Below are 57,671 nucleotides of genomic sequence, written 5' to 3'. Positions count from 1 at the left end.
CGTGGTGTTGCTGTCCGGTACCGGCAGCAACTTGCAGGCCCTGATCGACAACGTGCGGACCGGCGAAAATCCGGCCCGCATCGCCGCGGTGATCTCCAACCGCGCCGACGCCTATGGCCTGCAACGCGCCCGGGACGCGGGGATCGAAACCCGCGCCCTGGACCACAAGGCCTTCGACGGCCGCGAAGCCTTCGACGCGGCCTTGATCGAACTGATCGACGCCTTCAATCCGCAACTGGTGGTGCTAGCCGGTTTCATGCGCATTCTCAGCGCTGACTTCGTCCGTCACTATCAAGGGCGCCTGCTGAATATCCACCCCTCTCTCCTGCCCAAGTACAAAGGCCTGCACACCCACCAGCGCGCGCTGGAAGCCGGTGATCGGGAGCATGGCTGCAGCGTGCACTTCGTCACCGAGGAACTCGATGGCGGGCCTCTGGTCGTACAGGCTGTGGTTACGGTAGAGTCTGACGATACCGCGCAGAGTCTGGCGCAACGGGTCCACACCCAGGAACACAGGATTTATCCGCTGGCGGTACGCTGGTTTGCCGAGGGGCGTTTGGTCCTGGGCGAACAGGGTGCATTGTTGGACGGTCAATTACTCGCGGCCAGCGGCCAAATGATTCGAACCTAGGAGATTTTATGCGTCGTGCCCTGCTCCTCGCTCTTACCCTGCTCGCCTTGCCGGCAGTGCAAGCAGCGGATCTTCAACCTTTCTCCGCCAGCTATACCGCCGACTGGAAACAACTGCCCATGAGCGGTTCGGCCGAGCGCAGCCTGTCGAAAAACGATAACGGCACCTGGACCTTGAGTTTCAAGGCTTCCATGATGATCGCCAGCCTGACCGAGGAAAGCACCATCCGCCTCGAAAAGGACACCCTGTTGCCACAGAGCTACAACTTCGAACGTGGCGGCCTGGGTAAGGCGAAGAAGATCAACCTGGACTTCGACTGGGCGTCGAAGATGGTCACCGGCAGCGATCGCGGTGATCCGGTCAAGGTGCCTCTGAACAGCGGCATGCTCGACAAGTCGACTTATCAGTTGGCCCTGCAACGTGATGTCGCGGCCGGCAAGAAAAGCATGAGCTACCAGGTGGTCGAAGGCACCGACACCGACACCTACGACTTCCGGGTGCTGGGCCCTGAGACCGTCAGCACCAAGGCTGGCTCGGTGGATGCGATCAAGGTCGAGCGCGTGCGCGACCCGACACAGAACAAGCGCACCACCGTGATGTGGTTCGCCAAGGACTGGGACTACCTGCTGGTCCGCCTGCAACAGGTGGAAACCGACGGCAAGGAGTACAACATCATGCTCCAGGAAGGCACCGTGGCCGGCAAAGAGGTCAAGGGCAGCTGATTCTGGCCGCATAAGGAGCCCCGCGAATGCGGGGCTTTTTTATGCCTGCTCGCTGCTGCATGCAAACGGATGTTGCAAGGCTCAAGGGCCTCTTCGCGGCGGTGCGGCGTCCCGACAAGCCCTGCTCCTACAGTCTCGTGTCCTATATAAAACCAGTGAACGACACAAGAATGTAGGAGCAGGGCTTGCCCGCGAAAGCTATCTCACACTCACCGCCACCCTCTTGCATAACCACGTTTGCAAGCGTCTGGGACGCTGTTTTGCAGCGTAGCCAAGATGAAACTTTTGTCAGAAAACTTTCGCTCGAAAAGCGCAAACCCAAGCAATCCGGGCCTTCGGCCATTATTGCGTTTCTCGCAAGAATAAATTCCGTCCGTTACCGATTTACGTAGGAGGCTAATGAATCATATAACAGAGGCCTGCGACGCGTTGCCGCAGTTCAACAGAGACTGGAGCTTGCAGATGACCGTAAAAGTAACCGAACGCGATGATGCACACATGTCCCATGAAGGCGTTGCCCACGGCATTCGAATCTGGGATGTACACCAGCAGGACCTCCTGGTAGGCATGTTTCACAACGAGACCGACGCTCATAATTATAAGAACGAGCTGGAAACCCTCGAGAAGAAACGCGAAATGCAGGCGTCCTGAACGCCTGGCAGTGACAGACTTGTAAAACGACAAACCCCGCTGCCTGGCGGGGTTTGTCGTTTCAGGCCGTCTCCTTTCAGCAGGACTGGCGGGTTACCACATCAGATCGTCAGGGATCTGGTAGGCCGCGTACGGATCATCCTCGTCCGGCACCTGGGCTTCGCTCAGGACGTTGAGCTGGACGATACGCTCAGGGGCCCGCTCCTGGATCTTCAGCGCCGCTTCACGGGGGATCACCTCATAACCGCCACCGTGATGGACGATCGCCAGGGAGCCGTTGCTCAGCTTGTTGCGCATCAGCGTGTTGACCGACAGGCGCTTGACCTTCTTGTCGTCGACGAAGTTGTAGTAGTCCTCGGTGGTCAGCTTGGGCAGGCGCGAGGTTTCGATCAATTGCTTGACCTGGGCCGCACGGGCCTTGGCCTCGACCTTTTCCTGCTGCTGGCGGTTCAGTTCCTGGTCGCGCTTGACCTTCTCGGCCTGCGCTTCCTGGGCCAGGCGCGCCTGGGTGTCGTCAGCCTCGATCTGGCCCTTGTGGACCAGGCGCTGCTGCTTCTGTTTCTCTTTGCCGACCTGTTTGGCCTGCTTCTGGTTGACCAGTCCTGCTTTGAGCAACTGGTCGCGAAGGGAAAGACTCATGGTGCTTACTCACTTGGGCAACGGCTCAGCCGCAGCTGGGCCTATTCTTTTCCTGACGTTTGGCTTCGCCCCACAAGGCGTCCAACTCTTCGAGGGTGCAATCTTCCATGGGACGGTGGGTGTCGCGCAATGCCTGTTCGATAAAACGGAAACGTCTGTCGAATTTGCCATTGGCGCCCCGCAAGGCATTTTCCGGGTCGACCTTGAGGTGCCGGGCCAGGTTGACCACCGCAAACAGCAGGTCGCCGACTTCATCGGTGATCGCCGCCGGGTCGTTGTCGGCCATGGCTTCGAGCACTTCGTCGAGCTCTTCGCGAATCTTGTCCACCACCGGCAAAGCGTCCGACCAGTCGAAACCGACCGTGGCCGCGCGCTTCTGCAATTTCGCCGCCCGGGACAGGGCCGGCAAGGCGGCCGGTACGTCGTCGAGCAGGGAAAGCTGCTCAGGTGCGCGGTGGTTTTCAGCGCGCTCCTGGGCCTTGATCTCGTCCCAGCGCAACTTGACCTGCTCCTCGCTCAAGCGCGGCAGGTCCACGGGTGCGTAGAGATCACCGGTGGGAAAGACGTGGGGGTGACGACGGATCAGCTTGCGGGTGATGCTGTCGACCACGCCGTCGAATTCGAAACGCCCTTCTTCCCGCGCCAGCTGGCTGTAATAGACCACCTGGAACAGCAAATCGCCCAGTTCACCCTGCAAGTGCTCGAAGTCGCTGCGCTCGATGGCGTCGGCGACTTCGTAGGCCTCTTCCAGGGTGTAGGGGACAATCGTCGCGTAGGTCTGCTTGATATCCCAGGGGCAACCGTATTGCGGGTCGCGCAGACGGGCCATAAGGTGGAGCAGGTCTTGAAGGCTGTACATCAGTGATCTCGTTCGGTTCTATCACGACCAGGGAAACACCGCGAACCTTGTAGGAGCGGCCGGTCGACGCTCGATTGCCCGCGAAGCTTTTGGCGCCCTCAAGGACGCCTTCGCGGGCAAGCCCTGTTCCTAAAGTTTTGCGGCGCATTCAAGGCCGCGGATGATCAAGGGGTGCGGTTACGCCGGGTTTCGATAATGTTCGGCAACTGGGAAATCCGCCCCAGCAACCGTCCCAATGCATCCAACCCCGGGATCTCGATGGTCAGGGACATCAACGCGGTGTTGTCCTCCTTGTTCGAGCGGGTATTGACCGCCAGGACGTTGATCCGCTCGTTGAGCAGCACCTGGGACACGTCACGCAGCAGGCCGGAACGGTCGTAGGCGCGGATGATGATATCCACCGGATACGTCAGCACCGGCACCGGCCCCCAGCTGACCTGGATGATCCGCTCCGGCTCGCGCCCAGCGAGTTGCAGCACCGCGGCACAGTCCTGGCGGTGAATGCTCACGCCACGGCCCTGGGTGATATAGCCGACGATGGCATCCCCCGGCAGCGGTTGGCAGCAGCCGGCCATCTGGGTCATCAGGTTGCCGACGCCCTGGATCTGGATATCGCCACGCTTGCCCGGCTTGTAGCCGGTGGCCTTGCGCGGAATCAGTTCCAGCTGTTCGTTGCCGCGCTCCGGCTCCACCAGTTGCTGGGCGGCATTGACCAGTTGCGCCAGGCGAAGATCACCCGCGCCGAGGGCGGCGAACATGTCCTCGGCGGTTTTCATGTTGGCCTTGTCGGCCAGCTTGTCGAAATCCACCTGTGGCAGGCCAAGGCGTGCCAACTCGCGTTCGAGCAGGGTCTTGCCGGCCGCGACGTTCTGGTCGCGGGCCTGCAACTTGAACCAGTGGACGATCTTCGCCCGTGCCCGGGACGTGGTGATGTAGCCCAGGTTCGGGTTCAGCCAGTCACGGCTCGGCGTACCGTGCTTGCTGGTGATGATCTCCACCTGCTCGCCGGTCTGCAGGCTGTAGTTGAGCGGCACGATCCGCCCGTTGATCTTCGCGCCCCGGCAGTTGTGGCCGATCTCGGTGTGGACCCGGTAGGCGAAGTCCAGCGGTGTCGCGCCCTTGGGCAAGTCGATGGCATGGCCGTCAGGGGTGAAGATATAGACCCGGTCCGGCTCGATATCGACCCGCAGCTGCTCGGCCAGGCCGCCGATATCCCCCAGTTCTTCGTGCCACTCGAGGACCTGACGCAGCCAGGAGATTTTCTCTTCGTAGTGATTGGAGCCGGATTTGACGTCGGTGCCTTTGTACTTCCAGTGCGCGCAGACCCCCAGCTCAGCCTCTTCGTGCATGGCATGGGTGCGGATCTGCACTTCCAGGACCTTGCCTTCCGGACCGATCACCGCCGTGTGCAACGAGCGGTAGCCGTTCTCTTTCGGGTTGGCGATGTAGTCGTCGAACTCTTTCGGGATATGTCGCCACAGGGTGTGGACGATGCCGAGCGCGGTGTAGCAGTCGCGCATTTCCGGCACCAGCACACGGACCGCGCGCACGTCATAGATCTGGCTGAATTCCAGGCCCTTGCGCTGCATTTTGCGCCAGATCGAATAGATGTGCTTGGCCCGGCCGCTGATATCGGCCTTGACCCCGGTGGCGAGCAATTCGTTTTCCAGCTGGTTCATCACCTCGCTGATAAAACGCTCACGGTCCAGCCGCCGCTCGTGCAGCAACTTGGCGATCTGCTTGTACTGGTCGGGCTCCAGGTAACGGAACGACAGGTCTTCCAGTTCCCACTTGATATGGCCGATGCCCAGGCGGTGGGCCAGGGGCGCGTAGATATCGAAGACTTCGCGGGCGACACGGTTGCGCTTCTCGTCGTCGGCGGTCTTCACCGCACGGATCGCGCAGGTCCGCTCGGCCAGCTTGATCAAGGCCACGCGGACATCGTCGACCATGGCAACCAGCATCTTGCGCAGGTTTTCCACCTGGGTCTGGCTGCCCAGTACCTGGGACTGGCGTGGACTGAGGCTGGCACTGATGGCGGCCATGCGCAGCACGCCGTCGATCAGCTTGGCCACCACCGGGCCGAATTTCTGGCTGACCGCGGTCAGGGGAATCTGCCCCTCGCGCACGCAGCGATACAGCACCGCCGCCACCAGCGAATCCTGGTCCAGCTTGAGGTCGGCGAGGATCTCGGCGATCTCCAGGCCAGTGCTGAAACTGGAACCGCCTTCGGGCCAGAGGTTCTGCGCCGCGTTGGTCTGTTGTTCGGCAAGCCGTGCGTATTCGCAGGCTTGTTTCAAGGCCTCACGGTCCAACGCCAGATCGACGCTCACCGTATGATCGAGCCATGCCTCGAGATTGATACTGCCGTCGGTGTTGATCGGCTGGTGTGCTCTCACCTGTACCATCTTGCTTACCTTCCCTACGACGCAGATTCTATGCGTCAAAATCGCTGACCTGTTGTAGCCCCCGCAGTCTGGCTGGGCTGGCAGAATACGGCGGCAGTCAGTCGGACCAGACGAGCATCCTAGCTCGCTTCAAATAACGCCATGGCCTCGACATGCGCGGTCTGCGGAAACATGTCGAGGATCCCGGCACGTTTTAACCGGTAGCCCTGCTTGATCAATTCAACCGTGTCCCGCGCCAGCGTCGCCGGATTGCAGGACACGTACACCAACCGTTCGGCCCCCAGGGCGGCGAGCTTGCCCACCACCTCGAACGCACCGTCACGGGGTGGGTCCAAGAGTACCGCAGAAAAGCCGTCTTTGGCCCAACCGGCATCACTCAAAGGCTGGGACAAATCGGCCTGAAAAAAATGCGCGTTATGCAGATTATTGCTCAAGGCATTGGCGGCGGCCCGTTCGACCATGGTCGCCACGCCTTCCACCGCCACCACTTCGCGCACCTGACGCGCCAGGGGCAAGGCAAAGTTGCCGAGCCCGCAGAACAGATCCAGAACCCGCTCATCGGCTGCCGGCTTCAACCAGTCCAGCGCCTGGGCGACCATGGCCTCGTTGACCCCGGCATTGACCTGGACGAAGTCCCCCGGCCGATACGCCAACTCCAGATCCCAGGTCTCCAGGCGATAGCCCAGCGGCAACGACGGGTCCACCGGTTGCGGGCCGTCTTCGCCATGCAACCAGAGTTGCGCGTCATGGGCACTGCAAAATTCCTGTAGTACTTGCAGGTCCTGCGCCGACAACGGCGCCATATGCCGCAACAACAAAGCCACCGCCGAACCGCTGAACAATTCCACATGGCCGAGGGCCTGGGGTTTGCTCAAGCGCCGCAGCATAGCTGGTAATTCGCGCATCAGCGGTTGCAAGGCCTGTACCAGCACCGGGCAGTCATCGATGGCGACGATATCCTGGCTGGAGGCGGCGCGAAAACCGACTTCAAGGGTCTTGCCCTTGGCGTCCCAACGCACGGCCACACGGGCCCGTCGCCGATAGCCGAATTCCGGACCGGTCAGGGGCGCCGCCCACTCCAGCGGTTCGACACCCGCGACACGGGACAGTTGCTCGGCGAGCATGCCCTGTTTCAGGGCGAGTTGGTCGTCGTGGGGCATATGCTGCACGCTGCAACCGCCGCAACGGCCGGCGTGGGCGCAGGGTGCAGGGCGACGCCGATCACTGGCGAGGAACACCCGTTCGGTGCGTGCCTCGACCACCTTGCCATGGGCAGCCAGCACCCGCGCTTCGACTTCTTCACCGGCGAGGGCACCGGCGACGAACCAGGTGCGGCCTTCAATAAAGGCAATGCCCCGGCCGTCGTTGGACAGCCGCTCGATGGTCAGGCGCTGCTTCTTGCCCGTCGGCACTTGTGGTGCCCGGCTACCGCCAGTGGGCTGGAAGCGCAGGCCGCGTTCATGCTTGGCCATCAGTTGGGCGCGTCGTAGATGCCGGTCGACAGGTAGCGGTCGCCTCGGTCACAGATGATTGCCACCATCACCGCGTTCTCGACTTCGCGGGACAGGCGCAACATCGCCGCCACCGCACCGCCCGAGGACACACCACAGAAGATCCCTTCTTCACGGGCGAGACGACGCATCACGTCCTCCGCCTCTTCCTGGCCCATGTCGACGATACGGTCGACACGGTCGGCCTGGAAAATCTTCGGCAGGTACTCATGGGGCCAGCGGCGGATGCCCGGAATCGAGGCGCCTTCCATCGGTTGCAGACCGATGATCTGCACCTCGGGGTTCTGCTCTTTCAGGTAGCGCGACACGCCCATGATGGTCCCGGTGGTGCCCATGGAACTGACGAAATGGGTGATGGTGCCCTGGGTCTGGCGCCAGATTTCCGGGCCGGTGCTGGTGTAGTGGGCCTCGGGGTTGTCGCCATTGGCGAACTGGTCGAGCACTTTGCCACGGCCTTCGGCCTGCATGCGCTCGGCCAGGTCACGGGCGCCCTCCATGCCTTCCTCGCGGGTCACCAGGATCAACTCGGCGCCATAGGCGGTCATCGCCGCCTTGCGTTCGGCGGTGGAGTTGTCCGGCATGATCAGGATCATCTTGTAGCCCTTGATCGCGGCGGCCATGGCCAGGGCGATCCCGGTGTTGCCCGAGGTGGCTTCGATCAGGGTGTCGCCGGCCTGGATCTGCCCACGCAATTCGGCGCGGGTGATCATCGACAGTGCCGGACGATCCTTGACGGAGCCCGCTGGGTTGTTCCCTTCAAGCTTGAGCAGCAGGGTATTGCTGGTGGCACCGGGCAGGCGCTGCAAGCGGACCAGGGGCGTGTTGCCGACGCAATCGGCGATGGTAGGGTACTGCAAGGTCATGGCGTATTCGCAATCCAGACTGCGGGGGCTGACATCATACCGACAAACGTCGACGCTCCATATCACGCAAAGTATGGTGCTTATGGCTTATAGGTATAAGCAATAAGCAGCCTGTCACCTTCGATTGCCAGAATACTCGGCGAGCCATCGGCCGCGGGCTGTTCCCCCGAGGGCGTGCGGTCACTGAGCTCCCAGAGAACTTTGCGAGATTTCGCCCCCCGCAAATGGCTACACTGCCCAAGTGGAGCGAGCGCAGGATGCGCGCGCCGAGAATCGAAGATGGGCGTGTCTGCCGGACGCTGTATCTGACGGAGAGTGTTGCGTGCTTAAAAACCTGGGCATCAAAGGCCGCGTACTGCTGCTCACCCTGCTGCCGACCACGCTGATGGCGTTGGTGCTGGGCGGGTATTTCACCTGGCTGCAACAGTCGGACCTGCAGACCCAACTGCTCCAGCGCGGCGAGATGATCGCCGAACAGCTCGCGCCGCTGGTCGCGCCGGCCCTGGGCCATAACGATGTCGACCTGCTGGAGCGCATCGCCACCCAGTCCCTGGAACAGGCCGACGTGCGCGCCGTGTCCTTTCTCGGCGCCAACCGCGAGCAACTGGCCCATGCCGGCCCGAGCATGCTCAACCAGCCGCCCATCGGTAACAGCAGCCACCTGCTGCAACGCACCGGCAACGATGCCACCCGCTATCTATTGCCGGTCTTCGGCCGCCATCGCAATATTTCCGGCGACGTGATCCCGGAGGAAGCGGATCGCCTGCTGGGCTGGGTCGAACTGGAGCTGTCCCATAACAATATGTTGCTGCGCGGCTATCGCAGCCTGTTCGCCAGCCTGCTGCTGATTGCCACCGGCCTGCTCGGCACCGCCTTGCTGGCCCTGCGCATGAGCCGCACGATCAACGCGCCGCTCGGCAAGATCAAGCAAGCCGTGGCCCAGCTCAAGGAAGGCAATCTGGAAACCCGCCTGCCGCCACTTGGCAGCCAGGAGCTGGATCAACTGGCCTCGGGCATCAACCGCATGGCCGAGACCCTGCAGAACGCCCAGGAAGAATTGCAGCACAGCATCGACCAGGCCACCGAGGACGTACGGCAGAACCTGGAAACCATCGAGATCCAGAACATCGAGCTGGACCTGGCGCGCAAGGAGGCCCTGGAGGCCAGCCGGATCAAGTCCGAGTTCCTCGCCAATATGAGCCATGAGATCCGCACGCCGCTCAACGGCATCCTCGGCTTCACCCACCTGCTGCAGAAAAGCGAACTGACCCCGCGCCAGCTCGACTACCTGGGCACCATCGAGAAGTCCGCCGACAGCCTGTTGGGGATCATCAACGAAATTCTCGACTTCTCGAAGATCGAGGCCGGCAAGCTGGTGCTCGACAGCATTCCGTTCAATCTGCGCGACCTGCTCCAGGACACCCTGACCATCCTCGCCCCGGCGGCCCATGCCAAGCAGCTGGAACTGGTCAGCCTGGTCTATCGCGATACCCCGCTGTCGCTGATCGGCGACCCGCTGCGGCTCAAGCAGATCCTCACCAACCTGGTGAGCAACGCGATCAAGTTCACCCGCGAAGGCACCATCGTCGCCCGGGCCATGCTCGAGGAAGAACACGAAGACAGCGTGCAGTTGCGCATCAGCGTGCAGGACACCGGCATCGGCTTGTCGAGCCAGGATGTCCGGGCACTGTTCCAGGCCTTCAGCCAGGCCGACAACTCGCTGTCGCGGCAACCCGGCGGCACCGGCCTGGGCCTGGTGATCTCCAAGCGCCTGATCGAACAGATGGGCGGCGAGATCGGCGTCGACAGCACTCCGGGCGAAGGCTCGGAATTCTGGATCAGCCTGAGCCTGCCCAAGACCCGCGACGATATCGAGGACCTGCCCGCCGCGCCATTGCTCGGGCGCCGCGTGGCGGTGCTGGAAAATCACGAGTTGTCACGTCAGGCGCTGCAGCACCAGCTGGAGGATTGCGGCCTGGAAGTGACCCCGTTCAACAGCCTGCAAAACCTCGCCAATGGGGTGACCGGGGCGCACCAGACCGACCAGGCCATCGACCTCGCGGTCCTCGGCGTCACCGCCCAGGAAATGCCGCCGGAACGCCTGAGCCAGCATATCTGGGACCTCGAACACCTCGGCTGCAAAGTGCTGGTGCTGTGCCCGACCACCGAGCAGACGCTGTTCCAGCTCTGCGTGCCCAACCCCCACGGCCAGCTCCAGGCCAAGCCGGCCTGTACGCGCAAACTGCGTCGGGCCCTGGCGGAACTGATCACCCCGCGCCCGGCACGCCTGGAGCCCGTCGAGCCCCTCGGCAGCCGGGCACCGCGAGTGCTTTGCGTCGACGACAACCCGGCCAACCTGCTGCTGGTGCAGACCCTGCTCGAAGACATGGGCGCCTGGGTGCTGGCGGTGGACAGCGGTTACGCGGCCATCGACGCCGTGCAACGCGAAGCCTTCGACCTGGTGTTGATGGATGTGCAGATGCCGGGCATGGATGGCCGGCAAAGCACCGAGGCGATTCGCCAATGGGAGCATGAGCGGCAAAGCACTCCGCTGCCCATCGTCGCTCTCACCGCCCACGCCATGGCCAACGAAAAACGCGCCCTGCTGCAAAGCGGCATGGACGACTACCTGACCAAGCCCATCAGCGAGCGGCAACTGGCCCAGGTGGTACTCAAATGGACCGGCCTGGCCCTGCGCAACCAGGGGCCGGAACGGGCCGGCGAACAGGGCCGCGTCGGCAGCGAGCTGCTGGTGCTCGACCCGGACGAAGGCCTGCGCCTGGCCGCCGGCAAGCCCGATCTCGCCGCCGATATGCTGGCGATGCTGCTGGCCTCCCTGGAAGCCGACCGCGAAGCGATTCGCCAGGCCCGCAACGCCAACGACCACAACGCCCTGATCGAACGGGTGCACCGCCTCCACGGCGCCACCCGCTACTGTGGCGTGCCGCAATTGCGCGCGGCCTGCCAGCGCAGCGAAACCCTGCTCAAGCAAGACGCGCCCAATGCCCGCCAAGCCTTGGACGAACTGGACGTCGCCATCGCCCGACTGGCCGCCGAGGCCCGTGTCAGTGCCTGATCCATGGCAAGGGCCGGGCACGGCCCGCGTACCATGATCGTCAGCGCCCCCCCGTCACCGGATCGAAGGTCATACACCCCTGCCATTTGCGCGGCGTCTGCGTGCTAGCATACCGGCCATAATTTGGAGGACCCATGGTCGAACACGATTTCCGCTACAGCCTGATGAACCCGCAGCACACCCTGACCGAATGCCGCGCCCTGGTGCCGGGACGCTATCAGGTCACCGGCAACGGTGGCTCGATCCGCGCCGACGATGTCCTGCTGGTGACCCTCAAGGGCAGCAAGGACCTGTCCATGCGTCTGACCGTGGACACCGTTCGCCATCTGATCAATCCGCCCGGCCAATGGGTCGCGGTCGCCAAGGGGCCGGTCTTCGGCGAACTGGCGATCCACCAGTGGCAGGTCAACTGCGACAGCTGCGCCAAGGAACTGAACTTCGAATTCGCGGTGGACGCCAAGCTCGGCACCCCCGCGCAAAAACCAGCCGCCACGGCGCGTATCGCCGAGCTGGGCTGGAAGACACAGGGCGAGAAACATCTGTGCCCGAGATGCCAGGAGGCAAAGTAATGAAACGCGTGGTGATTCTGGGAATGTTGGGTGCCGGCCTGTACGGCTGCGCCGGCGAACAGGTGCACTTGCAGCAGGATCACAGCTACGTGCTGGAGTGGATCGGCGAACGTCCGTTGATCGACAACAGCCATCTGACCGTCACCCTCGGCGACGATGGCCGGGCCTATGGCACCGGCGGCTGCAACCACTGGTTCGCGCCCTACACCCTGGAGGGCGGGAACCTGAGCTTCGGCAAAGTCGGCAGCACTCGCAAACTCTGCGCACCGGCGTTGATGGAGCAGGAAAAACGCTTCCTCCAGGCGCTGGAGAATGTCCAGCGCTGGGATATCTCGCCCATCGAGCAGGTGCGTTTCTGGCCGCAGGAAGGCCAGCCGCTGCGGCTGTGGTCGGAAGAAGGCTGAAGCTCAGCCGCGCAAGGCCTTGAGCCTGGCCAATACGCCTGCCGCGGTCTGCTCGCCCATCAACTGCTCGCGAACCTTGCCCTTGTCATCGATGATGTAGGTCACCGGCAAGGCTTCGCTGCGTGGCAGGTCGAAGAAGTCCGCCGGATCCTGGGCCAGCACCGTGAAACGGATGCCCAGGGTTTCGCCGGCCTTGCGCAGGTCTTCGCCCTGCAAACCGTCGAAGTTCACCCCGAACACTTCGGTCGCCTGGCCCTTGAGCTGCTCGGACAACTTGTTCAGCTCGGGGATTTCAGTGCGGCACGGGCCACACCATTCAGCCCAGTAGTTGACCACCTTCCACTCTTTGTCCAGGCGCTCGGACGCGACCCTCTGGCCGTTCTGGTCGACGCCGTAATCGTTGCCGCAACCGCTCAGCAGCAACGCCCCCATCATCGCCAATGCGGCGGCCAATCGCCTTGCCATGTGCACAATCCCCCATCAAATACGTTATCGACCGCGACCCTTTACCTCACAAGGTTCAGGAGCGCTCGCCAGGCAGGTAGAATACCCGCCACCTTACGCAAGATGCGACCCGCACATGACCGATCTGACGCTTTATCACAACCCGCGCTGCTCGAAATCCCGCGGTGCGCTGGAACTGCTCCAGGGCCGTGGCCTCACGCCCATCGTCGTGCACTACCTGGAAACCCCGCTGGACGCCGCGCAGCTCAAGGCGTTGCTGGGCAAGCTCGGCATCGGCGCGCGGCAATTGCTGCGCACCGGCGAGGATGAGTACAAACAGTTGAACCTGGCCGACAGCCAGCTCAGTGAAGAACAGCTGATCACCGCCATCGCCGCACACCCCAAGCTGATGGAACGGCCGATCCTGGTGGTCGGTGACAAGGCGGTCATCGGTCGTCCACCGGAGAATGTGCTGGAGATCCTGCCGTGAGTGCACCTTACGTTCTGGTGTTGTTCTACAGCCGTAACGGCTCCACCCGCGAAATGGCCCGGCAGATTGCCCGAGGCGTCGAGCAGGCCGGACTGGAAGCGCGCCTGCGCACCGTACCGGCGATTTCCAGCCAGTGCGAAGCCGTGGCGCCTGAGATTCCCGAGGAAGGCGCGCTGTATGCCAGCCTCGATGACCTGAAGAACTGCGCGGCCCTGGCCCTCGGCAGCCCGACCCGTTTCGGCAATATGGCGGCGCCGCTGAAGTACTTTATCGACGGCACCAGCAACCTGTGGCTGACCGGTGCCCTGGTGGGCAAGCCGGCCGGGGTCTTTACCTCGACGTCGAGCCTGCATGGCGGCCAGGAAAGCACCTTGTTGTCGATGCTGCTGCCGCTGTTGCACCACGGCATGCTGGTCACCGGCCTGCCCTACAGCGAGTCGGCCTTGCTCGACACCCGTGGTGGTGGCACACCCTATGGCGCCAGCCACCATACCGGCGTCGACGGCAAGCGCGCGTTGGACGAACATGAAATCGCCTTGTGCCGGGCACTCGGCCTGCGTCTGGCGAAGACTGCCCTGAGCCTGGAGAACGGCCGTGGCTAGGAAGCCCAAGGTGTTGCCGCCCCAGGCCTGGCTGGAACCGCGCGTGCGTTGGAGCCGTGGCCTGGCGCTGGCGTGCTTTCTCGGCCTGATGGCCTTTCTGAGCATCTATTACCTGATGTTCGCCGACCTGCACGGTGCGCGGCCCTGGGTGATCCTGTTGATCGAACTGGTGCCGTTGTTACTCTTGCTGCCGGGCATGTTGCTGGGTAGCGCGCGTGGACATTCGTTCACCTGCTATGTGGTGAACCTGTACTTCATCAAGGGCGCGTTGGCGGCGTTCGATCCCAATCGACAACTGTTCGGGGTGCTGGAGATGGCCGCGAGCGTGGCGGTGTTCTGCAGCGCGATGGTCTATGTGCGCTGGAGTCATCAGTTGAATCGGCGGTTGGCCGGAGAAGGCCAGGTTCAAGCCGTGTAGCGCCTGGACTGACGTTTTCGCGGGCAAGCCCTGCTCCTACAGGATTGTGGTGGATACAAGATTTGTGTTCGACGCAGAACTGTAGGAGCAGGGCCTGCCCGCGAAGAACGATAACGCGGTCTATCGCCCGAACCGGAATCAATGTTCTTCAATGATTGGTGGTGTACGCCAACATCATTGACAGCTGGCACATCGGCCGGCCGCTCTCGGCATGCCACTGGTTGAAGGCGTCCTGCACGATCGCCAGATCCCGCAGGCTGGTGGGCACCTTGTCGATGATCTTCTGCGCATTCAGCGCCGCCACCACGTCATAGGTCGGGACAAAAGTGTCCTTGCCGACCATCCGCAGAAAACGCGGCGCCGACAACCCGCCCAACTGATGGCCGTGCTTGGCCAGGTACTTCCACAAGCCGGTGATTTCAGTGACCGGCCAATCGGCGATCAACGCGCCGAAACTGCCCTTCTCCCTGGCCACGTCCAACACCATCTGCGCATTGCGCGGCACGCTCTTGAGCTTGCCCAGGTGACGAATGATTCGCGCATCCTGCATCAGGCGCTCCAGATGCTCGGCGCCCATCAACACCACTTTCTCCGGGTCGAAGCCGAAAAACACCTGCTCGAACACCGGCCACTTGGCGTCCACCAGGCTGTGCTTGAGGCCGGCGCGAAAGACCCGCAAGGCGATCATCGACAGATAACGGTCGTCCGGCAGTTCACGCAGTTGCTGCGAACTGGCCGGCACCGGTAATTCAGCCTCCAGCGCGGCGGCCGAACCGAAGCGGTTCAGGCAGTACTCATGCAACCATTTGTAATCGCGCATTCAGAGGTTCACTAGGTTGACGAAGCGCGATGCGGCGGTCTCATCGATTCGAAGGTGGGTAAAGTCGAACAGGTTGCGGTCGGCCAGCTGCGATGGCACGACATTCTGCAAACCACGGAAGATGCTTTCGGTACGCCCGGGGGTCTTGCGTTCCCACTCCTGGAGCATGTCCTTGACCACCTGGCGTTGCAGGTTTTCCTGGGAGCCGCAGAGGTTGCAGGGAATGATCGGGAATTGCTTGAGGTCCGAGTAGGCCTGGATGTCCTTCTCGCTGCAATAGGCCAGCGGCCGGATCACCACGTTACGTCCGTCGTCGGCCCGCAGCTTGGGCGGCATGGCCTTGAGCGAGCCGTTGTAGAACATATTGAGGAAAAAGGTTTCGACGATATCGTCGCGGTGATGCCCCAGGGCCATCTTGGTCGCGCCGATCTCGTCGGCGAAGGTGTACAGCGTGCCCCGACGCAGGCGCGAACACAGGGAGCAGGTGGTCTTGCCTTCGGGGATCAGTTCCTTGACCACCGAGTAGGTGTCCTTCTCGACGATGTGATACTCCACGCCCAGTTCTTTCAGGTAGGCGGGCAGCACATGCTCGGGGAAACCGGGCTGCTTCTGGTCCATGTTCACGGCGACGATGTCGAACTTGATCGGCGCCACTTTCTGCAAGTGCATCAGAACGTCGAGCATGGTGTAGCTGTCCTTGCCGCCGGACAGGCAGACCATGACCTTGTCACCCTCTTCAATCATGTTGAAGTCGGCGATCGCCTCACCCGCTTGGCGGCGCAGGCGTTTCTGCAGTTTGTTCTGATTGACCGAAAGAGTGCCCATAGCTCTTGCCCTAACCCTTGAAATCCGCGCGAGGTGTGTCGAAAAGCCGATTATTTTACCTATAAACCCACGGCAGGCGAAGACTCCATGGCGGGAGCAGTGCTTGTGTGGGAGCGGTGCTTGCCCGCGAAGCTTTTAGCGCTCTCAAGGGCCTTTTCGCGGGCAAGCTCCGCTCCCACAGGTTCGGCTTCCACAGAAAACAAATACGACAATGCGATTACAGTCCCGCCCGACAGTTCGATTTGCTCTAAAGCGTGCGGCTCGCCCTCCCTATACTGCGATATAAGGTCGCATATAAATCCAGACCTGACTTCGGCCACTTGGCCCGCAGGCGCTCCACCGGGGGGCGATGGCAATAACAAAAGGAGTGACTGGCATGATCCATCACGTAGTCGGACTGTTCACCCACCCTGATCAGGAATGGCGACAAATCCGTGGCGACGCCGAGGAAAGCATCGGCCATATGTACCTCACCCACACCCTGATCCTGGCCGCCATCCCGGCCATTTCGGCCTTTATCGGCACCACCCGGATCGGCTGGGTCATCGGCAACCGCGCGCCGGTGATGCTGACCCAGGACAGCGCCATCTGGATGACCCTCATGTCCTATATCGCCATGCTCGGCGGTGTGGCGGTGATGGGCGCATTTATCCACTGGATGGCCCGCACCTACGACGCCAATCCGAGCCTGGCCCGTTGCGTGGCCTTCGCCACCTACACCGCCACACCGCTGTTCATCGGCGGCCTGGCGGCGCTCTACCCGCATATGTGGCTGGGGATGATCGTCGGCACGGCGGCCATCTGCTACACCGTCTATCTGCTGTACGTCGGCCTGCCGACCTTTATGAACATCCCTTCGGACGAAGGCTTCCTGTTCTCCAGCTCCGTCCTGGCTGTCGGCCTGGTGGTGCTGGTGGCGATCATGGCCTTTACCGTGATCGTCTGGGGGCTGGGCGTCGGCCCGGTGTACACCAACTGAATAAAACAAAGCCATAACTGCCAACACAGGCCGCCGCAAGGCGGCCTTTTAACGCGCCACGACCATTCGGCGCCTGGCGGATTCGGAAATCCCCGGGTTTACGGCATACTCGACGCCTCTGGAGATCCGTACAGCATGCCCGAGCAACTCAAGACCCGCGTCGAAGACTGTTTCCAACAAGCCGAATCCTTTTTCAAACGAGCTTTCAAGCGTCCTGTGGTCAGCCTCAAGCTGCGTGGCCAGAAGGCTGGCGTGGCGCATTTGCATGAAAACCTGCTGCGTTTCAATCCGCAGCTGTACCGGGAAAACAGCGAAGACTTCCTCAAGCAGACCGTGGCCCACGAGGTCGCGCACCTGATCGCCCATCAGTTGTTCGGCGAACGGATCCAGCCCCATGGCGAGGAATGGCAGTTGATCATGCGCGGGGTCTACGAACTGCCGCCCAATCGTTGCCACACCTATGAGGTCCAGCGCCGCCGGGTGACGCGGTATATCTACCGCTGTCCGTGCGCTGAAAGCGACTTTGCGTTTTCGGCCCAGCGCCATCGGTTGGTGAGCGAGGGCCGGCGTTATCTGTGCCGGCGTTGTCGGCATACCCTGGTGTTCAGTGGTGAAATGCGGGTGGAGTAAATTTTACAAGTGATGGTGGCCTTACCGGCCTCTTCGCGGGCAAGCTCCGCTCCCACAAGGTTCCTGGGTGTATCCGGATTTTGTGTACGACCGAAAACCTGTGGGAGCGGTGCTTGCCCGCGAAAACGATAGAACAGGCGCAACATCATCAGGCCATGACACCAGCCTCTCGCAACACCGCTATCCGCTCTTCGCTGTACCCCAGTTCGCGTAACACCTCTTCGCCATGTTCACCCAACCGTGCGCCGATATGCCTCGGCGTCGGCAACCCCTGGGAAAATTTCAACGGACAGGCCATCTGCGCCTGCGTACTGCCATCGCCGCGGGGCACCTGCACCACCACCTCCCGGGCCTGCAACTGCGGATGCCCGACCGCCTCGCCCAAGCTGAGCACCGGCTCGACGCAAGCATCCAGCCCGGCAAACAAAGCGCACAACTCATCGAAATCACGTTGTTCAAACTCGCTCTGCAACGCCTGCTTCAACGCCTGTTGCACCTCAGGCTCGGACGACAGTCCTTGAACCGCCAACTCCGCTCGCCCCAATGCCCCGCACAACTGCTGCATAAACGCCGGTTCCAGACTCCCTACGGCAAACCAGCGCCCTTCCCGACTACGGTAATAGTCGTAGAAACTGCCACCATTGAGCATCTGCCCCTCGGGCGAAGGCGCGACCCCGCAAGCGAGAAACCCCGCCCCGGCCATGGCATTCAGGCTGAAGGCACAGTCGGTCATGCTGACATCGACGTATTGCCCCAACCCCGTCTGCTGCCGGGCGATCACCGCCGCCAGCAAGCCGATCACCCCGTGCAACGAACCGCCCGCCACATCCGCCACCTGCATCGCCAGGGGCAGCGGCCCACCCTCCCGGCGCCCGGTGTAGCTGGCCAACCCCGACAACGCCAGGTAGTTGATGTCATGGCCGGCACGATCACGGTAAGGACCGGTCTGCCCGTAGCCGGTGATCGACACATAGATCAAGCGCGGATTGATCGCCTTCAGGGCTTCATAACCCAGCCCCAGCCGATCCATCACCCCGGGACGGAACTGCTCCAGGACGATGTCATGCTCGCGCACCAGGTCATGGATCACCGCCACCGCTCCGGCCTGTTTCAAATCCAGGGCCAGGCTGCGCTTGTTGCGATTGAGCCAGGCGTGGCTGGCGGAAATGTCACGGTCGTGGGGCGGCCATACCCGCAGCAGGTCCAGGCGCGCGGGTGATTCGATGCGTAACACCTCGGCGCCCATGTCCGCCAGCAACAACGAGGCGAACGGCCCCGGCAGCAATGTCGAGAAATCCAGCACCTTGAGTGACGCCAACGGACCTTGCATGGGCTTTCCATTTTCCAGATCGACGGATCTCCAGACTAGGCAGCCCACCACTCGGCGGCAAGCACCACAACGCTCAGAAAACCTGACACAAACGCCCAGGCATAAAAAACCCATCCGAAGATGGGTTTTCTTGTTTACCGCTGAAGCTTACTTGGCGCTTGGCGCCGAGCCTTCGGCTACGCCCAGGTCGTCCAGTGCGCGTTCGTCTTCAATACCGCGACCACCGGAAGCCAGTTCCGTGTGCAGTTTGTCTTCGTCCAGTTCCTTGACCCACTTGGCCACCACCAGGGTCGCCACGGCGTTGCCCACCAGGTTGGTCAGGGCACGGGCTTCGGACATGAAGCGGTCGATACCGAGGATCAGTGCCAGGCCGGCCACCGGCAGGTGACCTACGGCCGACAGGGTCGCCGCCAGTACGATGAAACCACTACCGGTCACGCCCGCCGCGCCCTTGGAGGACAGCAGCAACACCAGCAACAGGGTGATCTGGTGGGTGATGTCCATGTGGGTGTCAGTCGCTTGAGCGATGAACACGGCCGCCATGGTCAGGTAGATCGAGGTACCGTCGAGGTTGAAGGAGTAGCCGGTTGGGATCACCAGGCCAACGACCGATTTCTTCGCGCCCAGGCGTTCCATCTTGACCAGCATGCGCGGCAGGGCCGATTCCGAAGAGGAAGTCCCCAGTACGATCAGCAGCTCTTCACGGATATAACGAACCAGTTTCAACACGCTGAAGCCGTGTGCGCGGCAGATGGCGCCCAGCACCACCACCACGAACAGGATGCAGGTGATGTAGAAGCAGATCATCAGCTGGCCCAGTTGCACCAGGGAGCTCACGCCGTAGGCACCGATGGTGAAGGCCATGGCACCCAGCGCACCGATGGGCGCCAGCTTCATGATCATGTTGATGATGTTGAACATCACGTGGGCGAAGCGATCGATGAACTCCAGCAGCGGCTTGCCATAGGCACCCAGGCGATGCAGGGCGAAACCGAAGATCACCGAGAACATCAGCACTTGCAGGATATCGCCGTTGGCGAAGGCACCGACGATGGTGTTCGGGATCACGTTGAGGATGAAGCCAACCACGCTCTGGTCTGCGCCAGCGGTGACGTAGGCCGCGACTTTCGAAGCGTCCAGGGTGGCCACGTCGATGTGCATGCCGTTACCCGGCTGGATCACGTTGACCACGACCAGGCCGATCAGCAGGGCGATGGTAGAAACCACTTCGAAGTACAGCAGCGCGTAGCCGCCGGTCTTGCCGACCGCTTTCATGCTCTGCATGCCGGCGATGCCGCTGACAACGGTGCAGAAGATGATCGGGGCGATGACCATTTTGATCAGCTTGATGAAGCCGTCACCCAGTGGCTTGAGGGCCACGGCGGTCTGTGGGTAGAAATGGCCGAGCAGGATGCCGATAGCGATGGCTACGACCACCTGGAAATACAGGGATTTGTACAGTGGCTGACGAGTCGTCATTGCAAAGTTCCTCAAGAGATCACACGCCCGTTATCCATCAGCGGCCATGGGACCTGAAGCACGAACCCTCCTGCACCGGAGGGATTTTTGTTTTTTGTCGAACTGCGTGGGCAGACCTCTTATCTCTTCGCAAAGCCCGTGCCACTTTTACAAAATCGCGGCAAAGCCTTTAGCCATCATCCCTTGCGGGGGTTATCACGCTCCGCCCCTATAGCATAGATGGCGGATTTCCGCCCATCCACCCCAAAGCACCCGAGGTTTTGGCGGATATCCGCCTTGTCCCTGCGTCATTTCCATGACTAACATCGGCCACCCAATGGACGGAAGCGCCCCATGCGTGAACGCAGCATCGCCAGCCACTTCGCCCGCGCCGCCCTGGAAGGGGCACGTCGGCAGGGTCACGACTGCGCGCCGCTGCTGCAACGCCTGGGCATCGCCGCGCAGTGGCTCGACGAGCCGCGGGCGCGCCTGGCGCCGGAGCAGTTCACCCAGTTGCTGCAAGGGCTCTGGCTGGAGCTGGACGACGAATACCTGGGGTTCGGCCAGAGCCGCTGCCGACGCGGCACCTTCGCCATGATGATGCATGCGCTGATTCATTGTCCGACGCTGGAAAAGGCCCTGGACCGTGGCCTGCGGTTCTACGGCCTGTTCCCCGACGCCCCACGCCTGCAGCTCAGCCGCGAAGGCGACTGCACGCGCCTGAGCCTGGATGCCTCGAACCTGTGGGACCCGGATCACTTTCTCAGCGAATGCCTGCTGGTGGTCTGGCACCGCCTGGGCAGTTGGCTGATCGGCCAGCGTATTCGCCTGCTCGAGGCCGACTTCGGTTACCCGAGGCCCGACCACGCCAGTGAATACGACCTGTTGTTTCCCTGTCCCCTGACCTTCGACGCCGCCAGCAGCAGCCTGCTGTTCAGCAGCCGTTACCTGAGCCTGCCGTTGCAACAGGATGAACGCACGCTCAAGCAGTTCCTCGGTCGCGCCCCCGCCGACCTGCTGGCCCGTCCCGACGACGGCGACAGCCTGAGCAGCCAACTGCGCCGCCTGCTCAGTCGGGATGCCAGTCGCTGGCCGGACCTGGAGGCGGTCGCCCAGCACCTGCATATCAGCCCGCAAACCCTGCGGCGGCACTTGCGCGAGGAAGGCACGAGTTTTCAGGAACTCAAGGATCAACTGCGGCGGGACATCGCCATCTACCACTTGGGCCGCAGCGAACTGTCATTGCAACAGATCGCCGAACAGCTGGGTTTTTCCGAGCCCTCGGCCTTTCACCGGGCCTTCAAGAAATGGACCGGCCTGACCCCCGGGGCCTATCGCGCCCAGGAACTGTAGAGGCGCGCCCGGCGGTTATTGCGGCGGGAAATGAATGCGGAACGATGCGCCCCCCAGGGTCGAATCCCCCAGGGTCATCTCGGCGTCGTAGCTCTGGATGATGTCCTGGACCACCGCCAGGCCGATGCCCTGCCCCGGGTGCTGGCGGTCCAGGCGCTCGCCACGTTGCAGAACACGCGCCCGCTGGTCGGGCGGCACCCCCGGCCCGTCGTCCTCGACATACACCTCGATGCCCTGCAAACCTCGGCGCAGGCTGACCCGCACCTTGCCCAGACACAGGCGGTAGGCGTTCTCCAACAGGTTGCCCAACAGTTCCAGCAACGCCCCCTGCTCGATCGGCACATGACTGAACTGCGGCACATCGATGGCGACCACCACCTGTTTGTCGCGATAGACCTTGTCCAGGGTGCTACACAGACTGTCGAGCACCGGGCGCAGTTCGACCTGGTGCCGGACCAGGCCGCTCTTGCGCAGGCTGGCGCGCTGCAACTGGTAGCTGATCTGCTGGTTCATCCGTTCGATCTGGCTCTGCAGGACCCGGGCCTGATCGCGATCCTGGGGGCGCTGCGCCATCCCCTCGCTGACCCCTTGCAGAACCGCCAGGGGCGTTTTCAGGCTGTGGGCCAGATCGTCCAGGGAATCGCGATAACGGCTGCGCTGCTCGCGCTCGCTGCGCAACAAGCGGTTGAGGGAACCGGTCAGGCGCAGCAGTTCCCGCGGATGCTCCTCGCTGAGGCTTTCCAGCTCGCCGCTCTCGATCTGGTCCAGTTCCTGGCTCAACCGCCGCAGCGCGCGCAGGCCCCAGGTCAGGCCGAGCCAGAGCAGCGCCAGCAGCACGGACAAGGCCGCGCCGAAGCCCAGGTAGAGTTTTTCCCGCAGGCCGGCCAGGGTCATGTTGTATTCGCGCATCGGCTGCAGGGCGACAAAGCTGTAGGCGGCGCTCTTGCCGCCGAGCAACTTGACCTCGACGTCGTAGACGAAGAACTCGTTGCCGTTGTCCTCGCGGATTTTCGCGAACTCGTTGCCGCGCCCGTCATACCGCGGACGGTAGTTGATATGCTCTTCCTGGGTTGCCCGCGAACGCCAGACCAGGCGCCCGTCGCGGTCGAAGATATAACCCAGCAGGCGGCTGTCGGGCAGGTTGAATCGCTCGTCGGGGAGCAGATCGGGCATTTGCAGTTTCTGTTTTTCGATGCGCGCCGCGGAAATCAGCGTGGTCACATCCGAAGCCAGGCGTTGCTCGATGGAATCCTGCAAGGCCAGGCTGAACGCCCCCTGCATCGCCGGCAACAAGGCCAACATGAACAATATCGCCAGGATGGTGGCGGCCAGCATCAGCCGCACCCGTAGCGAACGAATCACCGGCAGCGCTCGTTGAACAGGTAGCCCAGGCCCCGCACGGTATCGATAGGCTTGAACCCGACCGGCCCTTCCAGCTTGCGCCGCAAGCGCCCGACCAGTACCTCGATCACATTCGGATCACGCTCGTCGTCGTCCGGGTACAACTGCTCCATCAGGCGATCCTTGGCCACCACCTGCTGGTGGTGACGCATCAGGTATTCGAGAATCCGGTATTCGTAGGCCGTCAGCGCCAGGGGCTGGTCGTCGAGGGAGGCCTGCTTGCGATTGAGGTCCAGCAGCAGGGGGCCGGCGGTGATGGTCGACTGGGTGAAACCGCTGGAGCGCCGCAGCAAGGCATTCATTCGCGCCTCCAGTTCCTCGAACTGGAAGGGCTTGACCAGATAGTCGTCGGCACCGGCGGCCAGGCCTTCGACCTTGTCCTGCCAGTTGCCACGCGCGGTGAGGATCAGGATCGGGAAAACCTTGCCGCGCGAGCGCAGTTGGCGGATCAGGTCCAGTCCGCCCATGCCCGGCAGGCCGAGATCGATCACCGCCAGGTCATGATGGAACTGCTCGGTCTGGTACAGCGCCTCTTCGGCATTGCCCACCGCCTCGACCACATGACCACTGTCGCTCAAGCGGGTCTGCAAGTGATGGCGCAACAACGCCTCGTCTTCTACCACCAGCAATTTCATAATGCTCTCCCAACGCTACCGGCATCGCTTCGCCCATAACGGTAACTCAGTTCAGCCAAAGTGTTTCATGAAAGACACGGCCGACCGGCCAGGAGCAGATTTGCGCATCATCATTGTTACAGAGTAAACAAGTGGCCCTGAACTCCCCCTGAACACATTTGGATGGACAAGGGAATCGGCTCTGGAAAGCGCCGTTCCAACCCGGCAAAATGCCCGCCATGAACAACCTCCCCGCCCTGCCCGTTTGCTGCACGCCCCTCGACGCCCATTGGCCGTTGCCCGAGGCTCTGGCGCATAGCGTCTTGCTCAGCACCCGATTCAACCCGTCGCAGCTCGCCGCGGACGACTTCCAGCGTAGCCGCATCGATCCGCCGGCCAGTATTCAGCGCTCGGTGGCCAAGCGCCAGGCCGAATTCCTCGCCGGGCGCCTCTGTGCCCGCGCCGCCCTGCGGCAGTTGGACGGTACCGACAGCGTTCCGGCCATCGGTGAGGACCGTGCGCCGATCTGGCCGGCCCATATCACCGGCTCTATCACCCATGGCACCGGCCGGGCCGCCGCCATCGTCGCGCCTAAATCCCACTGGCGGGGCCTGGGGATGGACCTGGAAGACCTGCTGAGCGCAGAACGAGCCGAGCGACTGGCCGGCGAAATCCTCATTCCAGCCGAAATGCAGCGCATGGCCGCAGGTTCCGCCGAGCAGATCGCCCTGCTGGTGACCCTGACCTTCTCGGTCAAGGAAAGCCTGTTCAAGGCGCTCTACCCGCTGGTGCAAAAACGCTTTTACTTCGAGCACGCCGAAGTGCTGGAGTGGAATATCAGTGGGCAGGTGCGCTTGCGCCTGCTGACCGACCTGTCCAGTGAATGGTGCCACGGCACAGAGTTGCAGGCGCAGTTCGGCCTGCATGACGGGCAATTGCTGAGCCTGGTCGCCATCCCGGCGTGAACCGCCGCGTCAGGCCTTGTCCTGATAACGCGGCCAGCTCAGGCTGAAGCACGCGCCATCAAGCAACTGGCTCTTGCCGATCAGCGCCCGGCCGTCGTGCCAGTGGATGATCCGGCGCACGATGGACAACCCCAGGCCATGCCCGCCCGAAGCCCGGGTCCGGCTGTCATCCAGGCGCATGAACGGCGTGAAGATCCGCTCCCAGGCACTTTCCGGCACGCCGGGGCCGTCATCCTCGACATCCACCCGACAACGCAAGGGCCCGACCTGGTAGCTGATGCAGACCTGCGACTGCGCATGGCGCATCGCGTTGCTGACCAGGTTCTGCAAGGCCCGGTGCAGGTAACGCGGCTCGGCCTCGACCCACACCTCGTCCCCGGCGGCCAGCGGAAAGCACAGCCCGCGCGTCACCCGCACCTCCACCCGCAACGGTGCCAGCTCGCCGATCACCTGGTCGACCAGGGCACTGAGGTCGATCCGCTGGAAACTCAACGCCGGGGTGCCTTGCTCCAGCCGGGCGTAGGTCAGCATCTCGTCCACCAGCCGGTCGAGGTCCTGGATATCGCCGTCCATGCCTTCCATATACTTGTGCCGCGCCTCGGGCGTCTGCGCATCGCCAATCATTTCCAGGCCGAAACGCAGGCGCGCCACCGGCGTGCGCAGTTCGTGGGACACCGCTCGCACCAATTCGCGCTGGATCATCAGCGAGCGTTGCAAGTGCTCGGCCATGCCATTAAATGCCGCGGCCAGGCGTCCGATGGAGTCCGCGCCAGCGGCCGGCACGCGGGTTTCCAGATTGCCCTGGGCCAGCCGCGTGGCCGCCGACTCCACTGCGCGCAGGCGCCGCTCCAACTGTCGCACCAGCAGGTAGACGATCAGGCCGATCAGGCTCAAGCCGAGCACGGCAATCAACACCAGCCATTGCGCCGGATAGGGGTTCATCTGGTACAGCGGACCGATTTCCAGGACCCAGGGCGTACCGGACAGGCCGGCAAACACCCGGATCGAATCGCCGCCCTTGCCCAGGGCCATGACCGTATCGCCTTCGCTGATCCGCCGGCGCTGGTCTTCATCCATATCGGCCTGGTCCGGGGTGACCAGCTTCATGTCGAAACCAAAGCCCTTGTCACGCTTGAGCGCCGCCAGGCGTGCCGGCTGCTCGGCATCGGGGTAGCGCACCAGTTCGTCGGCCAACAGGTAGATGGTCGCCCGGGCCAACTGCTCGCTGATCTGCTGGACCTCGCCTGTTAATACCAACTGCTCCGGGTCACTGAGCAATCGATAGATCTTCGCCGCATAAGGCCCGGTCTGTTCCACCAGGGCCTGGCCGCGCAGCACCCGGGTACGCTGGCCGAGATCCAGGTGCACATCGGCCAGCGGCTGCAAGGACAGTGGAATACCCAGCAGTCGCTCCCATATCGCCAGGGCCCGACGGCGCTCGATTTCGTCCATCGGCCGCAGGTTGTCGGCCATCAGCGAGAAGGTGCCATGGGCCAGGTGCTCGCGGTATTGCTCGCCGCGCACCTGGTTGAGCAGGTGCAGGGCCAGCACCCCGAGCAACGCCACCAGCACCAGGGCGGCACACATGCCACCGTAGATGCGCAGGAAGATCGAGTTCACGACGGCAGGTCTGCGAACGCTTCAGGGACAAATAGATAGCCTTTGCTGCGAACGGTCTTGATCAGCCGCGGGTGCTCGGGGTCATCGCCGATTTTCGGGCGGATGCGCGAAATACGCACATCGATGGAGCGGTCCTGGCCGTCATAACCGATGCCGCGCAAGGCGGTGAAGATTTCTTCCCGCGAGAGGATCCGCCCGGCATTCGCCACCAGCAGCCAGAGCAGATCGAACTCGGCACTGGTCAGTTCGATCCCCGCCCCGCTCAGCCAGGCCTCGCGCAAGGCGCTGTCGATCAGCAGCGGGCCGAACCGCAGGCGCCGGACCTTTTCCTCGGCCGCGCCCTGGAGCGGCTCGCCGCGCCGCAGCAGCGCGCGGATCCGTGCCAGCAACAGGCGCGGGCGCACCGGCTTGCAGACATAATCATCGGCCCCCAGGTCCAGCCCCTGGATCTGGTCGAGGTCGTCGGTGCGCGCGGTCAGCATCAGGATCACCCCGTCGTAGCGCTCGCGCACCTTGCGGCAGATGCTCAGGCCATCCTCGCCGGGCAGCATCAGGTCGAGAATCACCAGGTCGGGCTGCTCGGCGATAATCCGCGCGGCGGCCCGGGCACCGTTGCCCTCTATGGAGACCCGCAAGCCGTTGCTCTCCAGATACTCACGGGTCAACTCGGCCAGACGCTGGTCATCCTCGACTATCAATACCTGCCAGGCTTGCTCCACGGGCGACCTCTGCGTGCAAATGTTCAGCGTTGAAAGGCTCCGCCCGTCTTTTTGTCATGATTCAGGCGGATATAGAAAGGGTAAGGCCGGCCGATTGTAGCAACGACCGGGTCATCGCACACACGCCAGGATTCGCGCTCGGTCATGGGCTTTTTTGTGATAGGGTTCGCGCCCGCAAAAATCCACGCACGTGGTCCGCAGCGGTAAAAAACAATGACAGGCGGCGTAATCCCGGCCTGCCGCGGCCTACGCGCGGTTTCAGGCTTTCATACACAAATTACGCACAGATTTATCCACAGGCAGTACATTGCAATCATCCCCCAAAACGCATTATCTTGTATCTCGGCAGCAAAAAAACCCAACATGTAGGGTTTTCGCCCAAAATCCCCAACCACATTTCGCGTCAGGAACTCAAGCTCTTTTCTTGCATCCGCGGGGTTGAACTAAACACCGATTTGAAAGCCCAAACCGCATACGCGGATGGCAGCCGTTCTTCCTTCTTGCGTGGGAAAACGGTACGGGTGTTGCAGGACAAAACTGTCACCCATCAGGAATACCGTTTCGGGTCAGCGACCCGCAGCGTTGCAAACTTCGGCAAGGAAGCGGCGCCCGAAAGCCCTCTTCCCCTGTCCCGAAGTGGTTATGCCCGACATCGTTCGGTTGTAGTGCTTCAGGACAGAACGGTGGGCACCTTCATGGTGCCCAAACAAACATAGAGAACGTGGAGACACCCATGCAAACCGACACAACTCGCGAGAACCCGCAAGGCACCGTGCCGCAGGCCGCCGATTCGAATCTGGATCTGTCCGCCACCGCGCCGGGCCAACTGCGCGTGATCAAGCGTAACGGCACTGTCGTTCCTTATACCGATGACAAGATCACCGTCGCCATCACCAAAGCGTTCCTCGCAGTTGAAGGCGGCACCGCCGCCGCCTCGTCGCGCATCCACGACACCGTTGCCCGCCTGACCGAACAGGTCACCGCGACCTTCAAACGGCGCATGCCTTCGGGCGGCACCATCCACATCGAAGAAATCCAGGACCAGGTCGAACTGGCCCTGATGCGTGCCGGCGAGCAGAAAGTCGCCCGCGACTATGTGATCTACCGTGATTCGCGGGCCAAGGAACGCGCCATCCGCGCCCCTTCCGAAGAGCCGGTCAACGCTCACCCGTCGATCCGCATCACCCGCGCCGACGGCAGCGTCGCGCCACTGGACATGGGTCGCCTGAACACCATCGTCACTGAAGCCTGCGAAGGCCTGGAAGAAGTCGACGGCGACCTGATCCAGCGCGAAACCCTGAAGAACCTCTACGACGGCGTGGCCCTGAAAGACGTCAACACCGCCCTGGTGATGACCGCCCGGACCCTGGTGGAGCGCGAGCCGAACTACTCCTTCGTGACCGCTCGCCTGCTGATGGACACCCTGCGTGCCGAAGGCCTGAGCTTCCTCGAAGTCGCCGACAGCGCCACCCACCACGAAATGGCCGAGCTGTACGCCAAGGCCCTGCCGTCCTACATCGCCAAGGGTATCGAATTCGAACTGCTGAACCCGGTCCTGGCCGAGTTCGACCTGGAAAAGCTCGGCAAGGCGATCAACCACGAGCGCGACCAGCAGTTTACCTACCTGGGCCTGCAGACCCTGTACGACCGTTACTTCATCCACAAGGACGGCGTGCGTTTCGAACTGCCGCAGATCTTCTTCATGCGCGTGGCCATGGGCCTGGCGATCGAAGAGAAACAACGTGAAGAGCGTGCCATCGAGTTCTACAACCTGTTGTCGTCCTTCGACTACATGGCATCGACCCCGACCCTGTTCAACGCCGGCACCCTGCGCCCACAGCTGTCGAGCTGCTACCTGACCACCGTGCCGGACGACCTGTCGGGCATCTACCACGCGATCCACGACAACGCCATGCTGTCGAAATTCGCCGGTGGCCTGGGCAACGACTGGACGCCGGTGCGCGCACTGGGTTCGTACATCAAGGGCACCAACGGCAAATCCCAGGGCGTCGTGCCGTTCCTCAAAGTGGTCAACGACACCGCCGTAGCGGTCAACCAGGGCGGCAAGCGCAAGGGCGCGGTCTGTGCCTACCTGGAAACCTGGCACATGGACATTGAAGAGTTCATCGAGCTGCGCAAGAACACCGGTGATGATCGTCGTCGCACCCACGACATGAACACCGCCAACTGGATCCCTGACCTGTTCATGAAGCGCGTCTTCGATGACGGCAAGTGGACCCTGTTCTCGCCATCGGAAGTGCCGGACCTGCACGACCTGACCGGCAAGGCTTTCGAAGAGCGCTACGAGTACTACGAAGCCCTGACCGAGTACAACAAGATCAAGTTGTTCAAGGTCGTCCAGGCCAAGGACCTGTGGCGCAAGATGCTGTCCATGCTGTTCGAAACCGGCCACCCATGGCTGACCTTCAAGGACCCGTGCAACCTGCGCAGCCCGCAGCAACACGTGGGCGTGGTGCACAGCTCGAACCTGTGCACCGAGATCACCTTGAACACCAACAAGGACGAGATCGCCGTCTGCAACCTGGGCTCGATCAACCTGCCGAACCACATCGTCAACGGCCAGCTGGACAAGGCCAAGCTGCAACGCACCGTGAACACCGCCGTGCGCATGCTCGACAACGTGATCGACATCAACTACTACTCGGTGCCGCAAGCGAAGAACTCCAACTTCAAGCACCGTCCGGTCGGCCTGGGCATCATGGGCTTCCAGGATGCGCTGTACCTGCAGCACATCCCTTACGGTTCGGATGCCGCCGTCGACTTCGCCGACAAGTCCATGGAAGCGGTCAGCTACTTCGCGATCCAGGCGTCCTGCGACCTGGCCGACGAGCGTGGCGCCTACGAGACATTCCAGGGTTCGCTGTGGTCCAAGGGCGTCCTGCCGCTGGATTCGCAACAGATCCTGATCGAGTCCCGTGGCCAGAAGTACATCGATGTCGACTTGACCGAAAGCCTGGACTGGGCACCGGTTCGCGCCCGTGTACAGAAAGGCATTCGTAACTCCAACATCATGGCCATCGCACCGACCGCGACCATCGCCAACATCACTGGCGTTTCGCAGTCGATCGAACCGACCTACCAGAACCTGTATGTGAAATCGAACCTGTCGGGCGAATTCACCGTGATCAACCCGTACCTGGTTCGCGACCTGAAGGCTCGCGGTCTGTGGGACTCGGTCATGATCAACGACCTGAAGTACTACGACGGTTCCGTGCAGCAGATCGAACGCATTCCGCAAGAGCTCAAGGAGCTGTATGCGACCGCGTTCGAAGTGGAAACCAAGTGGATCGTCGATGCCGCCAGCCGTCGCCAGAAGTGGATCGACCAGGCGCAGTCGCTGAACCTGTACATCGCCGGCGCTTCGGGCAAGAAACTCGACGTGACCTACCGCATGGCCTGGTACCGTGGTCTGAAGACCACCTACTACCTCCGTGCCCTGGCCGCGACCAGCACCGAGAAGTCGACCATCAACACCGGCAAGCTGAACGCTGTTTCCAGCGGCGGCAACCACGGCGACGATTCGGTCCTGGCGGCACCTACCGCGCCAGCCGGCCCGGCGCCAGTGCCAAAGGCCTGTGCGATCGACGAGCCGGATTGCGAAGCTTGCCAATAAGCTGAGCCAGACCCGCGCCTTACCGCGCGGGTTGAGAAACCCCCGTCAGGCCCTGGGCCTGGCGGGGGTTTTCTTTTGCCTGCAGAAAAAATCAACGCCCGAAAAAAGCGGCAAAGCCTGCTTGCGCAGTCTTTACCGCTTCCGTTGTCGGTAGCTTGCCTGAAGGTAGGCTGCCGATGGTTGTTCGTTGTTCAGGCTGGAATGGTGAACGTATCTCCATTAGCAGTCTGGAACGACTCGATGGTGCTGGAGCCTGCATACCAGTCCTGCAAGACCACGGCAGGATGGTCATTGCCCGCATTCAAGGCGGCGGCCGAGAAAATGTAGGAACTCGTGCCATCCGTCTTGATCACCACATCCTGAAAGCTCTGGATATTCTGGAGCTTGACCAAGTCATTGCCTGCCAGACCATCGTCCTTGATCAGTACGGTTGAGGTCGAGAGAACAATGTACGTGTCGCCGCCCTCTCCACCATAGGCATAACCACTGCCCGACAAGGTCAACTGGTCAGCGCCGGCACCACCGAACAACTGGTAGTCACTCCCCGTACCGGTCAACTTATCGTTACCCTCGTCACCGTAAGCCGTGCCGTGATAGACAGTAATGCTATCGTCGCCAGCATCACCGTGAATAACGGTCCCGGTGTCATTATTAGCGCTCAGGATCGTGTCGTTGCCATTACCACCAAACAGTTGGTCTGCTTCCGCCGGCCCATCATGGCTGGGTCCATTGAGGCTGGCAGGCTCATACTTCCCGCCCACGATAAAATCATCACCGTCCCCGCCATAGACCCAATCATTACCTCCGCCCCCGTAGAGCTGGTTGCTACCGGAGCTGCCGGCCAGCGTGTCATCGAACTCCGAGCCATGCAGGCTTTCGATATTGACCAGCACATCACCTGTCGCATCGCCGCCATTTGCCGTCCCGGACTGCAAATCCAACTGCACTGCAGCCGAGCTGGTCGTGTAGGAAGCCATGTCGTTGAGGCCGGCACCGCCATCGATAAAATCGGCACCGCCGCCCCCGATAAAGGTATCCGCCCCAGCACCACCAATGAAAGTGTCGTTGAAGGCTGTTCCTTCAAAGACTTCAATGGAGGTGTAGGTGTCTCCGGCGGCAGCTCCCGTGAACGGTTTGGTGAGATCCAACGTGATCGCCGAGTCTTCTAATGCGAAGCTCACAGTATCGCGCCCGGCCCCACCATCGAAGTTATCCGCAGCCCCTGTACCAACGAAAATATCATCCTGCATCGACCCGACAAACTTTTCGATGCTGTTGAACACGTCCCCCTTGGCAATACCGGTATGCACACCGGTCTTGAGGTTGATGGTAACCCCCGTTATCCGACTGTCGTTGTAGCTGACCGTGTCGATACCGTCTCCACCGTTAAACGTATCGCCTCCATCACCGCCCAGGAAGATGTCATTACCTGCACCACCCGTGATGACGTTGTCGATAGCGTTGCCGTAACCAGTGAAGTTACCGGTGCCGGTATATGTCAGGCGCTCGATTTCAGCCGCCAGACTCATTTGGCTCTGATTGGTACGAATCTCATCATCACCACCGCCCGCATACTCAAACAGGTTTGGAGCGGCAGTACCATTGACGACATAGACGTCATTACCCTGCCCACCGTAGATCGTTGTCGTGCCGAGGCTCAGGTTGAAAACGTCGTTATAGGCTGTGCCAGTAATCACCTCCATATTGGTGAGCACATCCCCCTGAGCGTCACCGCCAACGCCCGTGCCAGAGGTGGCGTTGCTCATGGTGATATTGATCGCTTGCGCGGACGTGGAGTAATCCACCCGGTCGAAACCGCCGCTACCATCAAAGGTTTCAGCACTGGCACTGGCAACAAAGACATCGCTGTAAGCCGTTCCCTTGAAGATTTCGATACCACTGAAAGTATCGCCCTTGGCAATACCGGTATGCTCACCAGTCTTCAGATTCAGGGTCACACCATTACCGCTCACGTCATCTTCATAACTGGCAGTATCAATACCCGCGCCACCAATCAGTTGATCAGCGCCGGCACCGCCGATCAGCAGGTCATTGCCCGCGCCGCCGGCAATGATGTTGTTGCCAGCATTACCATAACCGGTGAAGTTGCCGCTGCCGGTATACGTCAGACGCTCAATTTCTGTCGCCAGCGTCATTCGGCTCTGATTGGTACGAATCTCATCATCACCACCGCCCGCATACTCAAACAGGCTTGGAGCGGCAGTACCATTGACCACATAGACGTCATTACCCTGTCCACCGTAGATCGTTGTCGTGCCGAGACTCAGGTTGAAAACGTCGTTGTAGGCTGTGCCAGTAATCACCTCCATGTTGGTGAGCACATCACCCTGGGCATCACCACCAACACCCGTGCCAGAGGTTGCATTGCTCATGGTGATATTGATCGCTTGCGCGGACGTGGAGTAATCCACCTGGTCATAACCAACACTGCCATCAAGCGTTTCAGCGCTTGCACTGGCAACAAATACATCGTTGTAAGCCGTTCCCTTGAACACCTCGATACCACTGAAAGTATCGCCCTTGGCAATACCGGTATGCTCACCAGTCTTCAGGTTCAGGGTCACGCCACCGCTCACACTATCCTCATAGCTGGCAGTATCAGTACCCACACCACCAATCAGTTGGTCGGCACCGGCACCGCCGATCAGCAAGTCATTGCCTGCACCGCCGGTAATGATGTTGTCGCCAGTATTACCATAACCAGTGAAGTTGCCACTGCCGGTATACGTCAGGCGTTCGATTTCAGCCGCCAAAGTCATTCGACTCTGATTGGTACGAATCTCATCATCACCACCGCCCGCATACTCAAACAGGCTTGGAGCAGCAGTACCATTGACCACATAGACGTCATTACCCTGCCCACCGTAGATCGTTGTCGTACCGAGACTCAGGTTGAAAACGTCATTGTAGGCCGTGCCGGTAATGGCCTCCATGTTAGTAAAGACATCACCCTGAGCATCACCGCCAACCCCCGTCCCAGAGGTGGCGTTGCTCATGGTGATATTGATCGCTTGCGCGGACGTGGAGTAATCCACCCGGTCGAAACCGCCGCTACCATCAAAGGTTTCAGCACTGGCACTGGCAACAAAGACATCGCTGTAAGCCGTTCCCTTGAAGATTTCGATACCACTGAAAGTATCGCCCTTGGCAATACCGGTATGCTCACCAGTCTTCAGATTCAGGGTCACGCCATTACCACTTACGTCATCTTCATAACTGGCAGTATCAATACCCGCTCCACCGATCAGTTGATCAGCACCGGTGCCGCCAATCAGGAGGTCATTACCGTCACCACCATTCAATATATCGTCGCCCGCCAAGCCACGTATCTGATCATCCCCCGCAGCCCCGATAAGGGTATCTGCCCCGCTGGTTCCGTTAATAACTGCCATTACATCGTCCTTGTGGTGTTGAAAAGCCATATTGAAACGACCAAGCAGAAGGGCTCAACCTTCTCTGAATGCCCGCTGCGCGTGGTCGCTGATCGGTTTGAACAGATAAGACAGCACGGTTCTGTCTCCGGTTTTTATGAGCGACTCAACCGGCATTCCTGGCACCAGCGTAAGTCCGGATAATCGCCCCATCTCCTCTTTGGAAATTCGAATACCGGCTCGATAGAACCCCGCGCCCGTGCGCTCATCGGTAATCAAGTCGGCGGATAGCCTGACCACCGAGCCTTTGAGCTCCGGCGTTGTGCTTCGATTGAAAGCACTCAGACGCAACGTGGCTGCCTGACCCAGGGTGATCTGATCAATGTCCTGGGCACTGACCTTCGCCTCGACCAGCAATTCATCATCAAGCGGCACTATCTGCATCAGGCTTTCCGCCGGTGAAATCACCCCGCCGAGCGTATGCACCGACAACTGCTGTACGCGCCCGGCAATCGGCGCAATGATGTCGATCCGTTTAAGCTGGTCGTTGGCGGTAATTTCGCGCTCAACCAACTCGCCCTGACGCGCCAACAGGTCCCGCAGCTCCTGAGACACTTCACTGCGAAAGGTCTGATCGACCTGAAGGCGTTGCAACTCGGTTTCAGCGATTTTCCCCCGAGCCTCGGCGATAGAAGCCATGAGCTGTCCGCGCTCTCCCCGCAAGCGGGCAATGCCACGAGCCAGCGCGTTGATCCGGTCCAGGGTCATCATGCCCTTGTCGAACAGAATCTTGACCGCCTGGTACTCCTTGTCGATCAACTCGATTTCTTCGGACTTGGTTTTTTGCTGAATATCGTGGCCGAAGATAGTTTCGTTGAGCTGCTGCACACGCTCTCGCAACTGCTTTTTCTGCCCTTCGCGAGCGGCCCGACGATCGAGAAACAATTGCCGCTCACTGGCCATGACCAACCTGGCGTCATCCATGCTCATTCGCGCCAACAGCTCCTGAGGCACTATCACATCACCAGCATTGTCACGTTCGGCTACCAAACGCGCCTGGCGTGCCCAAGCCTGGTTCAACGACTTCGACACGATTGCCTGACTGGCGGCAGGCAGCGTCGCATCGAGACGAAGCAGCACATCCCCGGCAGCCACTTGCTGCCCCTCCTTGACCAGTAACTCGGCCACAACGCCACCGGTGGGGTGCTGGATATTTTTGACGCTGCCCTCTACTGCAACAGTCCCGACGGCAATCACAGCTCCAGACAAATCGGTCAGTGCCCCCCAGGCCAAACTGCCTCCCAGTAACATCACGAGCGAGATCACGCCTAAACGTACATGACGAGACAACGAGTGAGTCAAGGTGCTTTCTTGATCGACAAGCATCAGTTGCCCCCTCCCATTTCCACCGCATGGCCCACGGGTCGGGTGGCCGCTAATATCGGCTTTCTAAGAACGGTGTCCTTGGGGCCGAACGCGACTTGTACGCCGCTTTCCAGAATCAATACCTGGTCAATGACCGACAGAATATTGGTGCGGTGCGCGATGACAACGACAATGCCTCCGCGCGCCTTGACCGTCAGTATTGCCCTGGCCAATGCCTGTTCACCTTCGGCATCAAGATTGGAATTGGGCTCGTCCAGCACCAGTAGAAACGGGTTGCCAAACAATGCCCTCGCCAGGGCAACACGTTGGCGTTGGCCTGCCGACAGATTAAGTCCGCCCTCACCGACTTGAGTTTCATACCCCTGAGGCAACTGCAGGATCAGTTCGTGTACACCCGCCTGTTGCGCTGCTGAGACGATTGCACTGTCCGTCGCCAATGGGTTCAGCCGCGCTATATTCTGCGCAACATTCCCGCTGAACAGAGCAACGCTTTGTGGCAGATACCCAACCAACTTGCCCCTCGACTGATCCGTCAAGAGATCAAGCGGAGCCCCATCGAGTCGAATGTGACCACGTGCCGGTTGCCAGGCGTTAACCAGTACACGTGCCAGCGAAGACTTACCCGATGCACTCGGCCCCACTACCCCGATGGCCGTACCCGCTAGAATCGAAAAATTGATGTTCTGCAACGTCAAACGTTGAATCCCCGGGGGAGATGCAAAAACACCTTCGACCTGGAGTGTTCGATAAGCCGCCGGTAACTCAGTCTTGCTGGGCGGATCAGGAAATAAAGCAAAGACCTCATGCAACCGCCCCCAGGCAACGTGAGCCCCCAACAGGCTTCTCCAGGTCGTAATCACCTGCTCGACGGGCGCCAGAGTTCGTGCAACGATAATCGACGCCGCAACGATCGTGCCTCCACTCAGATCCCCCTTGATCACCAGATAGGCCCCAAGGGCCAGAGAACCCGACTGAACAATCTGACGCAGCGTTTTCGAGATACCACCGAAGAGACCGCCGATGTCCACAGTTCGTCGTTGCAGTGTGGTGTAAAGACTGTGATGAGCTTGCCAAATGCCAGACGCATCGGCAGTCATCCCCATGGCCATCAATGCTTCAGCATTTTGATGCGCTTGATGGCCGTGGTGATTACGCCTGTTCAAGGCATCCGCTGAAGCTCGCATCAGCGAGCGGGTCTGACGATCAGTCAGTATCGTCAACACAATCAGAATAATCATCAAGCCGGCGGTCAAGAGGCCGAACATGGGATGAATATAAAAGCAGACCGCTAAATAAACCGGCATCCAGGGCAGGTCGAAGAAGGCAACAAGTCCCGGTCCGCCAATAAAATTCCGGATCTGATCCAACTCGTGGGCAGGCTTGAGCGCATCACCGGTAATGGGTGTTTTTAACGACACTCCGGAAATAACCTTGAAGACCCTGGAAGACAAGGCCAGATCCAGCGAAGAGGCGACCCTGACCATGATTCGAGAGCGAAGAACATCCAACAGTCCGGACAATGCATAGACACCCAGAACCAATAGCCCCAAAGCCACTAGCGTCGGAACACTCTGGCTTGGGATGACCCGGTCGTACACCTCTAACATGAACACCGGGCCAATTAGCGCGAGGATATTGATAACCCCAGAAAACAGGGCTGCGCCGATCAGGCTTTTACACAGGTGGGCTTTCAACGGCGCCGCCACGACAGGCGCATTGAGGGCGTGACTTCTCTTCAATTCTTGTTCCGTCCCTAGATATTGCATCGCTCCATGCAGTCAGAACGAAAGGTTCTGCTCTGATGACGCAGATATAACGAAATGTTGACGCCATTCGTTAGCACGCACGTAAAAAGCAAATTCCACACCACCTCGTGCAATCGCACAGACAAACCTAGCCAAAAGATGAGGCAGCTCAAACGTCAGGCAAAAAAAATCCGGCACCCAAGGGGCCGGATTTTTGAAGTACCAGAGAAGCCGTATTACGCCATCTGGATAATGGTCTGCATGATGGAGCTCTGGGTGGAGATGGTCTTGGCGTTCGCCTGGTAGTAGCTCTGGCCCTTGATCAGGTCCACCAGCTCGCTGGTCAGGTTGACGTTCGAGGCTTCCAGGGAACCGGAAAGGATCGAACCATTGGTGCCGACCGTACCGCCGTCAAAGGCCGGTTGACCGGACGAGAACGTCTGTTTCCAGCTGGTGCCGCCAACCGCCTGCAGGCCCTGCTCGTTGGTGAAGCTGGCCAGGGCCACCTGGCCGATCGCCTTGTGCTGCTGGTTGCTGAAGTTGGCGGAGATCACACCAGTGGCATCGATGGTGATATCAGTGATTTGGCCGGTCGCGTAACCGTCGCTGGTGATGTTGCTACGAGCAGTATCGGCGTTGAACTGGGTGGTTTTCGAAAAGTCGACGGCAATCCCCGCTGGGTTCGCAGCTGCCTTGTTTGGCGTCCAGACCCCTGCGACCATCCCACCGGGAATCCAACCTGAAATCACGACGCTGGTCTGGCCAGCAACACCGCCAATACTCTGCAATTTTCCCGAGGAGTCAAAGACCACTGGCACCGGCACGGGATCGGGGGCTGCTGGCGCAGCAGGAGGTACTGTAACCGTCGGCGCCGTGCCGTCAGGGTTACGACCGTCAATCAACGAATAGACGTTCCAGGTATTGGCACCGGTCTTGACCGCATACTGGTCCAGGGAGTGGGAATTGCCCTGGGTGTCATAGATCGTGGTGCTGAATGGCTTGGTGTAGGTCGCGGTATTGGTGACATCGAACGGCACGGAAATCACCGGCGACGTGGAGTTGAGGTTGAGCGTCGAACCGATCTGGGTAGTGGTCTGCGGCGACAGGTTGGAAGTGTCGATCCGCAGGTTGGTCAGCACACCCGGAATGATGTTGCCGTTGGCATCGGCGGCAAAACCTTGCAGTTTCGCGGTGCCGTCGGTGTTGGTGACGTAGCCGTCCTTGTCGGTCTTGAAGGTACCGGCACGGGTGTAGCTCAGCGAGCCGTTGCTGCTCAGGACGAAGAAGCCGTTGCCCTGCACACCCATGTCCAGCACGTTGCCGGTGCTGTCCATGCCGCCGTTGCCGAAGTTCTGCGAGACGTTGGCCAGGTTTACACCGTTACCGATGGTCTTGGCACCGGTGCCCAGCTTGGTCGCCGAGTACACGTCGGCAAATTCCGCACGGGACGACTTGAAGCCGGTGGTGTTGACGTTGGCAATGTTGTTGCCGGTGACGTCAAGTTGCTTGCTGGCCGCAGAGAGACCGCTCAAACCGATATTGAAAGACATGGTTCACTCCTTACTTCGTGTTGGTCGGCTCTTACAGGCCAATGGTCTGGACTTTGGACAGAGCAATACTGCCCAGGCCCGCCAGGTTGAGCATCATTTCGCCGCCGTTCTGACCCAGGGTCACGCTGCTGACAGTCGCCGGCAGGTTGGTCGTGAGCGCCGTGGCCGTGCCACTGATCGGCGCGGTGGCAGCAAAGGTGTAGGTACCGCTGGAGAGCAAGGTGCCGGAATCGTCCTTGCCGTCCCAGGCAAAGGCGGCATTACCGGCCGCCTGCGAGCCCATGTCGATGGTGCGGACCACTTTGCCAGTGGAATCGCTGATCTTCAGGGTCACATCGCTGACCGAGCTCGGCACCGTTGCCGTCCCCGTGAAGGTCTTGCTGGTATCGACCACGGCCTGGCTGGTCGGCACGATGACCGAACGCCCGACCATCGACGAGGCCTGCAGCGCCTGGGACGACGTGAAGGAGCTGGCAATATTGTTCACGCTGGTGTTGAGCGTCTGGATACCTTCCAGGCTGCTGAACTGGGCCAACTGCGCGACGAAGGCGCTGTTGTCCTGGGGGTTGAGCGGGTCCTGGTTCTTCAACTGGGTCACCAGCAATTGCAGGAACGCGTCCTTGCCCAGGGTCTGGCCGCCGGCGGCGCTGCTGATGGCATTGCCCAACGCATCCGTACTGCCGGTGTTCGCCGTCTGGGAGTTGGAAATGATCGTATCAAGTGCAGAGTTGCCACTTGAGGGGGTGCTGGAAACCGTCATAGGAATCGCCCTTTATCACTGACCGAGGGTCAGGACCTTCTGCATCATGGTTTTGGCGGTGGTCATAATGTCCGCGTTGGTCTGGAACGAGCGGCTCGCGGAAATCATGTCGGCCATTTCCTGAACCACGTTGACGTTGGGGTAGTAGACATACCCATTGGCGTCAGCTGCCGGATGGTTCGGCTCATAACGGGCTTCCAGGTTGCTGGGGTCCTCGACCACGCCGGTGACCTGCACGCCGGCACCCGCCCCGTCCTGGTTCTGGAACAGCGAGTTGTCAGTCTGGCCCTGGCCATTCTGGAACATGGTGGCGAACACCGGATGCCGGGCGCGATAGGTCTGGTCCATGCTCGAGGAGACGGTATCGGCGTTGGCAATGTTACTGGCGACGGTGTTCAGGCGAGTGGTCTGGGCACTCATGCCGGTACCGGCAATGTTGAAAACACTGGCTAGGGACATGACTTATTCTCCACGCAGGGCTGAAACCAGCCCTTTGAATCGTGCGTTCAGCAGGGTGAAGCTGGCCTGGAAATCGACCGAGTTCTGCGCATAGTTCGATTGCTCGATCTGCGCATCCACGGTGTTCTGGTCCAGCGACGGCTGCGTCGGTGTGCGGTATTGCAATGCGGCGTCGCCGTTGCTCAGGCCTTCAGCTTCGATATGGCGGCTGTTGGTGGTGTTCAACGCGAAACTGCCGTTCTTGGCCTTGTCACTCTGTTCAGCGAGCACCGAGGAAAAGTCCATGTCCCGCGCCTTGTAGTTCGGGGTATCGGCGTTGACGATGTTGTTCGCCAGAACTTCGGCGCGCTGGGCGCGGAAGGCCAGTGCTTGCTCATGAATGCCGAGCGCTTTATCGAAGTTGATGCTCATGTCGGGGAACCTTTAGCGGGTTGACCTGATTTTGTGGAACAGGCTTTTCGTTGCAAGAGACAAAGCAAGGCCCATGCCAATTTCTCGATGCAAGCAAATCAAGGGCTTGCGGGCAGGTGGCGGGCGGCAATGCCAGAAAAGCGGCAAGGCATTTCCGCCGGATGCCGGTAAAGCGGCAAAAGCGCCGTAAAAAAAAACGGGAACCCCATTGGGGTTCCCGTTTTGTGTGAGGCTTGGCGCCTTACTTGGCCTGGTAGATGATCCCCGGGCTGCATTGCACCATCTGGTAATGGTCCGGCAGACCGTTCAGGGCTTCCGAGGCCCCGAGGTACAAATAGCCACCCGGCTTCAGGGTGCTGTGGATACGCAGCAGGATGTCTTTTTTCACTTCGGCGGAAAAGTAGATCAATACGTTGCGACAGAACACGATGTCGAACTTGCCCAGGCTCGCATAGCTGTCCAACAGGTTGAACGAACGAAACTCCACGCGACTGCGGATCGGCGCCTTGATCGCCCAGCGTCCCGGCCCCTTGGGGTCGAAGAAGCGTTGCAGGCGCTCGGGCGACAGGCCGCGGCCAATCGCCAGGCTGTCGTACTCACCGCTTTTGCAGTTGGTGAGCATCAGCCCGGACAGGTCGGTGGCGACAATCTGCGCACCGCCCTTGAGCTGGCCCATGTTGGTCCGCTCGAACTCATCGATCGACATCGAGATCGAATAGGGTTCCTGCCCCGACGAACACGCCGCCGACCAGATCCGCAGACGCTGGCCGGGACTGGCCTTGATCATTTCCGGCAACACCTTGTTCTTCAGGACCTCGAAGGGGTAGGTGTCGCGAAACCACAAGGTTTCGTTGGTGGTCATGGCATCCACCACCTGCTCGCGCAAACCGCTGCGGGGCTGGGTCTGGATGCGCTGGACCAGCTCGCCAAGGGATTTGAGCCCTTGCTGCTCCATCAGTTTATTGAGACGGCTGGAAACCAGATACTGCTTGTTTTCACCCAGCAGGATGCCACAGGCCTTTTCCAGGAAGACCCGGAACTGTTCGAAATCCAAATTACCCGTAGACAAATGATGCCGCCTCTACAATCGTTCGTACCGCCAGGAACGGAGGTCCCTGATCGCTTATTCTGCTGCCTTGATCCGCCCCACTACCCGGGCTGCCAGGTCATCGGGTCGGAACTTGGCCAGGAAATCATCGGCGCCGACCTTCTTGACCATTGCCTGATTAAAGACCCCTGACAAGGAAGTATGCAGGATGATGTGAAGTTTTTGCATGCGTGGGTCGTTGCGGATCTCGGCCGTCAGAGTGTAGCCATCCATTTCAGGCATTTCGATGTCGGAAATCATCATCAGAAATTCCTCTTCCGGCTTCTTGCCCTCCTCGACCAGCTTACGCAGGTAGTCCAGCGCCTGCCGGCCGTCGTTCAACGCCACCACTTCCACGCCCACGGTCTGCAGGCAACGGGTGACCTGCTTGCGCGCCACCGAGGAGTCATCCACCGTCAGCACCCGCATGGAAATCGCCTTGGCCTGGGTCTCGACATCGACCACCCCGTGGGAGATGGATTCGGAAGTCGGCGAGACTTCGGCGAGGATCTTCTCCACGTCGATGATTTCCACCAACTGGTTGTCGATCCGGGTCACCGCGGTCAGGTAGTGATCGCGTCCGGTGCCCTTGGGCGGCGGATGGATCTCTTCCCAGTTCATGTTGACGATGCGCTCCACCGACTTCACCAGGAAACCCTGGGTCTTGGTGTTGTACTCGGTAATGATCACAAACGGATTACTTTGATCCTTGAGACCGCCCGCCCCGGTGGCCATCGCCAGATCCAGGATGGGAATGGTTGCCCCACGGATATTCGCCACGCCACAGACCACCGGGCTGGATTTGGGCATCAGGGTCAGCTTGGGGCACTGCAGCACCTCCCGCACCTTGAACACGTTGATCCCATACAACTGCTGACCGTCCAGACGAAACAACAACAACTCGAGGCGATTCTGCCCGACCAGTTGCGTACGCTGGTTCACCGAATCCATTACACCCGCCATGCCAGCCACCTCTCACACAAGCTTCATGATCCGACGCCTATTCAGCATTAAACGGCACGAGCCTTGCTTTTTATACTGTTATGAAAGCACAAACGACATTTTTTCGACGCCTGACATCACAGTACCGCAGATTGCTCTGGGTCTTGGCGGTTTTATGCAGTCTGAACCCCGGCGGCCCTGCCTTTGCCGACTCGGCGACCCTGCCTGATCAGCTTATCGGCGTGACCCAAGGCTTTCTTGAGTTCACGGTAGAAGACTATCTGGCTACCAGTCAAACCGAAGGACGCTACGAAATCCAGGTCAACCAGCTCGACCCGCGCCTGCGCATGGCGGCTTGCGACAAGGAATTGACAGCCAACCTGGAAAGCCCGGCCACGCCGATTGGCCGGGTTACAGTCAAGGTCCGCTGTGAAGGCAGCTCGCCCTGGACCGTGTTCGTGCCGGCCCAGGTCAAGCTGTTCCGCAATGTGGTGGTCACCACGCGCCCGTTGAAACGCGCCGGAATCATTGAGCCCGGCGATGTCACGTTGCGCGAGCGTGACATCAGCCTGGCCGGCCAGGGTTTCCTGACGTCCACGGATGAGGCCATCGGGCAGAAACTTGTCCGACCAATGGTCATGGATCAAGTTATCACCCTGGTTCATCTGGAGCAGGCCGAGGTGGTTCGCAAGGGCGATCAGGTGGTCATCAGCGCGACAAGCGGTGGCCTGGTGGTCAAGATGCCGGGTGAGGCCTTGTCCAATGGCGGCCTGAATGAACAGATCAGGATCAAGAACCTGAACTCCCAGCGGGTGATCAAGGCACGGGTGACCGGGCCGGGACAGGTGGAAGTCGCGTTGTAGAGAACTGGCGCTAAGCCGCAGCTTTTCCTAAACTGTGCTGCACCAAGGCGCACCGCCAACACGTGCCGGCTCATTCTTATCTGAGCCTAAAGTTTTTCCGGGTATGGCCGAAAACAAGGCAAGCGTCCAAATACCCAGAGGTTTTTTTCATCATGGTCATCGATTTCAGTCGTTTGAATAACCCCCCGTCACTGACAGGCAGTACGCGCACCAGCGCCAGCAAGGAAGCCGACGGCTCCGGCAAATCCGCGTCCGTGAGCACTCCGGCCGCCTCCGTCAGCCAGAGCGGGGAATCGGTACACCTCAGTAATGAGGCTCAGCAGTTGCAACAAGTCACTGACAAGCTGCGCGACCAACCTGTTGTCAACAGCGCCCGCGTGGCCGAGTTGAAGCAGGCGGTTGCCGATGGCAGCTACAAAGTCGACAGCAACCGCGTCGCCAGCAAATTGCTCAACTTCGAAGCCCAACGCTAGGCTCCGGCCTGCGTCAGGCTTTTGGACGCTTAAAAACCAAGGCCAGCCATGCACGACACCACTCTGCTGCAACTGATCACCGATGATTTTGCCCCCGCTCAAGACCTGCTTGAGTTGCTGCGCGCCGAATCCCTGGCGCTCCATGGTCGCAATATGCTCGAGCTGGAAGAGATTCTGGCGCGCAAGCAAGCGCTGATCGTTCTGCTGGAACAGCATGGCCGCAAGCGTAGCCAGCTACTCGCCGGCCTCAATTTGCCCACCAACCGTGCAGGCCTGGAACAACTCGCCGCGCAGTCCAGTATTGGTGAGCAATTGCTGAGTCAGAGCGATGTGTTGACCCAGTTGCTGGCCGATTGCCAGACCGCCAACGAGCTCAACGGTCGTAATATCCAGGTCCAGCAAGCAACTACCGCAAACCAGTTGAAGATCCTGACCGGCGGTGAAACCCCCGCCCTCTATGATGCGCGCGGCTCAACGGCCAGGTCCATGAAACCGCGCCCGCTCAGTCAGGCTTGAACCGGGCCTTGCGCGTGCTCTATCAAGGCGCGCAACATGCTGGCAAAATGCTAGCTCTTGCGTGCAGTTGTATTTTGTCTGGAGATTGATGAACCGTGTCCAATGCCCCAAGCGCGGATGATGCTCCGCAGCCACCCAAGGTGCTTAGCACGCCTCTGGAAATTTCCGCCAACCTGCGGATGCTGCAGGAAAGTCACGACCCGCTGATCATCACCTTTCATGAGCGCAGCCAGCGCTTCCAGAGTTTTGTGATCGACGTCAACCGCGAAGCCGGCACCCTGGCCCTGGACGAAATGATGCCGCGCGACGGCGAACGCTTCCTGTTGGCCGGCGAGCCGTTCCGGGTCGAAGGTTTCCATGAGGGCGTGCGAATCGCCTGGGAACAGCCGCAACCCATGACCATCGACGAGACCAATGGTTGCTACCGTGGCTCGATGCCCGATGAAGTGGTCTATCACCAACGTCGCAATGCCTTCCGTGCCGCCCTGAAGCTGGCCGCGCTGGTCAATGTCGAGCTGGGTGGCGAAAAGCTCAAGGCGCCGTTGACCGGCAAACTGCTGGACATCTCCGCCACCGGTTGCAAACTGCGTTTCGACGGCGATATTTCCGACCGCCTGCAACTGGGCCAGGTCTACGAGCGCTTTATTGCCGCCCTGCCCTTCGGCCCGATGACCGCACCCGTGGAACTGCGCCACCTGCACTTCGAGGAAAGGATCAACACCACCTTCGCCGGCGTGCGCTTCCACAATATGAGCGGTCTGGTCCAGCGCCAGGTCGAGCGCTTTGTCTATCAGTTGCAGCGTGAAGCACGGCGCTTCGATAAAGACGACGACTTCTGATCCAGCAGTCGCCATAAAAAACGGGCCACCCTCATCAGGTGGCCCGTTTTTTTTTACGTTCAACGTTTCAGTTGCTCGACTTGTGCGCCGGCTCCGGGTCCGACTCGTCCACCTCGGGCACGACCTCAGCCTCGGGTGGTGTCGGCACGACGCTGTCACACATCTGATCCAGCACGATCTGCTCGTCGACCCGTGGGTCAAGCGCCGCGCCAAGGGGCGACATGGCTTCCGGCATGACCACGTGTTGCAGCGGCGCATCCTCGACCTGATGCAGGTTGGTCACCGCCTTCGGTCGGATCCGCCACACCAGCATCAAGGCGAAGAAGCTGAAAAACGCGTAGAGCATCTGGCTGCCGAACAGTTTCATCAGCACACCCGCCACCAAGGGCCCGATACTGGCGCCTATGCCATAGGTCATCAGCAGCATGGCCGTCAGCGAGACCCGGCGATCGCCCTCGATATGATCGTTGGAAAAGGCCACTGCCAGGGGATACAGGCAGAACTGCAGCAAGGACACCATGAACCCCGAGGCAAACAGCACCTCCAGCGGCGCATGGGACATGATTGCCAGGGGCAATGAGGCCAACGCCAGCAAGAAGGCAATGCTGCGAATCAGCACCGCCCGGTCATAACGATCCGAGATCCAGCCCAGCGGCCACTGCACCAGGAAACCGGCGAAAATGCAGCAGCCCATGAACAGACCCACCTGCTCGGTGGTAAGCCCCTGCTGGGACGCATACAAGGGGGCCAGGCCGTAAAAGGAGCCGACGATGATCCCGGCGCCCAGGACGGTGGTCAGCGACTGCGGCACCCGCTTCATGAAGAAACGTGGTTCCAGCGGTGCCGGATGCAACGGTGCCGGGTGAATCCGCCGGGTCATCGCCACGGGCACCAGGCACAGGGCAAAGCACATCGCTACCGCCATCAGCAGTTCCAGGCCCAGGGCCGGGTGCAGGACCAGGATCATCTGCCCGAGGATCAGCCCCAGGTAGGAGGCAATCATGTAACCGCTGAAGACCACGCCGCGTTGCTTGGCCTCCGCCTGCTCGTTGAGCCAGCTTTCGATGACCATGTACTGGCACATCATTCCCAGGCCCACGATCATCCGCAGGAACAGCCAGGCCGGCAGCCAGTCGATCAAGCCATGGCCGAGCACCGCCGCACCGACAATACCGGCACAGGTGGCATAGGCGCGGATATGGCCGACCCGGGCAATCAACCGGTGGCCGATCTTGCCGCCCAACACCAGGCCGAAGTAGTTGGCGGCCATCAAGGCACCGACCCACAGGCTGTCGACATGTTCGGCGGCCAGGCGCAGGGCCAGGTAGGTACTCAGCAGGCCGGAGCCGATCAACATCATCAGCGAGGCGAAATACAGTGCTCGAAAGGGTTTCCAGATTTGGCGCATCGGCGTTCCGAGCGGCTCCTTGAATAGGGTATCGGACTATCCGACAAGATAGCCCGAACGGGACGGCTACAGCTATGCCTGAGAGGCCAGAACACGACGCTCCCAGGGGGTAATTTCATCCAGGAAACTGGTCAGCTCCATGCTCTTGGAAGCGATATAGCCTTCAATGAACACGCTGCCGAACAACTCCCTGGCCAACGGACTACGTTTCAGACGTTCGAGCGCGGCATGCAAGGTACATGGCAACGACAAAGAATCCGGAACTTGGAATTCACCCTGGATCGCCGGCGTCGGTTCCAGCTCGTGCTCGATCCCGTAAAGGCCCGCCGCCAGGCTCGCGGCAATCGCCAGATAGGGATTCGCATCGGCTCCCGGCAAGCGGTTTTCTACCCGCCGCGCCACTGGAGCACTGGCCGGAATACGCAAACCGGCCGAGCGGTTGTCATGGGACCAGCAAGCGTTGTTCGGCGAGGCAAAGGGATGGCACAGCCGCTGGTAGGAATTCACGTTCGGTGCGAACAGTGCGGTGAAGTCCGCCAGGCACGCCTGCTGCCCACCGATGAAATGCCGGAAGGTCGCGGTCGGCTCGCCGTTGGCATCGCTGAACACATTGCGCCGGCTGTCGGCCGCCACCACGCTCTGGTGAATATGCATGGAACTGCCAGGGGTATGGGCCAGCGGCTTGGCCATGCAGACCACGGTCAGGCCGTGCTTGAGGGCGACTTCCTTGAGCAGGTGCTTGAACAGGAAAGTCTGGTCGGCCAGCAGCAACGGATCGCCATGCAGCAGGTTGATCTCGAACTGGCTGACGCCCATTTCGTGCATGAAGGTATCCCGGGGCAGTCCCAGGGCGGCCATGCATTCGTAGACTTCGCTGAAGAAGGGGCGCAGGCCGTTGTTGGAACTGACGCTGAACGCCGAATGGCCCTCCTCGCGTCGACCGTCCAGGCCCACTGGCGGCAGGAAGGCCTGGGTCGGGTCGGGGTTCGGGGCAAAGACGAAGAACTCCAGCTCGGTCGCGACCACTGGCGCCAGGCCACGGGCCGCATAACGCGCGATCACCGCCTTGAGCTGGCCACGGGTCGAAAGGCTGGAGCTTTCGCCACTCAGTTCGTCCGCATCACAAATGGCCAGGGCACGGGGTTGCCGGCTCCAGGGCAGGCGGTGAATCTGCTGGGGATCGGCGTTGAGCGCCAGGTCGCCGTCGTCACTGCCGTAGAAACGTGCCGGCGGGTAACCGCCCATGATGCATTGCAGCAAGACCCCGCGAGCCATCTGCAGGCGTCGCCCTTCGAGAAAGCCCTCGGCGGTCATCACCTTGCCGCGGGGTACGCCATTGAGGTCCGGGGTGACACACTCAATCTCATCAATGCCGGTCAGTCGCTGGGCGAGTGAACGCTGGCCATCGGTCGTCATGACTCAATCCTTGTTGTTGTACGGGCCGCTAACGGCGTCCTGTACAAAATACGCATCACCCGTTCAGGATTTCAAGCAGGGAATACAGAAAAGACTGACCGAACAATCAGGGTACGCCCTGGCGATTGCACTCACGGCAGATAAAGACTGAACAAGGCCCCGCCCAAGGTCCCGCCATTGGCGATCTCGATCCGCCCGCGCACGCCGTTGCGCTCGTGCAGCCCGGCAATCCGCGCGGCGAAATACAACCCCAGGCCGGTACTGCCGGTCGCCGGGTTGATGCCCTGGACATAATCGGCCTGGCGCTCGACCATCTGCTCCGGGTAACCGGGACCGTCGTCATTGATGGTCAGCACCAGCTGCTCGCCCTCTTCACGGACACTGATCAGCAGCGCATGACAGGCGTAGCCGATGGCATTGGTGACGATATTGCCGACCACCGAACCGATCAGTTCCCGGTCGAAGAAACCCAGCGGACTGAAATCGCCGACCTCACAGCTGGCGACGATCCCACGGCTGCTCAGCAGCTCCTGGCGCCCAGCCAGCTGCGCGCCGATAAAATCGTCCAGCTCATGGTAATCCGGACGCAGCGGCAGCTGATTGACCCCCAGCTTGTACAGTCCGAGCAGTTGCACCAGCATGGTATTGAGATGCGCGAACTCATACTCGATCACACTGTGCTCGGGGGTTTCGCGCTGGACATCGGGCAAGCGCGCCAGCCACTGGCCATGGGCCTGTGTCAGCATCGCCAGGGAGTTCTTCATGTCATGCACGGTGGAGGCAATCACCGTGGAAAAATCCAGCCCCTCGTGAGTCTCACTCATTCGCCAAATGCCCGGGTACGCAATTTCTGATACCTCTCATAACGGGGGTCGCTGTCCGGCATCTTGCCGACCATTTTCAGACAGCCGCGACACTCCTCGAGCACTGCGGCATCACCGCCCTTCTGGGCAATGACGAGCAGGGCCTGGGCCGCGTTCAAGGCAATACTGATGTTCTTCGGCTGCAGCGCCAGGGCGCGGCGGAACAGGTCCACGGCCTCGTCCAGGTTGCCGCCCTTGTAGCTGCGCACGCCCTGCACGTTGAGATCGATGGCCGCCTTGCCGCCGCCAAGGATCTCCGGGTCGGAGGTCAGCTTGGCGATCCCTTTCATCACCGTCGGATCGTCGCCGTAGATTTCCACGCAGTTCTTCAGCATCGAAGCGCCGGCATCGGCCTGGCCCAGTTGCTGCAGCTGCTTGGCCACCAGCAGCGCGGCCTCGGCACTCATGAAGTTCTCCATGCCGTCCAGGCGCGACATCGCCTGCTCGGTGAGCTTGTCGGCGGTTTCGGCATCGTTGAGCAGCAGGCTGGTGGCCTTCATCAAGCGCGCCCGCACCTGCAAGCCCTGGTCGTTGGCGTTTTCCTTGGCGACCGCGCTCAGGGTCTGGTTGATCTCCAGCCGGGTACGGGTGTCCAGGCCACGCTCGCTGCCCTTGCTGATCAGCGCATGGGCCAGGCCGAGGTTGCTCTCAGGGTCCTTGAAACGCGATTGCTCGCCCTGGTACACGGCCTGGCGATACGCTCGGGAAGCACTTTCAAAATCTTCGTTGGCCAAGGCCAGCTTGCCCAGCATCGACTGTCGGCGCACCGCCAGCGGCGAGAGGCGTACAGCCTCTTCCAACACGCTCTGTGCACGCCGGGTATCGCCTTCCTGCACCAGCACCTCGGCCAGGCCGTCATAGAGCGCCGGCATCATCGGAAACGCCTTGAGCGCGGTCTCATAGAGCGCCTTGGCCTGGACGACCTGGTTGCGTTTGAACAGCAACTGCCCCATGCGCGCATAAGCCCAGGGCAACGGACGGTCGGCGAGGATGCCGGTGAGAAAACGTTCCAGGGGTTCGAACTGATTCAGGTTCCACATCGCGTCGGCGCGGTAGCGCAGGCACAACGGAGCGAAACGGCTGTCCTGCTGGGTCAGGCGGGTGCAGGCGGCCAGCACCTCGGCCGGCTTGTCGCGGTCCAACGCCTCCATGATCGGCTTGAGCAGGTTCTTGCGCTGCACCAGCTTTTCCAGGCGCTGGGCCAGGCTGGCACGGTTGAACGGCTTGGTCAGGTAGGCATCGGGCTCGTGTTCGAGGGCCGAGAGCACCATGGCCTGGCTGCTTTCGGCGGTGACCATGACAAACACGCTTTCATGGCTGATCAGCTTGTCGGTCATCAGGTCTTCGAGCACCTGCTGGCCGTTCTTCTTGCCATCGCCCAGGTGGTAGTCATGCAGCACGAAATCGTAACGTTTCTGGGCGCACATGCGCAGCGCCTGTTCCCCGGTGTCGGCGGTGTCCACTTCCTTGACCCCCAACTCCCGCAGCATGGACCGGACTGAACTGCGGAAATCGGAGAAATCATCGACGATAAGAAAGTTTTTTTGGTGATACGCCAGCATCGAGATTCCTGTCATGGGAAATAGAAGATGAGCCCGTGGGCAATCACCAGAGCGGGTTCAGCTTCCCTGCTACCTTCGCGCGCAGATAATAACTAACAGCATTTTGCCATCAAGCGACTTTACAGCATCGTACAAAATCCCAGGCAAAAAGCGACCTTTTGCCAAGCGTAGCGGCAAAAGCTATAGAGGCTTGATCAACCAGTTGAGACACACCCTCAGCCCACGGCAGCGGATTCTACGGTTGTCTCCAACAGGGTATCGTCAGGCGCCGCGAAAACCTGAGACTCGGACGAAGGGTTCGTCAGCATCGACCACGGCAAGTAGGCAACCCGTTAACGACCCACCTGGCGTTTTTCCAGCAGCGCAAACAGCTGGATACCGGCCAGCATGGCCAGCACGAATACGATGGCCTGCCAATGCCCGGTCAGCAGAATCGCCACCGCCGGTCCCGGGCAGATGCCGGCGATTCCCCAGCCCACGCCAAACAGCAGGCTGCCGCCCACCAGGCGGACATCCAACCCGCGTTTGAGCGGTATCTGCATGGCCGCTCCCAACAGGGAGTGCTTGTGTTTGCCGGCCCATCGGAATGGCAAGGCCGCCACGACCACGGCCCCCAGCATGACCAGTCCCAGGGAAGGATCCCAGGCCCCCGCCAGATCAAGAAACCCCAACACCTTGGCCGGGTTGGCCATACCGGCCAGCAGCAGGCCGATGCCGAATATCAGACCGCCCAAAAAAGCCGTCAGCTTGGTCATAGCCAGACTCCCAACACATGGCGAAGAACATGGACCGTGGCAAATCCCGCGGCCATGAAGCACAGCGTGGCCACAATGGAGCGTGGCGACAGCCGTGAAATGCCACACACACCGTGCCCGCTGGTGCACCCCGAGCCATAACGGGTTCCCAATCCCACCAGCAGGCCCGCCAGCACCAAGCCGGGGACTCCGGTCTCGAAGCGGATCGTCGGCAGCGCATGGAACGCCCCCCACAACAACGGCGCCAGCAGCAGACCCAGTAGAAACAAGGCCTTCTCGCCCCACCCTTCGCTGCCGCGCTGAAGCAGGCTGCCGAGTAAGCCGCTGATGCCGGCAATACGGCCGTTGGCGAGGATGAACAGAGCCGCCGCCAGCCCGATCAGCGCGCCTCCAGCCAGTGCCGACCACGGCGTAAAGTCAAGCCAGTCGATAGTCATATCGCCCCGTCCGCTGAATAAAGAGAGTATGCATGGTCGTGAGTGCAGTCGACCTGCGTCAATGTTTCGGCCCCCATGGGCGGATATGGTCACAACAGTAGCGACGCTCCTTGAAAAAACCGACTCACGGAGCTGAACAATCATGCCAGTGAGTCGATATAAAAAAACATAACAAGCTTGCTCCTCGACCCGGGATTTCCTATGAAGTGGAAAATACGCAACAAGGTTCTGCTGCTATCTGTGATTCCTGCCCTCCTGCTGGCTTTGATTATTCAACTGCTGGCCTTTTCCGAGCAGCAGGCCATGGGCGAGCGAAGTATCGAGGAGACGCGCCAGACCTTGATAAAAACCCGCAAGGACGAGCTGGTGCATTACCTCGATCTGGCCTACAGCGCCATCAAGCCGCTTTATGAAGGGGCCGATGCCATGAGCCCCGCCACCCAGGAAGAGGCCAAGCGTCGACTGCGCGACCTTCACTATGGGCAAGACGGCTATTTCTTCGGCTACAACGACAAGGGCGACAGGATTTTCCTGGCCGCCGGCAAGGACGATGGGAAAAATTTCTGGGACCTGAAAGACAGCCACGGCACTTACCTGATCCGAGAGCTGATCGGTGCCGCCAAGCGCGGCGGTGATTTCGTCACGTACTACTTCCCCAAACCGGGCAATGACGACACCGCCTACCCCAAGCTGTCCTACGCCATTTACCTGGACAAATGGAACTGGATCGTCGGCGCCGGGTTTTATGTCGACGGCCTGGACGCCCTGATCGCCACGCAAACGCAACACCAGCAGCAGGCCATGGATGCCCTGCGCTGGAAGCAATGGGGCATCATGGGGGTGCTGCTGATCGTGCTCAGCCTCGTCGCAGCCTATGTCGCTCGCAGCATCGTCAGACCACTCGGCCTGCTGACCCGCAGCTTGCAGGACTTGGCCAGCGAAGACGGCGACCTCACCCGTCAGCTGCCCATCGATGGCAATGAGGAAACCGCCGAGCTGGCCAGTGCCTTCAATCAGTTCGCCGGAAAAATCCGCCATATGGTGCTGGAGCTGGCCCGCTGCGCCCAGCAGTTGCAGGAGCGTAACGAACAACTCAAGCAAAGTGCCCAGCATGCCGCCGATGCGCTGACACGCCAGACCCGTGACGCCGAGCAAGTCACCCACGCCATGGAGCAGATGGCCCTGGCCACCCACAACGTGGCGGAGTCGGCGCAGAATGCCGCCCAGGCGACCCGCAATACCGATGAGCAGGCCCAGGCCATGCAAACCAACGTGAGCGACACCGTCAATGCCATTGGCGGTCTGGCGCGGGATATCGAAAAAGCCGCCCAGGATATCCAGACCCTGGGCAGCGATGTGGAGTCCATCGGCTCCATCCTCGATGTGATCCGCGGCATTGCCGAGCAAACCAATCTGCTGGCCCTCAACGCCGCCATCGAAGCCGCCCGCGCGGGAGAACAGGGACGTGGGTTTGCCGTGGTCGCCGACGAAGTCCGCTCGCTGGCCCAGCGTACCCAGCAAAGCACCCAGGAAATACAGGCCAAGATCACTCAACTGCAACAAGGCGCCCGAGCGGCGGTCAGCACCATGCAGAGCAGCCTCGGTGGCAGCGAGCTGGCAGTGACCAAGGTCAACGGTACCGGCCAGATCCTGGCCCAGGTCAGCAATGCGGTGTCCGAGATCAACGGCATGAACAACCAGATCGCGACCGCCGCGGAAGAACAGTCGAGCATTGGCGCCGAGGTGAACCAGAGCCTGGCGCAAATCAGCCAGCACATCAACGACACCCAGGCCATCACCACGCGCAACAACGAAATGTGTGTCGAGCTGGATCAGCTGTCGCGGGAATTGGGACTGCTGGTCAAGCGTTTCAGGGTCTGACGGTTCGAAAAGGGCGCTGTCCATCCTGACGCGCCCAAGGGAACCGAGACAAATGAATGATTCTTCATTTCAAAATATTACTAAAAATCACACTACAGTCATCAGACAGAAATATTTCAGGAATTAAATCGTAACGTCTCTTTATAGGTGGGTCACTCCACTTAACCCTTTCATTGAGGTGTTTGATGTTGCTGACTAAAAAAGGCCTGTCTGTCCTGCTGGCTTCTCTGTGCCTGAGCGGTGTCGCTCACGCGACCGATGTGACCGGCGCTGGCTCCAGCTTTGTCTATCCGGTCCTGTCCAAGTGGTCCCAGGACTACAGCAAAGACTCCAGCAATCGCATCAACTACCAGTCGATCGGCTCGGGTGGCGGTATTGCCCAGATCAAGGCGGCGACCGTGGACTTCGGCGCTTCCGACGCCCCACTGTCGGCGGATGACCTCAAGGCCGGCGGCCTGGGTCAATTCCCTAGCGTGATTGGCGGCATCGTGCCGGTAATGAACATCGACGGCGTCGCAGCGGGCCAATTGAAGCTCGACGGCGAAACCCTGGCGAAAATCTTCCTGGGTGAAATCACCGAGTGGACCGACCCGGCCATCGTTGCCCTGAACCCGGGCGTGAAACTGCCTGGCGGTAAAATCACCGTGGTTCACCGTTCTGACGGCTCGGGTACCTCGTACAACTTCACCAACTACCTCGCTAAAGTGAGCGATGGCTGGAAATCCAAAATCGGCTTCGGTACCACCGTGCCTTGGCCAGTCGGCGTCGGCGGCAAAGGCAACGAAGGTGTCTCCGCCTACGTGAAGCAGATCAAGAACTCCATCGGTTATGTCGAGTACGCTTACGCTCTGCAGAACAAGATGACTCACGCACAGCTGAAAAACGCCGCCGGCAAGTTCATCCAGCCTAACGCCAAAGCGTTTGCGGCCGCTGCCGACACCGCCGACTGGGCCAACGCCAAAGACTTCAACCTGATCATGACCAACGCTCCTGGCGATGGCGCATGGCCGATCACGGCGACCACCTGGATCATCATGTACAAACAACCGAAGAATGCCGAGCAGAGCCAGGCAGCCTTCAACTTCTTCAAATGGTCGCTGGAAAATGGCCAACAACAGGCCTCGGCGCTGGACTATGTGGCTTTGCCTGACTCCCTCGTCAAGCGCATCGAAGGTTATTGGAAGTCTGACTTCGCCCATTGATCCAGCAATAGCTAAAACACCCCTTCCTCGGGCAGTCTTTGTCGAGTGAAGGGGTTTGTTTGTGAGCAGACTTCTGATGAACGATATAGTGCAACCTCCGACCATGACCATTTACGCTGGCGAAGTGGCGAGTGATGCGCGTGCGACTCGCGATCATCGTCATGATCTCTGGTTCAAGCGCTCGATGATGGGCGCCGCGATGCTGGTGCTGCTACTTCTGGCAAGCATCGCAGCGTCGACACTCTGGGGCGGCAGTCTTGCGCTCAAGACCTTCGGTTTCGGTTTTCTTACCAGCACTGAGTGGGATGCGGTCAATAACCACTTTGGTGCCCTGGTGCCGATTTACGGCACTCTGGTGACGTCCTTCCTGGCGTTGCTGATTGCGGTTCCCGTCAGCTTCGGCATTGCGATTTTTCTGACAGAGGTCGCACCACCTTGGCTACGGATGCCCGTCGCCTCGGCGGTTGAATTGCTCGCGGGGATTCCATCGATCATCTACGGCATGTGGGGCCTGTTCGTATTCGGCCCGTTCATGGCTGAACATCTGTCTCCCTGGATCAACGATTACCTGGGTTCGCTGCCTTTGGTCGGTTCGCTGTTTCAGGGGCCGCCCCTGGGTATCGGCATGCTGACCGCCGGCATCGTCCTGGCAATCATGATCATGCCCTTCATCACCTCGGTCATGCAGGAAGTGTTTCGTAGCGTTCCCACGCCACTCAAAGAGTCTGCCTACGCGTTGGGCGGCACTACCTGGGAAGTGGTCTGGGACATCGTCCTGCCTTACACCCGCTCTGCGGTGGTCGGCGGCATTTTCCTCGGACTGGGACGGGCATTGGGCGAAACCATGGCGGTGACTTTCGTACTGGGTAACGCTCAACAGTTCTCGGCCTCCTTGCTGATGCCAAGCAGCTCCATCGCTTCGGTCATCGCCAACGAGTTCAGCGAAGCCTATACCGACCTGCATCGTTCGGCGCTGATTGCCCTGGGCTTCTTGCTGTTTATCGTCACCTTTATCGTATTGGCGCTGGCACGACTCCTGCTGATGCGGCTTTCACGCAAGGAGGGTGTATGACCGGTAACGAACGTCTCTACCGAATCCGTGCCTTCAAGAATCAGCTGGCGATGGTGCTCAGTTGTGGCGCCACGGTCTTCGGCTTGGTCTGGTTGGTGTGGATCCTGCTGACCACGATCATCAACGGCTTTCAGGCGCTCAATCTTCGCCTCTTCACCCAGATGACACCCCCACCGGGTGTGGAAGGCGGCCTGGCCAACGCGTTCTATGGCAGCGCCCTGATGTCGGCGATCGCCCTGCTGATCGGCACGCCGATCGGCTTGATGGCGGGTATCTGGCTGGCGGAGTTCGCCCGTCACTCGCGCCTGGGCAACGTCGTTCGTTTCATCAACGACATCCTGCTCTCGGCGCCGTCGATTGTGCTGGGCTTGTTCGTCTACACGGCGGTGATCCTGCCGCTGAACCTGCTGACCAATCACCAGTCCGGTTTCTCCGCGATCGCCGGGGCCCTGGCCTTGGCGCTCCTGGTGATTCCGGTGGTGGTCAGGACCACCGACGAGATGCTTCAACTGCAACCCACCACCTTGCGCGAGGCTGCTCTGGCATTGGGTGTCCCGCAGTGGAAATTGACGCTGCAAATCGTCCTGCGCGCGGCGAAAGCCGGTGTGCTGACCGGTATCTTGCTGGCGCTGGCCAGGATCACCGGTGAAACGGCACCACTGCTGTTTACCGCTTTCGGCAACCAGTTCTGGAGCAGCAATCTGCTCAAGCCGATTGCCAGCGTCCCCGTGGTGATCTTCCAGTACGCCATGAGTCCTTTCGAGGACTGGCATTCCCTGGCCTGGGCGGGCGCATTGGTACTGACCTTGTTCGTACTGATCCTCAGCCTTCTGTCCCGTTTGATCCTTTTGCGCAATAGGTTGACTTGATGAATAGCCGTGACCTTGGCAACGAAAAAACCAAAATTCGCGTTCGTGGCCTGGAGTTTTTTTACAACAACCAGCGCTCACTGAAGTCCATCGACATGGATATTCCAGAGAAACGCATCACTGCGATCATCGGGCCTTCAGGTTGCGGTAAATCGACACTGCTGCGGGTATTCAACCGGATCTACTCCATGTATCCGAAGCAGGAGGCGCGTGGCGAGGTACTGCTCAACGGCGAGAACATTCTCGCGCCGGGCTACTCGATGAACCGCCTGCGCAGTCATGTCGGCATGGTCTTCCAGAAGCCGGTACCGTTTCCGATGTCGATCTACGACAACGTGGCCTATGCCGTGCGCCACCATGAGCAGCTATCCCGCCATGAGATGGACGAGCGTGTCGAGCAGGCCTTGAGTGGTGCCGCGCTGTGGGATGAGGTCAAGGATAAGCTCAAGCAAAGCGCACAGGGCCTCTCGGGCGGTCAACAGCAACGTCTGTGTATTGCGCGGACGATTGCCTTGCGGCCACAGGTCTTGCTCCTGGATGAGCCGACCTCCGCACTTGACCCGATTTCCACCGGGCGCATCGAGCAGTTGATCACTGAACTGAAAGAGCAGTACACCATCATCATCGTGACCCACAACATGCAGCAAGCGGCACGGGTATCGGACTACACCGCGTTCATGTTCATGGGGGAGCTGATCGAGCATGCGATGAGCGACACCATCTTCACCAATCCGAAGAAAAAGCAGACCGAAGACTACGTGACTGGCCGATTTGGCTGATTCGGATGCTGATAGAGAAACCACCTGCAGAGGTGGTTTTTTTATGCCTGGGATTTAGTGGCCGTGCCTGGCTATGGGGGGCGGGTTGCTGCCGAGGAGGCCTTGAGCCTTGTATCGCTCATACGGCCGTCATCGCCGGCAAGCCGGCTCCTACAAGAGCCAGGCACGACAATGTCCCTGAGGTGGAACACCGACCTGTGGGAGCTGGCTTGCCGGCGATGAGGCCCGCAAGCCTTGCAGCGCCTGAACCGGCCTCTTCGCGGGCAAGCCCGGCTCCTACAGGACGTCGTCGTTCACCGATCTTGTGTACGACACCACACTGTAGGAGCCGGGCTTGTCGGATCGCCGCACCGCCGCGAAGAGGCCCTT

General features: G+C 60.6%; 53 protein-coding genes (1 of these 53 running past the window's edge). 24 read left to right on the top strand and 29 right to left on the bottom strand.

Annotated elements, in window-relative coordinates; genetic code table 11:
- From purN to M5C71_RS27360, 3 genes are all read left to right on the top strand, one after another.
- On the top strand, positions 1–631 hold the 3' portion of the coding sequence (gene purN / locus M5C71_RS27370; RefSeq protein WP_248769237.1) for a phosphoribosylglycinamide formyltransferase. Its footprint begins 20 nt before the window's first position; only the last 631 of its 651 coding nucleotides appear in the window; the start codon falls outside the window, past its left edge; the stop codon is at positions 629–631.
- A gap of 8 nt (positions 632–639) precedes the next feature.
- Positions 640–1,353, top strand: a complete 714-nt coding sequence (locus tag M5C71_RS27365) for a DUF3108 domain-containing protein (RefSeq protein ID WP_248769207.1) — start codon at positions 640–642, stop codon at positions 1,351–1,353.
- 462 nt (positions 1,354–1,815) lie between these two features.
- Complete coding sequence (locus M5C71_RS27360; RefSeq protein ID WP_100940982.1) at positions 1,816–2,004, top strand: hypothetical protein; 189 nt, start codon at positions 1,816–1,818, stop codon at positions 2,002–2,004.
- A gap of 93 nt (positions 2,005–2,097) precedes the next feature.
- Here M5C71_RS27360 and M5C71_RS27355 read toward each other — a convergent pair whose 3' ends face one another.
- From M5C71_RS27355 to cysM, 5 genes are all read right to left on the bottom strand, one after another.
- Positions 2,098–2,643: a DUF2058 domain-containing protein gene (locus tag M5C71_RS27355; RefSeq protein ID WP_100944184.1), complete on the bottom strand. Its 546-nt coding sequence runs from the start codon at positions 2,641–2,643 to the stop codon at positions 2,098–2,100.
- Positions 2,644–2,668: 25 nt separating this feature from the next.
- A complete protein-coding gene (gene mazG / locus M5C71_RS27350) occupies positions 2,669–3,502 on the bottom strand; it encodes a nucleoside triphosphate pyrophosphohydrolase (RefSeq protein WP_177102111.1) in 834 nt (277 codons plus the stop codon).
- Between the two features lie 164 nt (positions 3,503–3,666).
- On the bottom strand, positions 3,667–5,910 hold the full coding sequence (gene relA, locus M5C71_RS27345; protein ID WP_103497273.1) for a GTP diphosphokinase: 2,244 nt from the start codon (positions 5,908–5,910) through the stop codon (positions 3,667–3,669).
- 119 nt (positions 5,911–6,029) lie between these two features.
- Positions 6,030–7,382 carry a 23S rRNA (uracil(1939)-C(5))-methyltransferase RlmD gene (rlmD, locus tag M5C71_RS27340; RefSeq protein ID WP_248769206.1) on the bottom strand — a complete coding sequence of 451 codons (1,353 nt, stop codon included), beginning with the start codon at positions 7,380–7,382 and terminating at the stop codon, positions 6,030–6,032.
- Entirely contained in the window at positions 7,382–8,284 is a 903-nt protein-coding gene (gene cysM / locus M5C71_RS27335) for a cysteine synthase CysM (protein WP_248769205.1), read from the bottom strand. The genes rlmD and cysM overlap by 1 nt, the downstream gene beginning before the upstream one ends.
- 322 nt (positions 8,285–8,606) lie before the next feature.
- On the opposite strand from cysM, the gene M5C71_RS27330 reads away from it, so the two are divergent.
- From M5C71_RS27330 to M5C71_RS27320, 3 genes are all read left to right on the top strand, one after another.
- A complete protein-coding gene (locus M5C71_RS27330; RefSeq protein ID WP_103497271.1) occupies positions 8,607–11,360 on the top strand; it encodes a response regulator in 2,754 nt (917 codons plus the stop codon).
- Positions 11,361–11,494: 134 nt separating this feature from the next.
- On the top strand, positions 11,495–11,929 hold the full coding sequence (locus M5C71_RS27325; protein WP_103497270.1) for a hypothetical protein: 435 nt from the start codon (positions 11,495–11,497) through the stop codon (positions 11,927–11,929).
- On the top strand, positions 11,929–12,333 hold the full coding sequence (locus M5C71_RS27320) for an META domain-containing protein (RefSeq protein ID WP_103497269.1): 405 nt from the start codon (positions 11,929–11,931) through the stop codon (positions 12,331–12,333). The genes M5C71_RS27325 and M5C71_RS27320 overlap by 1 nt, the downstream gene beginning before the upstream one ends.
- A 3-nt stretch (positions 12,334–12,336) precedes the next feature.
- On the opposite strand, the gene M5C71_RS27315 is transcribed toward M5C71_RS27320, so the two are convergent.
- Positions 12,337–12,798: a TlpA disulfide reductase family protein gene (locus M5C71_RS27315; RefSeq protein WP_248769204.1), complete on the bottom strand. Its 462-nt coding sequence runs from the start codon at positions 12,796–12,798 to the stop codon at positions 12,337–12,339.
- Between the two features lie 115 nt (positions 12,799–12,913).
- Between M5C71_RS27315 and arsC the strand changes: the two genes are divergently transcribed.
- Genes arsC through M5C71_RS27300 form a run of 3 tightly spaced genes read left to right on the top strand, consistent with a single transcriptional unit; the run spans position 12,914 to position 14,287 of the window.
- Complete coding sequence (gene arsC, locus M5C71_RS27310; protein WP_103497267.1) at positions 12,914–13,267, top strand: arsenate reductase (glutaredoxin); 354 nt, start codon at positions 12,914–12,916, stop codon at positions 13,265–13,267.
- Entirely contained in the window at positions 13,264–13,869 is a 606-nt protein-coding gene (gene wrbA / locus M5C71_RS27305; RefSeq protein ID WP_177102105.1) for an NAD(P)H:quinone oxidoreductase, read from the top strand. The genes arsC and wrbA overlap by 4 nt, the downstream gene beginning before the upstream one ends.
- Positions 13,862–14,287, top strand: coding sequence for a DUF2069 domain-containing protein (locus M5C71_RS27300; RefSeq protein WP_248769203.1), 426 nt, complete (start codon positions 13,862–13,864; stop codon positions 14,285–14,287). The genes wrbA and M5C71_RS27300 overlap by 8 nt, the downstream gene beginning before the upstream one ends.
- A gap of 148 nt (positions 14,288–14,435) precedes the next feature.
- Here M5C71_RS27300 and M5C71_RS27295 read toward each other — a convergent pair whose 3' ends face one another.
- Both M5C71_RS27295 and ttcA read right to left on the bottom strand, forming a co-directional pair.
- Complete coding sequence (locus tag M5C71_RS27295; RefSeq protein ID WP_248769202.1) at positions 14,436–15,107, bottom strand: DNA-3-methyladenine glycosylase I; 672 nt, start codon at positions 15,105–15,107, stop codon at positions 14,436–14,438.
- Complete coding sequence (ttcA, locus tag M5C71_RS27290) at positions 15,108–15,932, bottom strand: tRNA 2-thiocytidine(32) synthetase TtcA (RefSeq protein ID WP_248769201.1); 825 nt, start codon at positions 15,930–15,932, stop codon at positions 15,108–15,110.
- A 376-nt stretch (positions 15,933–16,308) separates the two neighbouring features.
- On the opposite strand from ttcA, the gene M5C71_RS27285 reads away from it, so the two are divergent.
- On the top strand, positions 16,309–16,911 hold the full coding sequence (locus M5C71_RS27285) for a Yip1 family protein (RefSeq protein ID WP_100944199.1): 603 nt from the start codon (positions 16,309–16,311) through the stop codon (positions 16,909–16,911).
- A gap of 135 nt (positions 16,912–17,046) precedes the next feature.
- The gene (locus tag M5C71_RS27280; RefSeq protein WP_248769200.1) at positions 17,047–17,541 is read left to right on the top strand and encodes a SprT family zinc-dependent metalloprotease; all 495 of its coding nucleotides are present in this window, start codon (positions 17,047–17,049) and stop codon (positions 17,539–17,541) included.
- Positions 17,542–17,689: 148 nt separating this feature from the next.
- Here M5C71_RS27280 and M5C71_RS27275 read toward each other — a convergent pair whose 3' ends face one another.
- Complete coding sequence (locus M5C71_RS27275; protein WP_248769199.1) at positions 17,690–18,871, bottom strand: CaiB/BaiF CoA-transferase family protein; 1,182 nt, start codon at positions 18,869–18,871, stop codon at positions 17,690–17,692.
- A gap of 147 nt (positions 18,872–19,018) precedes the next feature.
- Positions 19,019–20,350, bottom strand: a complete 1,332-nt coding sequence (locus M5C71_RS27270; RefSeq protein ID WP_177102097.1) for a dicarboxylate/amino acid:cation symporter — start codon at positions 20,348–20,350, stop codon at positions 19,019–19,021.
- A gap of 333 nt (positions 20,351–20,683) precedes the next feature.
- On the opposite strand from M5C71_RS27270, the gene M5C71_RS27265 reads away from it, so the two are divergent.
- Positions 20,684–21,682, top strand: coding sequence for an AraC family transcriptional regulator (locus M5C71_RS27265; protein ID WP_248747952.1), 999 nt, complete (start codon positions 20,684–20,686; stop codon positions 21,680–21,682).
- A gap of 15 nt (positions 21,683–21,697) precedes the next feature.
- Here M5C71_RS27265 and M5C71_RS27260 read toward each other — a convergent pair whose 3' ends face one another.
- Positions 21,698–23,044, bottom strand: coding sequence for an ATP-binding protein (locus tag M5C71_RS27260; protein ID WP_103497258.1), 1,347 nt, complete (start codon positions 23,042–23,044; stop codon positions 21,698–21,700).
- The gene (locus M5C71_RS27255) at positions 23,041–23,718 is read right to left on the bottom strand and encodes a response regulator (RefSeq protein WP_100944205.1); all 678 of its coding nucleotides are present in this window, start codon (positions 23,716–23,718) and stop codon (positions 23,041–23,043) included. Before M5C71_RS27255 ends, M5C71_RS27260 begins: the two co-directional genes overlap by 4 nt.
- A gap of 218 nt (positions 23,719–23,936) precedes the next feature.
- On the opposite strand from M5C71_RS27255, the gene M5C71_RS27250 reads away from it, so the two are divergent.
- The gene (locus tag M5C71_RS27250; protein WP_248769198.1) at positions 23,937–24,662 is read left to right on the top strand and encodes a 4'-phosphopantetheinyl transferase; all 726 of its coding nucleotides are present in this window, start codon (positions 23,937–23,939) and stop codon (positions 24,660–24,662) included.
- 9 nt (positions 24,663–24,671) lie between these two features.
- Here the strand turns inward: M5C71_RS27250 and M5C71_RS27245 are convergent, their stop codons facing one another.
- Together M5C71_RS27245 and M5C71_RS27240 are read right to left on the bottom strand one after the other, a co-directional pair.
- Complete coding sequence (locus tag M5C71_RS27245) at positions 24,672–26,282, bottom strand: ATP-binding protein (RefSeq protein ID WP_248769197.1); 1,611 nt, start codon at positions 26,280–26,282, stop codon at positions 24,672–24,674.
- Positions 26,279–27,001: a response regulator gene (locus tag M5C71_RS27240; protein ID WP_103497255.1), complete on the bottom strand. Its 723-nt coding sequence runs from the start codon at positions 26,999–27,001 to the stop codon at positions 26,279–26,281. Before M5C71_RS27240 ends, M5C71_RS27245 begins: the two co-directional genes overlap by 4 nt.
- 29 nt (positions 27,002–27,030) lie before the next feature.
- On the opposite strand from M5C71_RS27240, the gene M5C71_RS27235 reads away from it, so the two are divergent.
- Positions 27,031–27,717 carry a hypothetical protein gene (locus M5C71_RS27235; RefSeq protein WP_248769196.1) on the top strand — a complete coding sequence of 229 codons (687 nt, stop codon included), beginning with the start codon at positions 27,031–27,033 and terminating at the stop codon, positions 27,715–27,717.
- 17 nt (positions 27,718–27,734) lie between these two features.
- Positions 27,735–30,635 carry a ribonucleoside-diphosphate reductase subunit alpha gene (locus tag M5C71_RS27230; protein ID WP_103497254.1) on the top strand — a complete coding sequence of 967 codons (2,901 nt, stop codon included), beginning with the start codon at positions 27,735–27,737 and terminating at the stop codon, positions 30,633–30,635.
- A gap of 191 nt (positions 30,636–30,826) precedes the next feature.
- On the opposite strand, the gene M5C71_RS27225 is transcribed toward M5C71_RS27230, so the two are convergent.
- The 9 genes from M5C71_RS27225 to M5C71_RS27180 form a co-directional block, all read right to left on the bottom strand.
- Complete coding sequence (locus M5C71_RS27225) at positions 30,827–34,048, bottom strand: calcium-binding protein (protein ID WP_283094074.1); 3,222 nt, start codon at positions 34,046–34,048, stop codon at positions 30,827–30,829.
- Between the two features lie 54 nt (positions 34,049–34,102).
- Entirely contained in the window at positions 34,103–35,413 is a 1,311-nt protein-coding gene (locus M5C71_RS27215; RefSeq protein WP_248769195.1) for an HlyD family type I secretion periplasmic adaptor subunit, read from the bottom strand.
- A complete protein-coding gene (locus M5C71_RS27210; RefSeq protein ID WP_248769194.1) occupies positions 35,413–37,152 on the bottom strand; it encodes a type I secretion system permease/ATPase in 1,740 nt (579 codons plus the stop codon). The genes M5C71_RS27215 and M5C71_RS27210 overlap by 1 nt, the downstream gene beginning before the upstream one ends.
- Positions 37,153–37,394: 242 nt before the next feature.
- Entirely contained in the window at positions 37,395–38,708 is a 1,314-nt protein-coding gene (gene flgE, locus M5C71_RS27205; RefSeq protein WP_152741522.1) for a flagellar hook protein FlgE, read from the bottom strand.
- Positions 38,709–38,739: 31 nt separating this feature from the next.
- A complete protein-coding gene (flgD, locus tag M5C71_RS27200) occupies positions 38,740–39,468 on the bottom strand; it encodes a flagellar hook assembly protein FlgD (protein WP_248769193.1) in 729 nt (242 codons plus the stop codon).
- A 15-nt stretch (positions 39,469–39,483) separates the two neighbouring features.
- Entirely contained in the window at positions 39,484–39,927 is a 444-nt protein-coding gene (flgC, locus tag M5C71_RS27195; RefSeq protein WP_103497251.1) for a flagellar basal body rod protein FlgC, read from the bottom strand.
- Positions 39,928–39,930: 3 nt separating this feature from the next.
- The gene (flgB, locus tag M5C71_RS27190; RefSeq protein WP_103497250.1) at positions 39,931–40,338 is read right to left on the bottom strand and encodes a flagellar basal body rod protein FlgB; all 408 of its coding nucleotides are present in this window, start codon (positions 40,336–40,338) and stop codon (positions 39,931–39,933) included.
- Positions 40,339–40,579: 241 nt separating this feature from the next.
- Positions 40,580–41,407 (bottom strand): protein-glutamate O-methyltransferase CheR, encoded by an 828-nt coding sequence (gene cheR, locus M5C71_RS27185; protein ID WP_103497249.1) that lies wholly within the window; start codon positions 41,405–41,407, stop codon positions 40,580–40,582.
- A gap of 54 nt (positions 41,408–41,461) precedes the next feature.
- Positions 41,462–42,388, bottom strand: coding sequence for a chemotaxis protein CheV (locus M5C71_RS27180; protein ID WP_103497248.1), 927 nt, complete (start codon positions 42,386–42,388; stop codon positions 41,462–41,464).
- 80 nt (positions 42,389–42,468) lie between these two features.
- On the opposite strand from M5C71_RS27180, the gene flgA reads away from it, so the two are divergent.
- The 4 genes from flgA to M5C71_RS27160 all read left to right on the top strand — a co-directional run bounded on the left by flgA (position 42,469) and on the right by M5C71_RS27160 (position 45,058).
- Entirely contained in the window at positions 42,469–43,230 is a 762-nt protein-coding gene (gene flgA / locus M5C71_RS27175) for a flagellar basal body P-ring formation chaperone FlgA (protein WP_152741525.1), read from the top strand.
- A gap of 152 nt (positions 43,231–43,382) precedes the next feature.
- Positions 43,383–43,703, top strand: coding sequence for a flagellar biosynthesis anti-sigma factor FlgM (gene flgM / locus M5C71_RS27170; protein ID WP_103497246.1), 321 nt, complete (start codon positions 43,383–43,385; stop codon positions 43,701–43,703).
- Between the two features lie 48 nt (positions 43,704–43,751).
- Positions 43,752–44,219: a flagellar protein FlgN gene (locus M5C71_RS27165; RefSeq protein ID WP_103497245.1), complete on the top strand. Its 468-nt coding sequence runs from the start codon at positions 43,752–43,754 to the stop codon at positions 44,217–44,219.
- A gap of 95 nt (positions 44,220–44,314) precedes the next feature.
- The gene (locus M5C71_RS27160; RefSeq protein WP_103497244.1) at positions 44,315–45,058 is read left to right on the top strand and encodes a flagellar brake protein; all 744 of its coding nucleotides are present in this window, start codon (positions 44,315–44,317) and stop codon (positions 45,056–45,058) included.
- A 67-nt stretch (positions 45,059–45,125) separates the two neighbouring features.
- Here M5C71_RS27160 and M5C71_RS27155 read toward each other — a convergent pair whose 3' ends face one another.
- The 6 genes from M5C71_RS27155 to M5C71_RS27130 form a co-directional block, all read right to left on the bottom strand.
- Positions 45,126–46,466: an MFS transporter gene (locus M5C71_RS27155; protein WP_103497243.1), complete on the bottom strand. Its 1,341-nt coding sequence runs from the start codon at positions 46,464–46,466 to the stop codon at positions 45,126–45,128.
- Positions 46,467–46,538: 72 nt separating this feature from the next.
- Positions 46,539–47,780 (bottom strand): glutamine synthetase family protein, encoded by a 1,242-nt coding sequence (locus M5C71_RS27150; protein ID WP_248769235.1) that lies wholly within the window; start codon positions 47,778–47,780, stop codon positions 46,539–46,541.
- Between the two features lie 233 nt (positions 47,781–48,013).
- Positions 48,014–48,706, bottom strand: coding sequence for a HAMP domain-containing sensor histidine kinase (locus M5C71_RS27145; RefSeq protein ID WP_103497241.1), 693 nt, complete (start codon positions 48,704–48,706; stop codon positions 48,014–48,016).
- Entirely contained in the window at positions 48,703–50,307 is a 1,605-nt protein-coding gene (locus tag M5C71_RS27140) for a tetratricopeptide repeat-containing response regulator (RefSeq protein ID WP_248747956.1), read from the bottom strand. The genes M5C71_RS27145 and M5C71_RS27140 overlap by 4 nt, the downstream gene beginning before the upstream one ends.
- A 332-nt stretch (positions 50,308–50,639) precedes the next feature.
- Positions 50,640–51,062: a DUF6691 family protein gene (locus M5C71_RS27135; RefSeq protein WP_248769192.1), complete on the bottom strand. Its 423-nt coding sequence runs from the start codon at positions 51,060–51,062 to the stop codon at positions 50,640–50,642.
- Positions 51,059–51,499 carry a YeeE/YedE gene (locus tag M5C71_RS27130; protein WP_103497238.1) on the bottom strand — a complete coding sequence of 147 codons (441 nt, stop codon included), beginning with the start codon at positions 51,497–51,499 and terminating at the stop codon, positions 51,059–51,061. The genes M5C71_RS27135 and M5C71_RS27130 overlap by 4 nt, the downstream gene beginning before the upstream one ends.
- Positions 51,500–51,700: 201 nt before the next feature.
- On the opposite strand from M5C71_RS27130, the gene M5C71_RS27125 reads away from it, so the two are divergent.
- The 5 genes from M5C71_RS27125 to pstB all read left to right on the top strand — a co-directional run bounded on the left by M5C71_RS27125 (position 51,701) and on the right by pstB (position 57,302).
- The gene (locus tag M5C71_RS27125; protein WP_247263482.1) at positions 51,701–53,380 is read left to right on the top strand and encodes a methyl-accepting chemotaxis protein; all 1,680 of its coding nucleotides are present in this window, start codon (positions 51,701–51,703) and stop codon (positions 53,378–53,380) included.
- A 185-nt stretch (positions 53,381–53,565) separates the two neighbouring features.
- Positions 53,566–54,582 (top strand): phosphate ABC transporter substrate-binding protein PstS, encoded by a 1,017-nt coding sequence (pstS, locus tag M5C71_RS27120; RefSeq protein WP_177102045.1) that lies wholly within the window; start codon positions 53,566–53,568, stop codon positions 54,580–54,582.
- 76 nt (positions 54,583–54,658) lie between these two features.
- The gene (gene pstC / locus M5C71_RS27115) at positions 54,659–55,654 is read left to right on the top strand and encodes a phosphate ABC transporter permease subunit PstC (RefSeq protein ID WP_103497236.1); all 996 of its coding nucleotides are present in this window, start codon (positions 54,659–54,661) and stop codon (positions 55,652–55,654) included.
- A complete protein-coding gene (gene pstA, locus M5C71_RS27110; protein ID WP_103497235.1) occupies positions 55,651–56,523 on the top strand; it encodes a phosphate ABC transporter permease PstA in 873 nt (290 codons plus the stop codon). Before pstC ends, pstA begins: the two co-directional genes overlap by 4 nt.
- The gene (gene pstB, locus M5C71_RS27105; RefSeq protein WP_100944227.1) at positions 56,523–57,302 is read left to right on the top strand and encodes a phosphate ABC transporter ATP-binding protein PstB; all 780 of its coding nucleotides are present in this window, start codon (positions 56,523–56,525) and stop codon (positions 57,300–57,302) included. Before pstA ends, pstB begins: the two co-directional genes overlap by 1 nt.
- Positions 57,303–57,671: the final 369 nt, after the last annotated feature.

Source organism: Pseudomonas sp. MWU12-2345 (assembly GCF_023242385.1).
Taxonomy (GTDB): domain Bacteria; phylum Pseudomonadota; class Gammaproteobacteria; order Pseudomonadales; family Pseudomonadaceae; genus Aquipseudomonas; species Aquipseudomonas gingeri_D.
This window is presented reverse-complemented; position numbering and strand designations above follow the sequence as displayed.

Coding starts and splice junctions, on each gene's coding strand:
- M5C71_RS27365 (WP_248769207.1), top strand. CDS start 640: ATGCGTCGTGCCCTGCTCCTCGCTCTTACCCTGCTCGCCTTGCCGGCA.
- M5C71_RS27360 (WP_100940982.1), top strand. CDS start 1,816: ATGACCGTAAAAGTAACCGAACGCGATGATGCACACATGTCCCATGAA.
- M5C71_RS27355 (WP_100944184.1), bottom strand. CDS start 2,643: ATGAGTCTTTCCCTTCGCGACCAGTTGCTCAAAGCAGGACTGGTCAAC.
- mazG (WP_177102111.1), bottom strand. CDS start 3,502: ATGTACAGCCTTCAAGACCTGCTCCACCTTATGGCCCGTCTGCGCGAC.
- relA (WP_103497273.1), bottom strand. CDS start 5,910: ATGGTACAGGTGAGAGCACACCAGCCGATCAACACCGACGGCAGTATC.
- rlmD (WP_248769206.1), bottom strand. CDS start 7,382: ATGGCCAAGCATGAACGCGGCCTGCGCTTCCAGCCCACTGGCGGTAGC.
- cysM (WP_248769205.1), bottom strand. CDS start 8,284: ATGACCTTGCAGTACCCTACCATCGCCGATTGCGTCGGCAACACGCCC.
- M5C71_RS27325 (WP_103497270.1), top strand. CDS start 11,495: ATGGTCGAACACGATTTCCGCTACAGCCTGATGAACCCGCAGCACACC.
- M5C71_RS27320 (WP_103497269.1), top strand. CDS start 11,929: ATGAAACGCGTGGTGATTCTGGGAATGTTGGGTGCCGGCCTGTACGGC.
- M5C71_RS27315 (WP_248769204.1), bottom strand. CDS start 12,798: ATGGCAAGGCGATTGGCCGCCGCATTGGCGATGATGGGGGCGTTGCTG.
- arsC (WP_103497267.1), top strand. CDS start 12,914: ATGACCGATCTGACGCTTTATCACAACCCGCGCTGCTCGAAATCCCGC.
- M5C71_RS27295 (WP_248769202.1), bottom strand. CDS start 15,107: ATGCGCGATTACAAATGGTTGCATGAGTACTGCCTGAACCGCTTCGGT.
- ttcA (WP_248769201.1), bottom strand. CDS start 15,932: ATGGGCACTCTTTCGGTCAATCAGAACAAACTGCAGAAACGCCTGCGC.
- M5C71_RS27285 (WP_100944199.1), top strand. CDS start 16,309: ATGATCCATCACGTAGTCGGACTGTTCACCCACCCTGATCAGGAATGG.
- M5C71_RS27280 (WP_248769200.1), top strand. CDS start 17,047: ATGCCCGAGCAACTCAAGACCCGCGTCGAAGACTGTTTCCAACAAGCC.
- M5C71_RS27275 (WP_248769199.1), bottom strand. CDS start 18,871: ATGCAAGGTCCGTTGGCGTCACTCAAGGTGCTGGATTTCTCGACATTG.
- M5C71_RS27270 (WP_177102097.1), bottom strand. CDS start 20,350: ATGACGACTCGTCAGCCACTGTACAAATCCCTGTATTTCCAGGTGGTC.
- M5C71_RS27265 (WP_248747952.1), top strand. CDS start 20,684: ATGCGTGAACGCAGCATCGCCAGCCACTTCGCCCGCGCCGCCCTGGAA.
- M5C71_RS27255 (WP_100944205.1), bottom strand. CDS start 23,718: ATGAAATTGCTGGTGGTAGAAGACGAGGCGTTGTTGCGCCATCACTTG.
- M5C71_RS27250 (WP_248769198.1), top strand. CDS start 23,937: ATGAACAACCTCCCCGCCCTGCCCGTTTGCTGCACGCCCCTCGACGCC.
- M5C71_RS27230 (WP_103497254.1), top strand. CDS start 27,735: ATGCAAACCGACACAACTCGCGAGAACCCGCAAGGCACCGTGCCGCAG.
- M5C71_RS27225 (WP_283094074.1), bottom strand. CDS start 34,048: ATGGCAGTTATTAACGGAACCAGCGGGGCAGATACCCTTATCGGGGCT.
- M5C71_RS27215 (WP_248769195.1), bottom strand. CDS start 35,413: ATGCTTGTCGATCAAGAAAGCACCTTGACTCACTCGTTGTCTCGTCAT.
- flgE (WP_152741522.1), bottom strand. CDS start 38,708: ATGTCTTTCAATATCGGTTTGAGCGGTCTCTCTGCGGCCAGCAAGCAA.
- flgD (WP_248769193.1), bottom strand. CDS start 39,468: ATGACGGTTTCCAGCACCCCCTCAAGTGGCAACTCTGCACTTGATACG.
- flgC (WP_103497251.1), bottom strand. CDS start 39,927: ATGTCCCTAGCCAGTGTTTTCAACATTGCCGGTACCGGCATGAGTGCC.
- flgB (WP_103497250.1), bottom strand. CDS start 40,338: ATGAGCATCAACTTCGATAAAGCGCTCGGCATTCATGAGCAAGCACTG.
- M5C71_RS27180 (WP_103497248.1), bottom strand. CDS start 42,388: ATGGCGGGTGTAATGGATTCGGTGAACCAGCGTACGCAACTGGTCGGG.
- flgA (WP_152741525.1), top strand. CDS start 42,469: ATGAAAGCACAAACGACATTTTTTCGACGCCTGACATCACAGTACCGC.
- flgM (WP_103497246.1), top strand. CDS start 43,383: ATGGTCATCGATTTCAGTCGTTTGAATAACCCCCCGTCACTGACAGGC.
- M5C71_RS27165 (WP_103497245.1), top strand. CDS start 43,752: ATGCACGACACCACTCTGCTGCAACTGATCACCGATGATTTTGCCCCC.
- M5C71_RS27155 (WP_103497243.1), bottom strand. CDS start 46,466: ATGCGCCAAATCTGGAAACCCTTTCGAGCACTGTATTTCGCCTCGCTG.
- M5C71_RS27150 (WP_248769235.1), bottom strand. CDS start 47,780: ATGACCGCCGAGGGCTTTCTCGAAGGGCGACGCCTGCAGATGGCTCGC.
- M5C71_RS27145 (WP_103497241.1), bottom strand. CDS start 48,706: ATGAGTGAGACTCACGAGGGGCTGGATTTTTCCACGGTGATTGCCTCC.
- M5C71_RS27140 (WP_248747956.1), bottom strand. CDS start 50,307: ATGCTGGCGTATCACCAAAAAAACTTTCTTATCGTCGATGATTTCTCC.
- M5C71_RS27135 (WP_248769192.1), bottom strand. CDS start 51,062: ATGACCAAGCTGACGGCTTTTTTGGGCGGTCTGATATTCGGCATCGGC.
- M5C71_RS27130 (WP_103497238.1), bottom strand. CDS start 51,499: ATGACTATCGACTGGCTTGACTTTACGCCGTGGTCGGCACTGGCTGGA.
- M5C71_RS27125 (WP_247263482.1), top strand. CDS start 51,701: ATGAAGTGGAAAATACGCAACAAGGTTCTGCTGCTATCTGTGATTCCT.
- pstS (WP_177102045.1), top strand. CDS start 53,566: ATGTTGCTGACTAAAAAAGGCCTGTCTGTCCTGCTGGCTTCTCTGTGC.
- pstC (WP_103497236.1), top strand. CDS start 54,659: ATGAACGATATAGTGCAACCTCCGACCATGACCATTTACGCTGGCGAA.
- pstA (WP_103497235.1), top strand. CDS start 55,651: ATGACCGGTAACGAACGTCTCTACCGAATCCGTGCCTTCAAGAATCAG.
- pstB (WP_100944227.1), top strand. CDS start 56,523: ATGAATAGCCGTGACCTTGGCAACGAAAAAACCAAAATTCGCGTTCGT.